Here is a 57,671-nt window from a genome sequence, read left to right on the forward strand (position 1 = left end):
GCTGCACGGTTGGGTCCCCCGGGTGGCCCCCTCCGGTCCGGCCCGTCAGCCCCACGGGGGCGGGGCGGGCGCGCCGCCCCCCCCCCCCCCGGGCCCCGCGGGGGGGGGGGCCCCCCCCCCCCCGCGAAACCGTCATCTCCCGGATCATCGACGCCCCACGGGAGCTGGTGTTCGAGGCGTTCACCGAGGTGCGGCACCTGTCGCACTGGTGGGGGCCGGAGGGGTTCACCACCACCACGCGGGCGTTCGAGTTCCGTGTCGGCGGGGAGTGGGACTTCGTGATGCACGGACCGGACGGGACGGACTACCAGGAGTGGATCTCCTGGACCGAGCTCGCCCCGCCGGAGCGGATCACGATGCTCCACGGTGAGACCCGCGACGACCCGAACGCCTTCGAGTCGGTCCTGACGTTCGAACCCGCCGGAGCGGCGACCCGGATCGAGATGCACACGGTGTTCCCCACCAAGGCGCAGCGCGACGAGGCGGTCGAGAAGTACCACGCGATCGAGGCCGGCCGACAGACCCTGAGCAACCTGGCCGCCCACGTCACCGAGATCGTTCGGAAGGGAGCTGCGGGCTGATGGCCGGGAAGGTGTTCTTCAGCGTGTCGATGTCGCTGGACGGCTACATCGCGCCCGAGTCCCTTGGGGACTTGATGGGGCAGCAGTGGATGGAACTGCAGCGGTGGGTCTTCCCGCTGCGGTTCTTCCGGGAGAACCTCAAGCTCGGCGCGGGCGGCGAGGAGGGGCGCGACAACGACATCGTGCGGGAGACGTTCGAGCGCACCGGCGCGAGCGTGATGGGCAAGCGCATGTTCGACGCCGGCGAGCAGATGTGGCCGGAGGAGGCGCCGTTCCACACTCCGGTCTTCGTCGTGACGCACGAGAAGCGTGACCCCTGGGAGCTGCCGGGCGGAACCACGTTCCACTTTGTCAACGACGGCATCGAGTCCGCGCTCGACCAGGCCCGCGAGGCCGCCGGCGATCGCGATGTCCGCATCGCGGGCGGTGGCGCGACGATCCTGGAGTACGTGAACGGCGGCCTGATCGACGAGTTCTCCATCGCGCTGTCACCCGTGCTGTTCGGCTCCGGAATCCGCCTGTTCGAGGGCGTGGACGCGGGCCGCGTGGCCCTGGAGCAGGTCCGGGCGGAGCACTCCCCGGGGGTGACGCATCTGACGTACGCCGTCCGGGACCGGTAGGTGTCCCGAACTCGGCGCGCTCCGGCCGAGGTCAGCCGAGGGAGGACGGCCCGGCTCGCCCTGGCGGCGACGAAGGATGCCGATACGTGCTGACCTATCGGGGCGGGGAGCCGGCCCTGTACGCCGACACGGGTGTCCGAAGTGCTGTCGCAGTGATCCCCGGCTACGAGGAACCTCCCAGCGCCGAGATGTTCAGCGTGTTTTGCCTGCCTCGCCGGGCGGCACCGCATCCTCTGCGCTCAGCTCTGGTTCAGGGGCAGCGCGACATCGGTGACCTGGTGGTTCCGGGGGAACGCTCCGATTCCTTCGGCCTGGCCGGTCAGCACCTTGACCTCGTAGAAGCGGTAGGCGCCATTGACGCTCAGTGCGGCGAAGCCCTTGTTGGTGCGGGCCCGGTGGGAGAAGTAGATGTCGAATCCGGCGTTCGGTCCCGCGTTGAGGCCGGGGTTCCCGGTGGGGGCGAGGGCGCCGTTGTTGGCGGGCGACTGGAGCGAGACCTGGTCGTTCGTCGTGTCGATGTCGAACAGAGCCGTCGTGGTGTCCGCGTCGAGGTCGTTGTTCGTGTACGCCGCGCCGGTCACGCCCTTGGCCGATGACGGGGCATCGTCGGGTTCGTCAGAGGGGTGCCGACGGTGGTGGTGAGCGGGGCGGCCGGGTCGCCGATGTTGTGGCGCAGGTTCTGGCCGCTGTCGCTGATGACACGCAGCCGGTTCGTCGCCGGGTTGAAGTCGACCCCGAAGAACCTGCCGGCCGGAGCCACGGTGAACTGGGAGACCTTGGCCGCCTTCGCGTTGCGGGTGTTCAGGGTATAGATGCCGCCCTTGTCGCCGACGCCGTACAGCTTGGCGTTCTGCACTCGGAAGTCGATACCCACCAGCCTGGTGTCCTTCTTGAGCCCGCTGACCTTACCCGGCTGCCACGGCTTGGACGGCTCGCCGGTACGGAACTCCACCAGCCGCTGACCGGAGGTCAGGCCGATCACCGCGAGCCCGTCGTCCGCTGCCCTCTGCTCCCACTTGTCTTCCGGGCCGGACCCGCCCTGTACGGCCTGTGTGGGCAGCGGACCGGCCGCCCACGCGCCTGCCGATGCCGGCACGACCATGGACACCGCTGCGGTCAGGGCCGCGACGAGAACTGCTGTGCGCATCTGTGTCTCCTACGAGGTGCGACTCCCGACCATCGGGCGCCGAGCGCGACGAGAACACGGGCACACCCGGGCCGCGCGTCGCACAGGACCATCAGCCCGCACCCGCACGAGAAGCCGGCTGGCACTCCTGCCCGGCGCGGACAGGCCCACCGCGCCGTCGACGAAGCTCGTACACCGGCCCGCGAGGTCTCGTCGGCGGTTGGGAGAACAACCGCTCGCGGGCCAGGGGAAGCGGCCGTAGATCTTCCATGACCGCCCCCGAAGGGCCCGTGCCGCACGAGCTGCCCAAGAAGTGAGGTGAGACGACGCGGAGCCTGGCCGAGCCGTACTGCCGACCGCCGACGAGCGCCCGTCGCAGGCCCCCCCATGGGAGTCATGGGCCTCCGCGGTGTTCACAACCCGGACGCCACTCCGGGGAGTGACGGGCTGTCCGGTCGGCGAAGCGGTACGGTCTCCGGTCCGGGCGGCGGCCGGAACACCGATAGGGTGAGATGCGTGAAGGAAGCGGAGACTGCGACACGGCAGCGGCATCCGAGTGCCGGTCGCTCGCCGAATGCGGCGTGCGTGGTGCCTGGACGAGCAACGGCGCGGGCCGATGACCTGCTGGTGCTGATCGCCCACGGGAGCACGAAAGCCCTGGCCGAGCTGTACGACCTCGTCGCGCCGCTGCTTCTCGCCCTCCTGCGATCCCGGTATTCCACCGTGGACCAGGCAAAGGACGCCCTGGTCGGCGTCTTCGCTCAGATCTGGCGTACGGCTCCCGCCTACAGCACGGGCCCCTACGCCCTGGACTGGATCATTGACCAGACGCAGGGAGATGCGCGTACCGGAACTCCCAGGCGGGCGGCGTGACCCGGGAACTCCGGTAAAGCGTGACACAACACGATCCCGGAAGACACGCGCGCCGAACTGTTCCCGCTGATGTCCGACCACGGCCGTGAGCGCGCCGCGCTCGAACTCGCCGCGCTCGACAGCCTTCCCTCGCAGTTGCTGCGCAAGAAGGAGGCGTCAGGATCAGACCGTAGACGTGCTGCGTACCCGGTCGAGCAGCCCGGCCGGATTCAGTCGATCCTTTTGATCACGTGGGCGGGCACTCCCGCGACCACGGTGCCGGCGGGCACATCACGGGTGACCACCGCACCGGCTGCGACCACCGCACCGACGCCGATGGTCACTCCCTGCGTGATCACGGCAGCCGCTCCGATCCAGACGTCGTCCTCGATGACGATCGGGGCGTAGGAGAGGTACTCGCGGCGCTCGTCCAGGGGAAGTGGATGGCCTCCGGTGATGAGGCTGACCTTCGGGGCGATCATGACGCCGTTCCCGATACGGATGCCTCCCCTGTCCATGAAGGTGCATCCCTGGTTGACGAAGACGTTCTCCCCGAACGTCGTGTTGAGTCCGTGCTCGGTAAAGAACGGCGGGTAGATCATCACTGATTCCGGCAGCGGGCCACCGAACACAACAGAAAGGAGTTCCGCGCGGCCTTCGCTGTCGGTGAACGGAAGCACGTTCAACCGAGACGTCGCATCCATCACCTCTACGATTCGCTCCACATGACGCGCGAAATCAGGCGTCTGGACATACATGACCTGCTCTGTGCGGGTAGACATGCTCTGATCCCATCACCGCGCAGAGCACGCAATCAAACAACCCTGCACCACTCCGGATACAACCCATGGTTGTGGAATCAGAGTGGATGTCGAAGCATCGCGGACCTGGAGAGGTATGGCGAGGTCATGTTCCTGGTACAGAGCTCCCGCGGCTCCCGCCGAACTCCTCGGCGGTCGCCCGCTGGATGTGGAACCCGTTCTAGTACTCCAGCTGTAGATCGCGATCTCCCTGCTTGAGTGGGTTGTCGCTGGTAGTGGCTGGTCTGTGATCGGGCCTGGTGGCGGCGTCCCCAATGGGACCAGACGAGCCAGTGGGCTGTGTCGTGCACGAGCCGGACGACGAGCGTGTTGAACAGGTGCTGGATTTCGTTGCAGGTGAGCGGTATCCGCTCGTCCGGGCCGGGATGGCGGACGTGTCGCCGGCGCGGACGACAGCGAGGAAAGCGTGGGCGAGCATCGTGAGGGTGACCCAGCGGTGCCAGGACGTCCAGCGTCTGACCTGGTGTTCCTCCAGTCCGGCCAGGCCCTTGCCGGACTGCCAGGTCTCCTCGACCGTCCATCTGCGTCCGGCGACCTGCCCCAGGGCGGACAGCGGCACCAGGGTGGCTGAGTAGCAGCGGTGGATGGCGAGTTCGTCGGTGCGCCGGTTGCGGCGAACCAGCAGGTGATGGCCGGGCTGGCCGTCGGTGATGTCGGCCAGGGCCCAGTCGTGGAAGCGGTTGCCTTTGGCTCCGGCGTCGGCGGAGGGTTTCTGCCAGGCCCGCCTCGGTAGCCTCTTGACCGGAGTGTCGGCGCGGAGCTTGCCCGCGCGGGTGGTGATCTGGTGGTCACGGGCGATGGCGAGGACGTAGCCAACCTGCCGTTTCTCCAGTGCGGTCCGCAGGTGCGGGTTGCCTCCGTAGACCTCGTCGCCAGCTACCCGGGACGCGGGGACGCGCCGATCATGCGGGCAGCAAGTGCGGGCTTGGTGGAGCTCGGCCGACGGTGTCGGGGATCCCGGCGGCCTGGCAGCGGTCCGTGTCCTCGGTCCAGGAATGGGGGGACGTACAGTTCGCGGTCGATTGCCGCGTGTCCGCGCCGGGTGGAATGGGCGAGGTAGACGGCGACCTGGCTGTTCTCGATGCGGCCGGCGGTCCCGGTGTACTGACGCTGCACGCCGACCGTGTTCGTGCCCTTCTTGAGGTCACCGGCCTCGTCGATGACCAGCACCGCCGCGGTGTCATGCAGGTGCTCGACGGTGAAGCCGCGGATGTCGTTGCGGACCGCATCGGCGTCCCGCTTGGCCAGCGACAGCAGGTGCTGCGGGCCGTGCGGGTTCGCGTCCCCGACGTGCTCGGCGAGTGTCCAGCAGTTCTTGCGCGGCAGCTCCGACAGCAGCCCGAGCACGAACGCCCGTGCCCGGCACCGTGGTTCCACCCGGGCAACGCAGCTCTGCTCGGGCCGCCGGGAGTGGGCAAGACACACATCGCCGTCGCCCTCGCGGCCTGCCGGGCCGGGAACTCGATCTACTTCACCAGCCTCGACGACATGGTCCGCAACCTCAAGACCGCCGAGGCCGCCGGGCGCCTGACCAGCAAGCTCGGCGGCTACCTCCGACCAGCTGTCCTCGTGGTCGACGAAGTGGGCTGCCAGCCCCTCGAACGCGCCGAGGCCAACCTGGTCTTCCAGGTGATCTCAAAGCGCTACGAAAAGGGCTCGATCACCCTGACCTCGAACAAAACCTTCAGCGAATGGGGACAGGGATTCGGTGATGAGGTCCTGGCCACCGCCATCTTCGATCGTCTCCTGCACCACTGCGACATGATCTCCGTCAACGGCCCCAGCTACCGGCCCAAGAACCGGCTCGCTGCGATCGAGCGCGACCAGGAAGGCGCAGCCTGACAACGACCTGGTCGACAATGACGGCATGGACGTCCCTGAGCTGCTCGAAAGAGCTTCCCTGCTGGTTCCGGAAGAGACCGCCACCGACAACGACATCACGTTGCGAGATATCTGGGACTACCTCGTCCACGACGAGTGGGAGATCGCCCTGGGCCTGCTGGAGGAGCTCGGGGACGGTCACTCGCTCCCTCTGGCGTTTTGGGAGAAGCTCGCCGACGCGGCTGAACAGCTCCGGCTGGAGCGGAGCGAGGCATGGTGCCATTGGCGATGCTCAGAGATCCGCAACGGCGTGATCCGGGCGGAACTGACGCTCCGTCCTGCCGCCGAGGCGCGACGCACGACGCCTATCTCCGGCGCCGGTGTTCTGCGACCCATGTGGGACACCGGACACCTCTCACCCACCGGTGGACGTGCGGTCAGCATCGCCTCGCTCTGGGTGGAGAACATGCCCGTTCTCGAGCCCGGCGGCCGAGCCACGGTTCGCCTCGTGCCCCTCACCCCCTCCCACTGGACGCACGTCCAGCCCGGCCAGCGGATCACCATGCACGAGGACAGAACAACGGCCGGCACCGCAGTCATCCTGGAGGTTCACAGCCCTGCCACCGTCATGCCCTCGCGATGACGTGACTGGCACACAGCCTCTCTGCTGGTGCACGTATCTCCGTACTTGTTGGAGCACTCACAGCAGTACGCCGACACGGGGTGGGCGTCGACCCTCTGCGGACCGTGCTGGCCGGGTTGCCGCTGCCCCGTTTCGAGGGCGGGCGCCTGGTGCTGGTGGTTGACGTGTCGCCGTGGCTGCGCTCGGACGCGCCGTGCTCGGCAGACCGGCTGTTCTGCCACGTCTTCAGCCGGCGAAGTCCGCTTCGCAACTCATCCTGGGCCGGCCGTACTCCTTCGTCGCGGTCCTCGAACCGGGAGCCACCTCGTGGACGTCTATCCTGGACGTGGTCCGGCTCGGACCCGAGGACGAGGCGACCGCAGTCACCGCCGCCCAGCCCCGCGCTACGACGTCACCCGCCTGGCCTGGGGCCTGCGGGATCTTCCTGTCGAGTCGGTCGGGCGGGTCCGCAGCGACCGGGTGATGCGGCTACCGAAGCCCTCAGGCAAGGAATACGCCCTGGTCTGTCCCCGTGGCGGGCGCCCGTCGAAGCACGGGAAGGAGTTCCGCTTCGACAAACCCGAGATCTGGCCCGAAGCGGCAAGCACCACCGTCACCGACACAGCCAACTACGGCAAGGCCGAAGCCCAGGCGTGGGACCGTGTCCACCCGAGGCTGACCCACCGCTCTGCCTGGCTGGAGCACGACGGTGAACTCCCCTTAGTCGAAGGCTTCTTGCTCCGGTAGAAGGTTGAGTACCTCTCCAAGGACCGGGAAGCACCGCCGGTCTGGCTGTGTTCCTCCAAGACCTGCGCCGCTCGTTGAGCACACCTTCAGGTTCACCAAGCAGACTTTCGGCTGGACCACTCGAAGGTCCGTGCTCCCGAGGCCGCGGACCGCTGGACACGGCTCGTGGTCATCGCCCACACCCAGCTCCGCCTGGCCCGTCCCATGGCCGCGGACCTCCGCCGTCCCTGGGAGAAGCCGGCCAGGCCCGAACGCCTCACCCCTGCCCGGGTCCGCCGGGGGTTCAGGGACATCCGTGTCCACCTGCCCTGCCCGGCCCGTGTTCCCCAACTCCGCGGATCCGGCCCCGGACGCCCAGGCCGTTCTTGGTAGATATGGAGCAAGCCAAGTCTGTTCCGTCGCCCAAACACCCTGCGCCTATGCATGGTCGGGAGAACAAGTGGGGCCCATGGTCGGCCGTGAAAGGCTGCGGCGGTCGGCCAATGTCTTGTCAGTGGTGCCTGGCACCATAGCCACCCATGAACGCTGAATCGGCCGACCGCCCCTGGCTCCGCGACTTCCACCGCGGCTTCCTGCTTGAGGGCTACACCCTGACGCTGGTTCGCGGGCTCAATCCCCGCGAGTACCTCGACCGCATCGGCGCTCAGCCGCAGGAAGACTGCGACGGCTTCGATGACTTCATCGCCCGGAACCGCGAATTCCAGGACGATCAGGTCGACTGGGGCGACCGCATGTTCGTCGGCGCGGCCCTGGTCCACGACGAAGGCGCCGATTGGGTCCTGGCCCTTGAGATCAACGGCGGCATCGAGATACAAACCGATGCGATGAAGCACGCCACTCGCGGCACCCGCGGCGTCTCGCACTTCCGCAGCCCGAACGCCATGTCCCTGTTCTCATGGTGGGAGGATGGTGAGCTGCGCACTCGCTTCGAAGGCCCCCTTCACCGAGAAGGCAGCACACCGGACCACCTCCTCGACCTCATGCGCCAGACGGGGTTCGACCTCGAAGGCGGCGGCTACGACCTGGAGAACTACGTCGCACTCGCAGAAGAGCTCACCGGCGTCCACCTGACCGCGAACATGCTCGAATACGGCACCTATTCCACGGGCACCGTCGAGATCCCCACCGAGCACTGAACCGGTGCCGTCATCGACGTCACTGATACGCACGCCCCCCGCACCTACACCCGCCTCCCCAACCCCGCGCACGATCAGCGTTAGATCGGCTGCAAGGCCACGCGGGCAGATAAGGAACAAGCTGAGTTCAAGCCTGAGGGTCTCCGCCGACTGATCGAGCTGCCGCTTTCGCTGCTCGTTCTTGATGGATTCCACGTGCTCAGCAACATCCACAAGGGCCCGTCCTGAGCAAGGTCCGTATCCGGCCACCGCGTCGGCCGGCCCCGCACCCGGGCCGACGCGGTGGCCGGCGACAAGGCGTACTCCTCTCGGGCCAACCGCGCCTACCTGCGCAGGCGCGGCATCAAAGCCGTCATCCCGGAGAAGAAGGACCAGGCCGCGAACGGCGAAAGACGCGGCAGCCGAGGCGGGCGGCTTCGTGGAGTTCGGCGAGGGAGGGCGTGCCGTTGATCGCTTCGAAGGCGCGCCCCTGACTGGTGAGGAGCTCGGCAGCCTCCCACGCCGGGACCTCGGGATAGGAACGGAGCAGGGCCAGGGATTCGCCGGCCCGTCCGGACTGTTGAAGGATCCTTGCGGTGGCGGCCGTCAGCCCGTACTCGTTCGCCGGTTGGATGCCCACCGACGCCGTCGAACTCGTCGATGCAGCGCGCAGGGTGACGGTTTCGTGGGCGGCGGCCCTGCCGAGGACGTAGGTCCATCTCTTCGCCGAGCAGTGCGCAGGCTGAGGTCCTGAGTGTCACCCGACCACTGGATCCAGAGGTCTGTCTGTCCTGGCAATGGATCGTGACACAGGGCACCAACTCCGCGCGCCCGTGACCGATGGCGGCTTCAGCGTTGGCTCTGGCCCGGCCGCTGTGATCCGGTTCACCTGCCGGGACGTCAGATACCCGGGATGCGCACGGATGCGCGCTCATCTGCTGGTGGCGACTGCGCGCTCCGGTGGGCCGACGCCGCCTACGATGCGGGCATGTCATCGTCTGGGATCGCTCCGGAAAGCCGTGGCGGAGGAACAGTGCCGGCCGGCCTGGCGCCTGCACGCGCGGATCGGATCATCAGAGCACTGTCGTGGTGGTGGGCGTCTGCGCCCCTCCTCCTGTTCACTCCGACGATCGTGCATGCGACGGGGTTGCCGGACATGAGACAAGAGGCCGGCTGGACGTTCGGCCTGATCGCCCTGTTCACCGTCGCGCTCGCACCGGCAGCGGGATTCGTGGTGGCCAAGGTCGGGCAGAGGCGAGCGGCACGTAGGCGATTCCTGATCATGGCCACGCTTTCCGGTGTGCTGATTCTCTTCCTCTTGTTCTTCGGAGTGCTGTTTTCCGAGTGCCCGGACGGATACCACTGTTGAAGACCTGGACAGCCGAGCCGAGCAGTCCAAGCCGGTCACCGGCCTGCACAGCCACGCCTTGGCCGTCTGATCCGCACGACAGTAGAACCTGGCTTCCGTTGCCCACCACCGGACCGGCCTTCTCCAACACGCTTCAGGTGTAGACCCCGCCCTCAAGTGCGTCGAAAAGTTCTATCCATTCGCTGTACTCATGGGCGAACGGCAACGGGTCCACGAGGCGGATCGCTTCGTGGATGGCGCCGATCTCCCGCTTCCGGCGCGCGTGTTCCACGTCCTCGTCACCCTCGCCGTCACCCCGCGCGCGGTTCTCGGCGTACCCGACGAACGCGCTGATGGTTTTGACCAAGGAGGATACGTCCGCGTGGAGGGGAATGGCCTCCATTGATGCGTCGGTGTACTGATAGACGATCCCTGTAGCCGGGTCGACGACCACGGCGTTGATAGGGAGGTTCCCGATCTTGATCAGCGCCTCAACTCCCTCGGGGAAAGTCCAACCCCGCGATTCCTGAGTCGCGCGGCCCCAGATGTAACCGTCGTCGAACTCTGCGGGGAGACCGAAGGAGAGCTCGTACTCCTCGGCGGACGAGATTCCGACATCGGTGAAGAAGTCACATGTCTCCGCAGTGAATCCGTAGCGCTCTGCGGTCCCGATCGGCATTCGATGAACGTTTTCCTCACCGACTGCGTCCGCCAGTGCGCTGCGGTCGATTTCGAACAGCACGTTCCTACCTCGCTCACCTTTCCTGGCGGCCTCCATCGCCGCTCCGTCCGACTCGGTCGTCATGATGCGTGGGCCGGCGAAGCCTGGTGGCCACCCACTCCCCCACGAGGTGGGGCACCGACCACGGGCGGCCCCGGTCGGTGAGGGAGAATGAGCTCATGAGAGACATCATCTTCACGCGCCGGAGCGGCTGGATCCCCAAGGTGATCCGTGTGGACGGCGAGCTGAAGCTGATGCTCGGTGCCGGGGCCGACGCCAACCACGACCCTCGTACGTTCACGTTCTCGATCACAAGAGCCCATCTTGCGGTGATCCAGGAGGACCTGGCCAGACACCTGCTGTTGTGGTGTGCGGTCCTTCCGCTCTGCGACGCCGCCGGAACCCGGGGCACGCTCGACGAGGACGCTGCCGTCGCGCTCCTGGACCCGGTCCTCCTCTCCGCGCCCGCGGACGTCGACGCGCTCTTTCAGAGCATCCAGTGGGACAGGGGGCGGCTCATCGCCCATGGGGCCGACATCGATCTGCTCGAACGCGGTCAGGTCTGCGCGGCGATGCGCTCGGCGACGGAGACGTCCGACGGAAAACGAGCTCAGAAGTACCACGCGGACCGCCGTCGCGCCGAACGCGGGACGGTTCTCGGTCCGCTCGACGCCGCGATTCTGATGTACACGGGCCAGTACCTGCACGGTGCGACGGTTCCGAAGCGGATACCCGGGGCCGTCGAACCCGCGCCGCTGCTGCCCGACGTCATGCGTGTGATCGCCACCGCGGAGCAGGCGTGCGCCGGGATGCGGATCGGCCGCGATCCGCGTCGGGGAAAGCGCGCCACGGACAAGCGCGACTGGGATCGGATGGCGGCTGCGGTCGACGCGGCCGTGCGCCGAGTGCACCCTGAGCTCGTCGATGACGCGGTGCGTACCGTGAGCTTCCTGATGTGCTCGGAGGCCGCGGACCGCTCCAGGAGTGGCCCCGTGGAGGATGACGAGGATGCTGTCGGCGACCGCGCCGCCTTCGGGGAGCGTGAGGGAAGGACGATCCTGTCGTTCACCGACGACAAGGGCCTTGAGAAGAAGTGGCTCCCGGACGATCCCCGCACTGCCACCGTGGGGTTCTGGGAATTCGTCGCCGACCGCTCTGCCGCGGACAACGAAGTGTTCACCATCGAGGACGAGGAGATGGGCGAAGGGATCCAGCTCCACTTCTACGCGGACTCCATCGCCCGGATCACGACGGTGAACGAGGGTGAAGGCGGGTCGGATCCTGAGTACCGGGTCGAGTACAGCCTGGTCGACGGGATCGGCGGGTACCGGAAACTCGTGAGCGCCTTCGTCCGTGGCGGCTGCGCCGCACTCGAACAGCACGGCTCCTGGATGTCGGATGTCGCCGAGTTCGAGCGAGCGCGCCGGCGACGCGGCACCGAGTAGCCGCCGGGCCCGACACTCTGTTCCATGCGGCTCCCAGGGACCTGTGGGCGGTGCGGGCGGTGTGCTCGACAAGTCCAGGGGCCGGATTTTGATGCGTTGCCGCGGAGTGTCCCGCCGCCGCATCAGGTGGGGCCGGACCGAACGCCTTCCGCCGGACCAGGCCTCTCCTCGGCCGACGAGAACCCGCAGACCATGTCATCGGCCGGTGCGGCCCCGGCAGGACTCCCCGCCGCGGCCAACCTCACCTGGTCAGCATGATGATCCGAGAGAAGCTGTCTGGCTGCCGGGAAGGCGTCGGAGCCTTCCCCGGATGCACGGGGTGGCCACCAAAGAGGCTAGTTTGCTCGGATGAGTCTTCTCAATGATGTGGCCGAGCGCGATGGCTGGCGATGCTGGGTGTGCGACGAACCGGTCGAACCCGACAAGTCGGTGAACGATCTGCAAGGACCCAGTGTCGACAGCCGGACCGCCGACCGGAAGGCCAAGGTCGCCGAGCGGCTCGCGCACCGCGGGTGCAACTCCCGCAAGGGTGCGGTCAAGGTATCCGTCGCCTGGCCGGACCGTCCGTACGTGGCCGAACCCGCCCCGCTGATCACTGTTGCCTCGCGGCTGGAGCGCAAGGGAGGCCGTGAGATGGTGGGCCGATGTCCGACCCGGCAGGACGCCCAGGAAGCGGCGGATTGGCTGGTGGACCGGTTCTCCCGACTGGTACCGGGACTACCGGTGACCGCCGGCATCGAGCAGGGCGGCGGCCAGTTCCTCCTCGTCCTTACCGCCGGCCGCCGCTGACCGGGAACCGCCTCATCGGGCTGGTCTCGGGGTGCATCGTCGACCCACGCCGACCAAAACGAGTGCCGCTCCCCGCGCATGCGGGGATGCGGGCCGCTCCGGCCTCTCGGGCCGATGACGTTCACCCTGTTCGCGATCCTCGACGCCGTGACCGCCTCCCGCTTCCACCATCAGCTGGTCCGTACGGCCGGAACACAGAAGCCGATGGGTGACGACGCCCGTTGATGGGTTCTTCCTGACTCCGTCCACGCACCTGGCCCTGTCTCTGTTCGATTTCGTGAGGGCGGAGGGGTGCGTCAGTCGCGGATTCCCGCCGCGTGCAGTCTGCTGCGCACGTTGTCCCAATCCGGGGCGATCGTCTCGGTTGGGATCATGCCGACGCTGCGGTTCTTGAAGCCACTGGACGTGGAGACGCAGACCACCGGGCCGTCGAGTTCGTCGAGGTTGTCGGCGGTACGCAGTCCTGCGAGTCCGGCGGCGCTGGAGAGTTCGGTCCACAGTCCGGCACGGGCGAGCTCCTGGTGGGCGGCCAGGAGTTGTGCGTCACTGAGTTCGAGAACCTGGCCGCCGCTGTTCTGGATGGTGACCACGCCGCGGTAGCCGCTGACCGGGGAGACGATGGAGTACGCCTCGGTCTGCCCCACCGTGACGTGCGCCGCGGGTACGCCGCGCCGCATGGCCTCGGCCAGCGGCGCGGCCGCGGTCGGCTGGCACGCGTACATCCGCGGCAGCCGATCGGTCAGGCCGAGGCGCCGCAGTTCGGTGAAGCCCTTCCAGATGCCGAAGAGGAGTTCGCCGTACGACGTGGGGACGAACACGGCTGCGGGGACGCCGAGGTCCTGGTGGATCTCGTAGGCGATGGTCTTGTATCCCTCGGGACCGAAGGCGTGGCCGGTGTGGGTGGTGGTGAGGCTGCTGACCGGGTGCAGGCCCGTCCGGTCGACGATCCGGCGCATCAACGGACCCCGCTCTTCCCAGGGCACGGGCAGGACCACCGGCTCGTAGGCATGCAGGAAGGAGTGGACGGCGGGCGGCAGCTCGGGTCCCGTGACAACCACGCAACGCAGGCCGGCACGGGCAGCGTAGGCGGCCGCGGACGCCCCGTGGTTGCCCGACGAGGCCACGACGATTCCCGGGGCTCCGGCGGCCACGGCAGCGCTGACGGTGCACCGGTTCATCCGGTCCTTGTGGCTCCAGGTGGGGTTGCGGGACTCATCCTTGACGAAGACTCCGGTCTCGACCTCGATCAGCGGCGTTCCGCCCTCACCCAGCCCGGGTGCGGCGAGCGGCGGCAACAGCTGCGCCCAACGGTCCAGCCCGTCACCCCGCAACGTGGCGGGGGCGGTGGCGAACATGTCGAGGTCGACCCGGTCGTAGGCGTAATCGACTTCGACGGGATAAGAGATGTTGTCGGTGCTCGTGCGCGGACATCCGCTGGTCATCGGTGGCCACAACGGGTAGCTGATCGTCGGATCGCCCAGCGAGCGCTGAACGGTTGCCCATGTCCGCTCTGTCGTCACCACCTGATCCTATCGATCGGAGCGGACCTCCGCCGGGGGCGGGTGCGGCCGATCTCTTGCGCGGCCGAACTCCGGCGTGCGGACCACCACAAGCCGCGCACGCCAACGCGGTCATGGTGGCGGGCCCGACCACCTCGTCTTCCGCCCAGGGCTGCCGCAGAGCCGTCGAACGCCCCTCAGGAGCCCCGCCGCAATGGGGGGTGGCGGTACGTTTCGTCACGTGCCCATAACCAGCGCAAGTAATAGGCAACTGAACCGGCTCTGGGGCGCCTTGTGCGCCTTCGCGGGGCTCTTCCTCCTCGTATGGGGTCTGTCGTGGGTCAAGGCGAACGTGCTCGACAAGGACCTGCGGAATCGCTGCGGAGAACTGCGCACGGCAAGTTTCCCCTTCGAGAAGTCCTGCACCCACGAGGACGGCACCGTTGAGAACGCGAACAGCTTGATCTTCGACGGGATCTCCTTCGGCTCACTGGCCGCAGCTCTGGTCTGCTTGACAGCTGTGTTCACGATCGAGGCGAGCCGGAGAAAATAGCACCGCAACGCGCGTCTGAGATCCAGCCACTTCCGCTGGGACGCTGTTCCGACTTCAGGTTCCCGCGCTCGTTCAGCTGAATACAGCGTTCCTGCGCTCGCGAACCGGGAGTGCGACTGCGGCTGATCGCCGGCCGGCAGGCGATCAGCCAGACGAGCAGCGCGCACGCCGCGAATCCGGATCCGAGGAGGCTGGAGCCCGTCCAGCCGTAGGTCGTGAAGATCGCGGTGGTCGCCGCCGCGCCGAGGGCGGAGCCGAGCGAATAGAAGACCATATAGCCGCCGATGACGCTGCTCAAGCGATCCGGGTACGCAGCGGTGAGCACATGCTGGTTGCTCACGTGTACGGCCTGGACAGCGAAGTCAAGGGCGATGATGCCGATGATCAGGAGCCACAGGGACCACGGGAGCTGGGCGATCGCCGCCCAGGAGAGGATCAGGAGGGAGAGCGCGAGGCCGCTGACCGGGGTCGCTCGCCCGCCGTCCGCCCACCGTCCGGCGCGCGCCGCGCCGAGTGCGCCGGCCAGGCCCGCGATGCCGAACAGTCCGATGCTGGTCTCGCTCAGCTGCCAGGGTCCCCCCGCCAGCGACGTGGACAGCCCGCTCCACAGGGTTCCGAACGATGCGAACAGGAAGAACGCGATGAGGCCGCGCGTCAGGAAGGTGCGCTGCCCCAGCAGCCCGCCGAACGAGCCGACCGCCTCGCGGTACTTCGCAGGCGACGTCACACGGGGCTCCGAGGGGAGTGCGAGCAGCACCAGGGCTGCGAGGCCGAGGGAGAGCACCGCGAGCACGACGTAGACGCTGCGCCAGCCCCCTATGTCGGCGAGCGCGCCGGTGGCGATCCGTGCGCCCAGAATGCCGACCACGACGCCCGAGGTCACCACCCCGATGTTCCGCCCACGTTCGGCGGGCGGAGAGGCCGACGCCACGTAGGCCACCGCGATCTGCACCACGACCGCGAACAACCCGGCCGTCGCGAGCCCTGCGAGCGCCGACCACACGGACGGGGACCACGCCGTGAGCATCATGCCCACCGAGGTGACCGTCAGGTGTACGGCGATGAGGCGGCGCCTGTCGACCACATCACCCAGCGGCACCAGCAGCAGCAGGCCTGCCAGATAGCCGAACTGACCGGTGGCCACGAACCATCCGGTGAGTTCCGCCGGCACGCCGAGGTCGCGCCCCATCGGCTCCAGAACCGGCTGCGCGGCGTAGACGCCCGCCACAGCGACACCGCACACCACCGCCAGCAGCACTCGATGCCATGTGTTCATCGCAGCCCCATTCAATCAGTAGCATATTGCAACCGTTTTGACGGTACGGCATGATGGTTTCAATCTGCAACTCATTGGGAGGTGTCATGTCAGGCGCACCCCAGCGCACCCCGGACCCGCACTGGTCGGATCCCAGCTGCCCCGTCGCCCGCACCCTCGACCTCGTCGGCGACAGATGGAGCCTTCTCGTCATTCGCGACGCGATGGACGGCGCGGCCTCGTTCACCGAGTTCCAGCGGCGGACAGGCATCGCGCGCAACATCCTCACCGACCGCCTCCGCAAGCTCCTCGCCCACGGGCTCCTCGCCCAGCGCACCGCCTCATCGGGTCGTCGCCAGGAGTACGTCCTGACCGACGCCGGCCACGCCCTGTTCCCCGTCGTCCTCACGCTGCGCCAATGGGGCGAGCGGCACGCTTTCGCACCGGGCGAGGCCCACTCCGTCCTGGTCGACCGACACGGCAACCCCGTGCCGGACCTCACGCCGGTCAGCGCGGACGGCACCCACCTGAACGCCGACATCACCCACGTACAGAAGACCCCATAGACGCGGGACGAACTCGCACACGGTCAGCAGTGACGGGCCTGGGGCTCCCCTCCCCCTGCGGCCCGCACCCTCGTCCGGCCCCGGGCGGACGGCCGGCGTTCCCGCGCACCGCCTGCACCGCCTGCACCGCCCGACCGTCCCCCGTGCACACACGCGTGCGGACCGATCAGCGAGTGCCTCTCCGCACAGGATTGCCGTTGCCATGCCCCTTACGAGGAGGGGAGTGGCACGCTCCAATGGACGCGACTCAATGGAAAGAAGACTTTCCTCATAGAACCGACCTCCCGGCTGAGCTGTGTCCGTACGTCCCTCCACGGCCCCCTGTGCGTTCGGCGACCGACTGCCGAGGGAGAACGCCACGACCGCCCCTCCTGCTGACCCGCGCCCGCCCAGGGCAGGTGCGGGTCAGTCCCGGAGCGGCAACAGCCGGGGGACGGCTCGGACGTAGAGGACCATGCCGATGACCTCGACCAGGGTCTGGGTGACCACGACCACGGCGGCGACGGCCAGCGCGTCCGGCAGCGCCAGAGCGAGGGGCAGGACGACCAGGGAGTTGCGGGTCGCGCCCGTGAACACGATCGCCCGACCGGCGGGAACGTCCAGGCGGAACAGGCGGGCGACGCCGAGCCCGGCGAACGCCATCACGACGAGGAAGAGCACGTAGAACGGTACGACACGGCCCACATCGCCCAGACTGCCGACGTCGCCGAGCTTCGGTACCTGGGAGGCGACCACGGTGAGCAGGACGGCGGCCATCAGCGGCACCATGGCCGCGCCCATCGCCTCGACGGCCTTCTGACCGGCCGGGCGACGTGCGGCCCCCGCCTGGGTGAGCCAGGCCAGTGCGAGCGGGACGGCGATCAGCACGACGAACGCCTCGACGAACGGTCCGGCCTCCACCACGTCGGCCAGGCCCGGGCCCATGAACAGGAACAGATAGACCGGCAGGAGCACCATCTGGGCGAGGAGCAGCAACGGGGTGGCGGCGAGCAGGCGTTCGCCGCTGCCGCCGGCGAGACCGCTGAAGACGATCACGTAGTCGATGCACGGGGCCAGGAGGACCAGCAGCACGCCGAGGCGGACCGCCCGGTCGTCCGGGAGGAAGCCGAACATCGCGGCCACCACCAGCGGCACCACGACGAAGTTCACCACCAGCGTCGCGGCAAGGAAGCGGCCCGTCCGCACCGAGCGGAACAGCTCGGCGGCGGGCACCTGCAGAAACGTCACGTACAGCAGGGCGGCGAGCAGCGGGTTGATCGCGTGCTCCAGGCCCGGTCCCGCACCGGGCACCGCCCCGCCCAACAGGCCCCCGGCGGCCAGGGCGCCCACGTAGACGGCGACCTGATGGCGTTCCATGGCTGCGACCGGGCCGGATGGCGACGACAACGTACGTACTCCTTGTGCGGGGAGAAAGAGGAAACGGAGAGGTGGCCCGGTAGATCCTCCACCCGATGAGTTCTCCCGTCGGACGCAGTCTGTACCTATGTCCATGCACCGGATTCGCCCAGGAGAACATCATGACCGCCACCTACACCTTCGACGTATTCTCCAGCCTCGACGGTTTCGGCTCCTGCAACGGTGACGGTGACTGGGGCGGCTACTGGGGCAAGCAGGGCCCCGAGCTGCTCGAACGCCGGCTGTCCCTCTACGGCGAGGATCAGCGGATGGTCTTCGGGGCCAACACGTATCGGGAGTTCGTGCGGCTTCTGGGGCCGAGCACCAAGGAGTCCGGCGTGGGTGACGCGTGGGTCACGCGGATGAGGAACCTGCCGGCGACGGTGGTGTCGACCACGCTCGAAGGGCCCCTCGACTGGCCGGACGCGACCGTCGCGAACGGTGACGCCGTCGACGTCGTCGCCCGTCTCAAGGAGGAGTCCGACGTGCCGTTGCGCTCGCACGGCAGCCTGTCGATGAACCGGGCGCTGATGGCCGCGGGCCTGGTCGACCGCGTCCAAGTGACGCTCTTCCCTGTCATCACCGGTCGGACCGGCTCGGAACCGGTCCTCCGCGGTGCGGCCGACTTCGACCTCGAACTGATCGAGAGCCGGACGCTCGATGGCCGCACCCAGGAGCTCACCTACCGGCCCACCCCGCACTGACCCTGCACCGGCCTCCGCAGATCCACGCGGTCTCGCGCCGAGGCTCTCGCCCTGGGCATCGCTGCCTGCCGAGCATGGCAGTAAATTCTGAATGATGGTTCACTTCATTCATGGCCTACCGCAGGACCCCAGCCGAAACCCGTCGGCTCGATGCCGTCCGGGAGCATCTCGTCGCCCGCGCCACCGAGGTCGTGGCGGAGGTCGGCTGGGCGCAGGCGTCCGTGAACGCTGTCGCCGACGCGGCCGGGATCGCCGCCGGCTCCGTCTACCAGCACTTCTCGTCCAAGTCGGCGCTGGCCGTGGAGGTGTTCCGACGCGCCGCGCGGCGCGAGGTTGACGTCCTGGGCGAGGTACTGGAGGGCGACGGCGACCCTGCCGAGCGGTTGCGCCGGGGGGTGGAGGTGTTCGCCCACCGCGCCCTGGAGAACCACGGTCTGGCGTACGCCCTGCTCGCGGCGCCCGCCGAGCCGGCGGTCGGCGCGGAACGTCTCGCCTTCCGGCGCCGCTACCGGGCGCTGTTCGCCGCGGTGATCGACGAGGGCGTCACCGCGGGCCTGCTGCCGGACCAGGACGCGGAGATCACGGCCGCGGCGCTGACCGGCGCCGTCGGCGAGGTCCTCGTGTACCCGCTGAGCACCTCGGCCGCGTACGACACGGACCGGCTCGTCACCCGCCTCGCCGCCGTGGCCCTGCGCTGCGCGGGCGCGGCTCCCTGACCCTGCCGCGGCGGCCGGGCCCGGGCCGCGTCCCTTTCTTCCCGCACCTCATGTGCCGCACCCCGCCGCCCCGACTCCCGGAGGAGCACCCATGTCCGCGCCCAGCGCACCGCGCAGCAACCCGACCGCCGTGACGCACCAGGTGACCAACCAGCCGCCGCCGCTCACCGGGCACGACGCAGCCGACGACGCGGTGCTGGTCGAAGGGATACGCCGCGAGGGCGCCGCATGGCACCTGGACGAGCTGCACCGCTTCGGCCGCTACGTCGGCAGCGAGGAGGCGCAGCACTGGGCCGACCAGGCCAACCGCCACGAACCGGAGCTGCGTACCCACGACCGCTTCGGCCACCGTGTCGACGAGGTCGAGTTCCACCCCGCCTACCACAGCCTGATGGACGCCTCGGTGCGTGCGGGTCTGGCGGGCGCCGCCTGGGCCGACGATCGCCCCGGGGCCCATGTCGCCCGGGCCGGCGGTTTCATGCTGGCCACGATGCTGGAGCAGGGCCATCTGTGCCCGGTCTCGATGACGTACGCCGTCGTCCCGGCACTGCGCCGCTCCCCCGACCTCGCCACGACCTACGAACCACTCCTGACCAGCCGGGTGTACGAGCCCGGGCTGAGCACCCCCGCCGCCAAGCGCGGCCTGCTCGCCGGCATGGGGATGACGGAGAAGCAGGGCGGCACCGATGTGCGCGCCAACACCACGGCCGCCGCCGAGCGGGCGGACGGCACCTGGCGGCTGCGCGGGCACAAGTGGTTCACCAGCGCGCCGATGAACGACCTCTTCCTGGTGCTCGCCCAGTCGCCCGGCGGTCTGTCGTGCTTCCTGGTGCCTCGCGTGCTGCCGGACGGGAGCCGGAACACGTTCCGCATCCAGCGGCTCAAGGACAAGCTCGGCAACCGCTCCAACGCTTCCAGCGAGCCCGAGTTCGACGACACCGTGGCCTGGCTCGTCGGTGACGAGGGCAAGGGCGTGCGCACCATCATCGACATGGTGACGATGACCCGGCTCGACTGTGTGCTCGGCTCCGCCGCCGGCACCCGTGCCGCACTCGCGCAGGCGGCCCACCACGCCCGCCACCGCTCGGTGTTCGGCGTCCGGCTGATCGACCAGCCTCTGATGCGCAATGTCCTGGCGGACCTGTCCCTGGAGTCCGAGGCCGCCACGACCCTGGCCCTGCGCCTGGCGGGAGCCGCCGACCGGGCCCACCGCGGCGACCAGGGTGAGCGCGCCTTCCTCCGGCTGGCCACCGCCATCGGCAAGTACTGGGTGTGCAAGCGGCAGCCCGCCGCCGTCGCCGAGGCCCTGGAGTGCCTCGGCGGCAACGGGTACGACGAGGCGTCCGGGATGCCGCGGCTGTACCGCGAGGCACCGCTCAACGGCATCTGGGAGGGCTCCGGCAATGTCAACGCCCTCGACATGCTGCGGGCGTTGACGCGGGAGCCCGCGTCGCTGGAGGCCCTTCACGCCGAGATCGAGGCGGCGGCCGGGGCGGACGCGCGCCTCGACGCGGCCTGGCGGGAGCTGCGGGACGAGTTGGCGCGCCCGGAGGACGCGCAGCTCCGGGCCCGCCGGGTCGTCGAACGGGCCGCTCTCGTGCTCCAGGGCTCACTCCTGGTGCGCCACGCACCGGCGGCGGTGGCCGACGCGTTCTGCGCGTCCCGCCTCGCCGGGGACCAGGGGCTCGCCTTCGGCACGCTCCCCTCGGACACGGACTTCGCGGCACTGCTGGGGCGGCTGCCGGTCTGACGAGGACCGGGCGGGGCTGCGCGAGGCGGGGAGGCACGACGGAAACCTCGCCCCGCCCGCCCGCCGGGTGGGCCGTGTCGTCGGCCCGCTGTTTTTCCGTCAGGGTGCATCGTGTGCGTGGCGGAGGTAGGCGTCCAGCTCGGCGGCCCCGGCCAGCATCGCCCTCCCCCGGGCGGCCAGCCGGGCATGCCAGTCACCCAGGGCGGCGGCCAGCGGCTCCAGACCGCCGGCCGCCCGGACCTGGGCGATCAACGGTGCGATCTGCTCAAGGCGGTAGCCGCCCCGCCTGAGCTGGTGGGCCAGTCCGGCATCCCGTACGTCGGCATCGGCGTACACCCGGTAGCCGGTTCTCGGGTCGCGGCGCGGGGTCACGAGACCGGCGCGCTCCCACTTCCGCAGCGTGGCGGGGCCGATCCCCAGCTTCCCCGCCAGCGGCCCCACGAACATCCCGCCGGGGCTCGACGCATCGCCGGGTGCGGGTGCGTCGCCGGGTGCGGGCGCGTCGCCGGGTGCGGGCGCGGCGTCGGGTGCGGGCGCGGCGTCGGGTGCGGGCGCGGCGTCGGGTCCCAGATCGCGAAGGGCTCTCTCGACTGCTTCCAGCGTCCGCCGGTCCTCCAGGAGCTGGGCGTGACTCTCGTCGACGATACGGAACGCCTCCTCCGGATCGTCGCGGTTCACCGCCCGCATGATCGACGCCGCGGTCCCGTGCCCATGACCGGGTACCAACGCGAGGAACGCCGCGAGGGCGAGCGCGTGCAGCGGCGCGTAGGTGCGGTAGCCGTGCGGTGTACGCCCGGCGGCCGGGAGGATCCCCGCCGTCTCGTAGTTCCTGATCGCCTGGGTCGACAATCCGTGGCGGCGGGCCAGATCGATCGGCCGGAGTCGTCCTGTCGTTTGAGGGTTCTGCCTCATAGCCCCAAGGTATCGCGTGAAAGTTTCAACCGTTGGTTCAGCGATACGGTTGAAGCCATGGCCAACGACATCAAGGACATCGCCCACGCCGTCGACGCGGCTTCCGTCATGGGGCTGTTCGCCTCCCCGCCCCGCGTGCTGACCCTGGGCGAGCCCACCCACGGGGTGGACGCCCCTCTCCTGCTTCGCAACCTGCTCTTCCGGCAGCTCGTCGAACAGACGGGCTACCGCACCATCGCCGTCGAGAGCGGCTGTGTGGCGGGACTGCTCGTGGACGACTACGTGACGACCGGCGCGGGCACGCTCGACGAGGTGATGGAGCGGGGGTTCGGCCACGGCCTCGGCGAGTCGGCGGCCAATCGTGAACTGGTCTGCTGGATGCGCGCGTTCAACGACGGCCGGCCCGCGTCCGACCAGGTCCGCTTCGCCGGCTTCGACGGCCCACTGGAGATGGCGTACGCCGCGAGCCCGCGCGAGGCCCTCACCTCGCTCCACCGCGTTCTCGCCGACCACGTGGACACGGGCCTGCTCCCCTGCACCGCCGAGACGCTCGACCGCCTGCTGGGCGCCGACGACCGGTGGACCGACCCCGCGGCCATGCTGGATCCGTCCGCGTCCTTCGGCCGGTCGGCCGAGGCCGGGCAACTGCGCCTGCTCGCCGATGATCTGGGGGCTCTGCTCGACGCGTGGACGCCCCACCTGATCGCGGTGACCTCACGGGAGGCGTTCGACCGGGCCCTCCTGTACGCACGGGCCGCCTCGGGGCTGCTGCGGTACCACTTCTGGATGGCGGACACATCACCGAGCCGCCTGTCACGGCTGACGGGCCTGCGCGACCAGATGATGGCCGCCAACCTCCTCGCGCTCGCCGAGCGGGGGCCGGTTCTGGCGCACGCCCACAACAGCCATCTCCAGCGGGACATGAGCTCGATGCGGATGGGCGGCCGACGGCTGGAGTGGTGGAGCGCGGGCGCCGTCGTCAACGCCCGCCTGGGCCAGGCGTACGGCTTCCTGGCCACCGCCTTCGGCACGATGAGGCACCAGGGGGTCGACGTGCCGCCGCCGGACACCCTCGAAGGAGCCCTGTACGCGCTCCCGGAGGAGTCCTGCCTGATGGACGCCTCCGAGCTGGCCGACGCCCTGGGCGCCACGGGCTCCGTCCGGCGCGCATCCCCGTACTTCGGTTACGCACCGCTCGACCCGGCGCACCTGGATCGGATCGACGGAGTCGTGTTCATGAAGGACGTCCCGGAGGACTGACGACGCTCCCTACGCCCGCCGGGGGTGCTCCCCTCGCGTGCCCCGCTCATCCGGATGGGTGAATCGCCGTCGCGCAAGGAATAGTTGGGCCGGGCTGTTGTTGAGCACACCATGACTTCTGAGATTTTCGGGACGGGCAGGACATTCGGGCGTGTGGGGATCTGGAGCGGCGCCCTGCACGCCTCGCGGGTGGACGACGCGGGCGGGAAAGCGATCACGGAGGCGCTCGCCGAGCTCGAAGGACTGGGGTACGGCAGCGTATGGATCGGGGGCAGTCCGACGCCCGAGGACGCCGCCGCCGTCGTGGCGGCCACCCGGTCGATCACGGTTGCCACCGGCATCCTGAGCATCTGGAACCACACGGCCGAGGAGGCGGCGGCCGCGGTGGCGGCGATCGATCCCGGCTCGCGCCGCCGCTTCGTCCTCGGTCTGGGCGTCAGCCACGGACCGATGGTGCCGCAGTACGCGAAGCCGTACAGCGCGATGGTCTCCTACCTCGACGCACTCGACGCCGCCGAACCGTCCGTGGGCTCCGGCCATCGGGTCCTGGCGGCCCTCGGGCCGAAGATGCTGAAGCTCGCGGCCGACCGGTCGCTGGGGGCGCACCCCTATCTCGTCACCACCGAGCACACCGCGGAGGCCCGCGAGGCGCTCGGCCCCGACGCGCTGCTCGCCCCGGAGCTGACCGTGGTGCTGGACACCGACCTCGACCGGGCCCGCACCACCGCGCGGACGATGCTGGGGATGTATCTGCGGCTGCCCAACTACACCGACAACCTGCTGCGCCTGGGGTTCACGGAAGGCGACTTCGACGGCGGCGGCAGTGTCCGTCTTCTCGACGCCCTCTTCGCGCTGGGCGACGCCGAGCAGGTGAGGCGTCGGACCCGGGAGTACCTCGACGCCGGCGCGGACCATGTCGCGTTGCAGGTACTCACCGCCGACGAGGGCGGCGGCGGCCTGCCGCGCGCCGCATGGCGCGAACTGGCCGAGGTCTTCGGCGACGAGCTCTGACGGGCACGGCCCCGGCCCGTCAACATGTCGCACCTCTCATCCCGTTCGGGTGACGTGCGGCGTGTCGGGAGGGTCCCGGGGCTGCTCTGGGCAGCCTCCGTGCGACCGATCGTGGAGGGGGAGTCGTGGGAGTGGCACGTGAGTACGGGCACACCATCAGTGAGGGTCCGACACCGGCCGATGTGGCAGGAGCTCCCGCCCTGCCATATCCGAGCGGTTGGGCCGCCCTGGCCTTCTCGCACGAGCTGCGGCCGGGCACCGTGCTCACCCGGCCGCTCGCGGGGCGCGACGTCGTTCTGTACCGCACCGGCACGGGAACGCTCCGCGCCGTCCGCCCGTACTGCCCGCACCTGGGAGCCCATCTCGGTCTGGCGAAGGTCGAGGGGGAGGATCTCACGTGCCCCTTCCACTTCTTCTCGTTCGGCCCCGACGGCACCTGTGTCCGCACGGGGTACGGCACGCCTCCGCCGCGGTCCCCGCTGACGCAGCTGCCCGTCCAGGAGGCGAACGGGGCCGTCTTCGTCTGGCGGCACCACGACGGCCGGGATCCGGACTGGTTCGTTCCGCAGTGGCACGAGATCGGGCACAGGCCCGCGCGTACGGCCACGTGGGAACTGGCCGGCAACGTCCAGGAGGTCATCGAGAACTCGGTCGACCTGGGGCACTTCGCCACCCTGCACGGCTGGGCGAAGGCCGAGATCGACGGTCCCGTGACCTACGACGACGCGAAGTTCCACGTCGCCATGCGGGCCCACGAGTCGGCACCGCTCCTGGGCGACTTCACCGTCGACGTGAAGGTGGACGGCTATGGACTCGGCTGCCTGCACGCCGACATCCACACGCCCCGCTTCGGGCTGCGGATGTGCACGATGGTGATGCCGACGGCCATCGGGCCGAATCGGATGCAGTTCCGGCAGCTGAACCGCATCGCCTTCGACGAGCCTGGGCGGCTGCCGCCCGGGCTCGCCCGAATCGTCAGCCGTACCGCGGCCCGGCTCCTGGACCGCCCCGTCTTCCGGTCCAGTTGTGAATTCACCGCCGCCGATTTCCCGATCTGGCACCACAAGCAGTATCAGCAGCCGCCCCGGCTGGCTTCCGGTGACGGACCGATCGGCCCGTTCCGGCGCTGGGCCACGCGGTTCTATCCGGAGACGCCCGGCAGGGGCGCGGTGACCCGTCCCCACCGCAGCGAGGGAGAGGGCAGCGCCGTTCTCCGCTGACGCGACCCGAGCGACCCGAGCGACCCGATTGGCCTGAGCGACCCGATTGGCCTGAGCGACCCTATCGGCCCGATTGGCCTGAGCTGTTCGGCTTCTGCCCGCGCCCCTTCCTTCCCGCCTTCCTTCCCGCGCCCTCGCTCCGGTGTTCCCGCGCCCCCTTGCCCCGGCCTTCGCGTGCCCCGTCCGGGCACCGCGGACGCCGGGGCTCCGCACTTCGGGCGCCATCCGGGCGGCGATCACGGGAAAGCGGGCGGCTCCGACGACCGCACCGGCGGCCGTCGTCGACGTGACCAGCACGGTCGCTCCAGGGAACACGGGCACGATCGGGCTGAGGGGATCTGGTGAAGCGGCTGGTAGTCGCCCCGGGACTGCTTGTACAAACGACACACGAGCCCGAACGGACAAGCGGGCTCCGCCCGCAACGGGCCCAGCAGCGACCAGGGAAGTGCGCCGTGGACACCGAGGAACGCCGTCGGGGAATTCTGGACACGGCCCGACGGGAGGGGTCGGTCGGGGTGAACGCCCTCGCGGACCTGTTCAAGGTCGCCAAGGAGACCGTCCGCCGCGATCTGCACGTGCTGGAGGAGCACGGACTCGTCCGCCGTACCCACGGCGGTGCCTACCCGGTGGAGTCGGCCGGCTTCGAGACCACGCTCGCCGTCCGCACCACGCGCAACGTTCCGCAGAAGTCGCGGATCGCGACCGCCGCCGCCGATCTCCTCGGCGACGCCGAGACGGTCTTCGTCGACGAGGGCTTCACCCCGCAGCTCGTCGCCGAGGCGCTTCCCCAGGACCGGCCGCTGACCGTGGTCACCGCTTCCCTGGCCGTCGCCACCTCCCTCGCCGGGGCCGAGAGGACCTCGGTTCTCCTGCTGGGCGGCAGGGTGCGCGGCTCGACGATGGCGACCGTCGACCACTGGGCCTCCCGGATGCTCGCGGACTTCGTCATCGACCTCGCGTATCTCGGGGCCAACGGCATCTCCCGCGAGTACGGCCTCACCACCCCGGATCCCGCCGTCGCCGAGGTGAAGGCGCAGGCCCTGCGCAGCTCCCGGCGCAGGATCTTCGCCGGGATCCACAGCAAGTTCGGGGCGGTGAGCTTCTGCCGGTTCGCCGGGGTCGGTGATTTTGAGGCGATCGTCACCGACGCGGGGCTCTCCTCGGCCGAGGCCCAGCGCTACTCCCTGCTGGGGCCCCAGGTCATCCGCGTCTGACCGGCCCAGCCCGACCAGACCCGCCCGACCCGCCCGACCAGACCCATCGACCGCACCGACCGACCGGCATCGTCCGAGCGCCCAACCGCACGGCTCCCGCACCCGCACCCGCGTCACCGCGCCGCCCTCACCGCCGGGGCCCGGTCCGCCATGCCCTCAACGACCCGATCACCCAGCCGCTACGACTGATCAGGAGCCCCCATGCCCCATCCAGGACGCCGCAGCCGACCACGCGCACGCGGTCGGGCCGGTGCCGCGACCGTCGCACTGGCCCTGCTCGCCACCGGCTGCGCCGGAGCCGGCGGGACCTCCTTCGGGGGCGGCGACGCGCTGAACGTACTGATGGTGAACAACCCGCAGATGGTCGAACTGCAGAAGCTCACCGCGAAGCACTTCACGCAGGAGACCGGGATCAAGGTCCACTTCACGGTGCTGCCCGAGAACGACGTACGCGACAAGATCAGCCAGGACTTCTCCAACCAGGCCGGTCAGTACGACGTCGCCACCATCAGCAACTTCGAGCTGCCGTTCTTCGCGAAGAACGGCTGGCTGCACCCCCTCGACGACTACGCGAAGGCCGACACGGCCTTCGACCAGAAGGACATCCTCCGGCCCCTGCGGGAATCGCTGACCGCCGAGGACGGCAAGCTCTACGCCCAGCCCTTCTACGGCGAGTCGTCCTTCCTCATGTACCGCAAGGACGTCTTCGAGGAGCAGGGCCTCACGATGCCCGACAAGCCGACCTGGCAGCAGGTGGCGAAGCTCGCCGAGCGGACGGACGGGGCGGAGCGCGGGATGAAGGGCATCTGTCTGCGCGGGCTGCCGGGCTGGGGCGAGGTCATCGCCCCGCTCACCACCGTCGTCAACACGATGGGCGGCACCTGGTTCACCGAGGACTGGGAACCGCGCCTGACCGCACCGGAGTTCAAGAAGGCGACGCAGTTCTACGTCGATCTCGTGCGCGAGCACGGAGAGCTGGGCGCCCCGCAGTCCGGCTACGCCGAGTGCCTGAACAACATGACCCAGGGCAAGACCGCCATGTGGTACGACGCCACGGCGGGCGCCGGGTCCCTGGAGGCGAAGGGCTCCCCGGTGAAGGGGAAGATCGGGTACGTCCCCGCCCCGGTGGAGCAGACCAGGAGCTCGGGCTGGCTCTACACCTGGGCCTGGGGTCTGCAGAAGGCCTCCGCGAAGGCGGACGACGCCTGGAAGTTCGTGTCCTGGGCCTCCGGCAAGGAGTACGAGGAGCTCGTCGGGGCCACCAGCGGCTGGTCCAACGTGCCCGCCGGCAAACGGGCCTCCACCTATGCCAACCCCGACTACCGGGCGGAGGCGGGCGCGTTCGCGGACGTCACCGAGCGGGCCATCTCCGAGGCCGACCCGAGGAATCCGGGCACCCAGCCGCGTCCGACGGCGGGCATCCAGTTCGTCGGCGTACCGGAGTTCACCGACCTGGGCACCCGGGTGGCGCAGGAGATCAGCGCCGCCATCGCGGGCCGCCAGTCGGTGGACGCCGCGCTCGCCGCCTCCCAGAAGCTGGCCGAGAAGGTCGCGGAGGAGTACCGATGACCGTCACCGCAACCAGAGAGACCACGTCCCGGCCCGCCCCGGCGAAGAAGCCGGGCGGTGGTGGTCGGCGGCGTGCCTGGGCGACCCGCGCCCCCCTGCTCCCGGCCCTGGTCTTCCTGATCGCCGTCACCCAACTGCCCTTCGTGGCGACCCTGGTGATCTCGCTCTTCGACTGGAACTCCCTCAAGCCGGAGAAGCGCCACTTCACCGGGCTCTCCAACTACGCTTCCGTCTTCACCGACGAGGCGCTGCGCGAGTCGGTCGTGACGACCGTCGTCCTCACCGCGTCCGTGGTGATCGTCAGCGTCGTGCTGGGGCTCCTCTTCGCCCTGCTGCTGGACCGCGCCTTCTTCGGCCGGGGGTTCGTGCGCACCCTGCTGATCACCCCGTTCCTGCTGGTGCCGGTCTCCGCCGCGCTGCTGTGGAAGCACGCGCTCTACAACCCCGAGTACGGGCTGTTCAACGGGGCGCTCACCTGGTTCGGCGAGCTGTTCGGCATCGAGAGCGTCGCGCAGCCCGAGTGGACGTCCCAGATGCCGCTGATCGCCATCGAGGCATCGCTCGTGTGGCAGTGGACGCCGTTCATGATGCTGATCCTCCTGGCCGGGCTGCAGAGCCGACCGGCCGAGATCATGGAGGCCGCGCGGCTGGACGGGGCCGGCCCCTGGCAGATGTTCCGCTATCTGACGCTGCCGCATCTGCGCCGGTATCTCGAACTCGGCATCCTGCTCGGCTCGGTGTACATCGTGCAGAACTTCGACGCGGTGTTCACGATCACCTCCGGCGGTCTCGGCACCGCCAACCTCCCGTACACCGTCTACGAGACCTTCTACCGGGCCCATGAGTACGGGCTGGCGTCGGCGGCGGGCGTGGTCGTGGTGATCGGCACGATCGTCATCGCCACCTTCGCGCTCCGGACGGTCTCCTCCCTCTTCCGTGAGGAGGCGAGCCGCGCATGAGCGCCTCGACCGCGACATCCGCATCCGCATCCGCGTCCGTCAACGCCGCTACGCGGAGGGCCCGCCGGCGCTCCGCCGCCCTGGGCGTGGCCGCCTGGGTCGTGGGGATCGGCTTCTGTCTGCCCGCCCTGTGGATGGTGCTGACGTCCTTCCACGCGGAGGCCGACGCCGCGACCAACCCGCCGTCGATCGCCGCCGCGCTGACGCTGGACGGCTACCGCACCTTCTTCGGCGGCGGAGGCGGCCCGACGCCGTGGCCCCCGCTGGTCAACTCGCTCGCGGCCTCGTTCTTCTCGACCGTGCTGGTGCTGCTGCTCGCGCTTCCGGCCGCGTACGCGCTGTCCATCCGGCGGGTACGCAAGTGGACGGACGTGATGTTCTTCTTCCTGTCCACCAAGATGCTTCCCGTCGTCGCCGGGCTGCTGCCGGTGTACCTGTTCGCGAAGAACACGGGGCTGCTGGACAACATCTGGCTGCTGGTCCTCCTCTACACCTCGATGAACCTGCCGATCGCGGTGTGGATGATGCAGTCCTTCCTCGCGGACGTCCCCGTCTCCATCATCGAGGCGGCGCAGGTCGACGGTGCCCGGCTGCCGACGGTGCTGCGCCGTGTCGTCGCCCCGGTCGCCGGTCCCGGCATCGCCGCGACCGCCCTGATCTGCTTCATCTTCAGCTGGAACGAGCTGTTGTTCGCACGGGTGCTGACCGGCGTCGTCGCCGGGACCGCACCCGTCCATCTGACCACCTTCGTCACCAGCCAGGGCCTCTTCCTCGCCCAGCTGTGCGCGGCGTCCGTGGTCGTGTCCCTGCCGGTGCTCGTCGCCGGCTACGCCGCCCAGGACAAACTCGTCCAGGGCCTCTCTCTGGGAGCAGTCAAATGAGGGCAGCCATCGTCGAAGCCCCCGGCAAGGTCTCCGTGACCACCGTCCCGGACCCCACACCCGGCCCCCGCGACGTGGTGGTCAGGGTGGCGTCGTGCGGGCTGTGCGGCACCGATCTCCACATCCTTCAGGGCGAGTTCGCTCCGACGCTGCCGATCGTGCCCGGGCACGAGTTCGCCGGGGAGGTCGTCGGCCTCGGCAGGGACGTCACCGAGCTGTCCGTCGGCGACAAGGTGGCCGTGGACCCCTCGCTCCACTGCCACGAGTGCCGCTACTGCCGTTCGGGCCGGGGCAACCTCTGCGACAACTGGGCGGCTATCGGAGTGACCGTGCCCGGGGGCGCGGCCGAGTTCGCGGTGGCGCCCGTCGCCAACTGCGTCACCCTGCCGGAGCACATCGACGTCCGGGACGCGGCGCTGATCGAGCCGCTGTCCTGCGCGGTGCGGGGCTACGACGTCCTGAGCGGCAATCTCGGGGCGCAGGTGCTGATCTACGGCTCCGGGACCATGGGGCTGATGATGCTGGAGCTGGCCAAGCGCACCGGCGCCGCGTCGGTGGACATGCTGGACGTCAACGCCCAGCGGCTGGCCACCGCGACGACCCTGGGCTGCACGGGCGCGGCGGCCGGAGCCGACGAGCTGGACCGTCCGGGCGGCTGGGATGTCGTCATCGACGCCACCGGCAACGCCGCCGCCATCCAGGACGGTCTGGGAAGGGTCGCCAAGGGCGGCACGTTCCTCCAGTTCGGGGTCTCCGACTACGCCACCACCGCGGTGATCGAGCCGTACAGGATCTACAACCAGGAGATCACCATCACCGGTTCGATGGCGGTCCTGCACAGTTACGAGCGGGCCGCGGCGCTCTTCGCGAGCGGGGTGCTGGACGCGTCGGTGTTCATCAGTGACCGGCTGCCGCTGGAGCAGTATCCGCAGGCGATCGAGCGCTTCCAAGCGGGGATCGGCCGCAAGATCGTGGTGGAGCCGTGACGGATTTTGTGACTTCGCCCGCCGCGGATCCCGGTTCCGTCCTCGTGCTCGGCGAGGCGCTGGTGGATCTGGTGCCGGCCGATGGTGACGCCGGGGTCCGGGCGGCCCAGCCGGGCGGCGCGCCCGCCAACGTCGCGGTGGGCCTGGCCCGCCTCGGCGGGCGGCCGTCCTTCGTCGGCGGGCTCGGCGACGACGCCTTCGCCCGGAGCATCGAGGCATGGCTGACCGGTGCGGGCGTCGATCTCTCACTGAGCGGCCGGTCATCGCTGCCGACGGCGCTCGCGGTGGCCGACCCGGGCGAGCACGGGAACATCTACCGCTTCCACCTCGCTGACACGGCGACCTTCGAGCTGCCCGACCGGACGGTGGAGGCGGCGCGTTTCGGCGCGGTGTACGTGGGCGGGCTAGCCGCGGTCGTGGAACCGGCGGCCGGTGTCGTGGCCGCCACCGCGCGGGCGGCAGCCGGCGCGGGGCTGCTCGTGGTGGACCCCAATGTGCGTGAGGACCGCACCCTGGACCCCGTGCGGAGCCTCGCCAGGCTTCGCGAGCTGTGCTCTCTGGCCCGGGTCGTGAAGGCGAGCGACGAGGATCTGGCGCGCCTGTGGCCGGACGCGGCCCCGGAGGCCAGCTGCCGGGCGCTCGCCGGGGAGGGGCGGCTGGTGGTGATGACCCGGGGGCCGGAGGGCGCCACCGCGTACGTCCACGACGCCCCGGAGGTCTCCGTCCCGGCCCTGCCGGTGCGGGTGGTGAACACCATCGGCGCGGGTGACGCGTTCATGGCGGGGATGCTGACCTGGCTGGGAGCGGAGGCGGGCTGGGATCCGGCGCTGTCCGCCGGGCGGACGAAGGCGATGCTGGAGTACGCGGCCGGGACGGCCGCGTCGGTCTGCGCCAGGGCGGGAACGGATCCCACGGCCCCGCTGGGGGTGTGAACCCGGCCCGCATCGGGCATCAGCATGAGGACCCGAGTTCCCCACGGCCCTCCCCCGGCCCACGGAAACCGCCGCGGCCCCACCGGGCTCCTCCGCCCGGTGGGGCCGCGGCGTCGCCTCAGCTCTGCGGACGCCTGCCGTGGTTCGCGGCGTTCTTGCGGCGGGCCTTCTTCTTACGACGTCGCTTCGATGACATCGAACCCTCCTTCTCTCTGTTCTGACTTCCCTTGCGGGCGGTCCACCGGGCGGTGAGGTCCGGCGATCACCGGGCCGCCTACCCAGGGACACCGTGGCAAACACCCGGTGCGGGTGCAACCGGCGGCGCGCCGCCGGTCGGGCAGGAACAGGTGTGCGGATTCGTCAGTTGGTCAGCTCGTCGACGAAGTCCTCCGCGCACCGGTCCTCGGCCGCCGTGCCGTTGGCCCGGTTCATGCAGTCCTCCAGGTTCTTGAACTCCTGGGAGTCGAACACGGAGACGGCCACCACGAGGACGATCACGGAACCGATGAGCCCGAGCGCCCCGAAGGCGGCGCCGACTATCGCCATCACCCGGCGTGGCGCGCGGCCCTGGCGGGTACGGAGCGCGGCGATGATCCCGAAGACGACGGCGAGCAGACCGAGCAGCAGCCCGCCCACCACGGTCCAGAAGAACAGGCAGGCGATGAGGCCGAGTACCAGCGCGGCGACCGCGAAGCCGTTCGTCCGTGCGGGCGCCTGGCCGCCGTAGGGGTCGTGGTCGGCGGCGGGCTGCCCCGGGTACGGGGAATCCGGGTACGAGGGAAGGGACATCGAGAAGGTGCTCCTGTTCTCCTGGCTTCCCGTCCACCTGCCCCATGGGCCCTCCTCCATGCACGTCCTTGGTCACACTCCGGCAACGAGAGGCCCTAAATGCCCTGGCCAGAGACTTCCCGGCGGAGCCGCGCAGCCAGGTGGTGCTGGAGCGGCCGACCGACCGCGGCGAGGTCGTGGACGAAGTCGAGTGTGTCCGGATCCGTCAGGGTGTAGCGGCGGCGGGTGGCGTCGACCTCCTTGGCCGTCGGGGCGAGGGACACCCGCTCGGTGGTGAGGTCCACGGCGCCGTCGCGGGCATGGCCGACCGAGATCTCCGCGATGCCGGTGGGCTGGGTGATCAGGGCCTCCACCCGCCCGTCCGGCTGCAGGCGCCACCAGCCGGTCTCGCGGGCGGACGGCCGCAGCGGTTGCCCGTCCGCGTCGAGCAGCCAGGCTCGGGCCTCGTACGCGAGGAAGGGCCGTCCGTCGTGGCTGAAGGTGACCTCCTGCGCGTAGGTGAAGTCCGCCTCCAGCGTCGGGTATCCGCCGCGGCCCGTGCCCCGCCAGGTGCCGATGTACCCGGTCACCGGGGCGAGCAGCGGATGCGGCGCGGGGGGCGCCTCGGGGCGGAGGGCGTCGGGGAAGGGGAGTGCGGGGACGGGGTCGTGCATGCGGGTGCGCTCCTGGGTCGGTGCCGGTACAGGGTCGCAGCCTAGGGGGTGTCCGGTGGGTACGGAGGCGGCCCCGCACCCAGGTGTGCGGGGCCGCCGGTAGCGGGCTCAGTTGTGGGCGAGCAGGACGTTCTCGTCGAGCCGGATGATGCGGGGAAGCCGTTTGATGGTCGCTTCGCGGTGGGCGATGACGATGAGGGTGCGGTCCGCGCGCAGGGTGTCGATCGCGGTTTCCAGGGTGCGCGCCGTATCGGGGTCGATGTCGGCGGTGGCCTCGTCGAGGACGAGGACCGCCGGGTCCAGGAGGGCCGCGCGGACCAGGCCGATCAGTTGGAGTTCACCGGCGGAGAGCCGGCCCGTGCCGCGTCCGAGGTCGGTGTGCAGGCCTTCGTCGAGCGAGCTGATCCAGTCGGCGAGGCCCAGGCGTTCGACGGCCCCGGTGATGCTCCGCTGGTCGGGGTCGCCCGGCACCAGCCGGAGGTTGTCGAGCAGGGTTCCCTCGATCATGTGGACGCGCTGCGGGATCAGGACGATGCGGCGGCGGAGTTCGGCGGGGGCGAGAGCGGCGAGGTCATGGCCGTCGTAGCGGACGGTGCCGCTGTCCGGTGCGTAGAGACCGGTCATCAGTTTGGCGAGGGTCGTCTTGCCGGAGCCTGTGGGGCCGACGAGGCCGACCCGTTCACCGGCTTCCACCCGTACGGAGATGCCTCCCAGGACCTCGGTGCCCGCCACGTAGGAGTAACGGAGGTCCTCGATCTCCAGGACGCCGCGTTCGGCGGTGACCGGGCCGCCCTCTCCGGCGTCGTCGGGTGCCGGGCGGGGCGCGTGGCCCCCCGCGCGGGGGGCCGTGGTGGTGAGCAGGTCGAGCAGCCGGGCGAGGCCGACGAGGGAGATCTGCACCTGTCCGACCAGGTTGGACGCCTGGGTGGCGGAGTCGAAGAGCTGGCGGGTGGCGAGGATGAACACGACGACCGTGCCGACGCTGATGGAGCCCCGGGCGGCGAGCCAGCCGCCGACCAGCAGGAGCACGGCCGTCGTGAGGCTCTGGACGATACGGGCGAGGCTGATCAGGAACAGGCTGCGCTGGCTGCGCCGGGCAGCGCGGTAGCGCCGTTCGTTGTCCGCGAGGAAACGCTCGCGCCAGAAGCCGATGCCACCGCCCGTCTGGAGCATCTCGCGGGACTGCACCAGCTCGCGGTAGGTCGTGGCGACGGTGCCGGCGGCGGCGGCCTCGGCGGCGAAGGCCGGGTTGGCGGCCTTCTTGAACAGCCGCAGGACGCAGACGATGGCGGGGACGAACACGAGGGCCAGCGCGAGGGTGAGCAGCGGCGAGTAGCTGAGCAGCAGCACGGTCGTGAAGAGGAGGTAGGCGCCGACGGTGAGGACGTCGGGCAGCTGGCCGCGGACGAAGTTGGCGAGGTCCGCGATCTCGGTGGTGGTGCGTCGGAGCAGGTCGCCCGAGGGGTGCCCTTCGAGGAAGCGGAGCGGCGCCCGGGAGAGCCGGGTGACGGCGAGTTCACGCAGGGCGCGGACGACGCGTTCGCCCACGGCGATGAGCAGCAGTTCGGACTGGCGGAACAGGACCAGCCGCAGGAGCGCCAGCACGGTGAGGGCGGCGACGGCGATGAAGAGGCCGGAACGGTCGCGTTGGAGGATCTGGTCGACGCCCGCGCCGATGACGGCGGGCACGGCGACGGTGGTGGCGGTCGCCGCGGCGCCGGCGAGCAGCGCGAGGGTGATGCCCCGGCGCTCGGGCCGCATGTGGGGCCAGGCCCTGCGCAGCACGCGGCGCTGGTCGGGGGTCGCGGTCAGGCGCTGGTGCTCAGCCACCGGTGGTCACCCGCTCTTCCGTGTCGTCGGGGGCGGCCGCCTTGGCCGGGGCGAGGATCAGGGTGCGGTCGGCAGCGTCGAGGAAGCCGCCGCGGTGGGTGGCGCAGACGATCGCGGTCTCGCCCGACCAGTCGCGGAGCCGGGCCAGCAGGGTGCGTTCGGTGGTCGTGTCGATCGCGGAGGTGATGTCGTCGAGGAGGAGGACGGGGGGCTTGCGCAGGACGGCCCGGGCGAGGGCCAGGCGTTGGAGCTGGCCTCCGGAGAGGGTGCTGCCGCGTTCGCCAACGGGGGTGTCCAGTCCGTCGGGGGCCGCGTCGAGGTAGTCGTCGAGGGCGGCCGTACGGCAGGCGCGCCGCAGTTCGTCGTCCGTGTGGGCGGAGCCGAGGCGGAGGTTGTCGGCGAGGGTTCCGCTGACGGTGACGGGGCGCTGGGGTACGTAGCCGAGCCGTGCGTGGACCTCGGCGGTGTCGGCCTCCTCCAGCGGACGGCCGCCGAAGCGCACGGTGCCGGTGCCGGGCGGGAGGAGTCCGGCGAGGATCCTCAGGAGCGTCGTCTTGCCGGAGCCGGTGGGGCCGGTCACGGCGACCAGTTCGCCGGGGCGCACGGTGAGGTCGACCGGGGCCAGGATCAGGTGTCCGTCGACGCTGTGGCCGACGCCCTCGGCGGTGAGGTCGCCGGTTTTAGGCAGCGGCGCCGTTCCCGGGGCCCGGTCCGTGGGGTGCGGCAGCAGGACGTCCTGGAGGCGGCGGGCCGCGGTGGTGGCCTGGCTGAGCTGGCTGATCCGCAGGGTGATGACGCCGACCCACAGGACGAGCATGCTCATCCAGCTGGTGAAGGCGACGATGCCGCCGACGGACATGGTGCCGCGCAGTACGGCGATGCCGCCGAGGCCGAGACCGGCGCCGATGGCGAGGGCGGGCACGAAGGGCGAGAGGGCGGCCCATCCGGCGGAGACGCGGCCGGTGATCAGGGTGTGTTCGGTGACCGCGGCGCTGCGCTCGTGGTGGCGTCGCACCAGGGCGGGTTCGCCGCCGAGTCCGCGTACGGCGGCGCTGGCGGAGAGCAGTTCCTCGACGGCGTCGGCGCGGCTGCCGTGGGCGGCGGAGAGTGCGGTGTTGGCCGCGCCGAACCGCTTGGGGAACCAGTAGGTGTTGATCCACACCAGGGGCGGTACGCACAGGAGGCAGATCAGGGCGAGGAGCGGGTCCAGCCGCATGATCGCGACGATCATGACGGCGAAGCCGGTGACGCCCGTGAGGAAGGAGGCGACGCCGGAGAGCCAGCTCCGGACCAGGTCCACGTCGCGGGTGCCGCGCATGCCGAGGTCGCCCTCCCCGTAGCGGGCGAGGGTCCGGGTGTCGAGGCGTGAGACGCGGTCCGCCAGGGCGGTGTAGAGGCGGTTGCCCTGGGTGGTGGCGAGGAGGGTGGAGTACCAGCCGAGGACCATTTCCGCGAGGGCGGCGAGGATGCCGGCGCCCACGATGACCAGGGCCCAGCGGACCAGGGCGGAGCGGTCCTCGTGGACGATTCCCTGGTCGACGGCGCGTTCGATGAACCAGGGCAGGGCGATCAGGGCGAGCTGGTAGACGAGTCCGCCGAGGACGGCGAGGACGGCGAGGGAGGGGCGGTCCCGGAGGCAGCCCGCGAGGAGTCTCAGCCCGTCGCGGGCGCTGGGCTCGTACGGGCCCGGTCGCTCGGCCATGGCGTTCACGCGGCACCCCGTCCGGATGCGGATGCGGATACGGATACGGGCGCGGGTGCGGCCCGATCGGGGACGGCGGCGGGGCGGCGGCGGGCGAAGAAGTCGAGCATGGCGGCGTTGACCTCCGCGGGGCGTTCGAGATGACCGTAGTGGCCGCAGCGTTCGAGCTCGGTGTAACGGGCTCCGGGGACGGTGTCGGCGATCTCCCGGGATGCCGCCGCCGGGATCATGACGTCGTCGGCGAAGCCGATGCACAGGAGCGGCATGTCGAGCCCCGCGTACCGGGGCAGTTGGTCGACGTCGGCCATCACCTCGTACTGGGCGCGGACGCCGGGGCCCGTCGCTCCTTCGGCGTAGGCGAAGACGTCCAGCCAGTCCTGTACGGCGGCGGGGTCGCGCAGGGTGTGGGGCGACAGGTAGCACAGGGCCTGGAAGACGGCCCGGTGCGAGGCGGGGACGGGAGTCCCGCTGTCGTACAGGTCGGCGGCGGCGCGGGTGACGGCGCCGCCGAAGGTGTTGACGCGGGCGCGGCCGGCCATCAGCACGGCCTGGCTCACGAGTTCGGGCCGGGTGAGGAGGAGTTCGCCGACGATCGACGCGCCGAGGGAGAAGCCGACGACGCGGCAGGGTGGGAGGGCGAGGTGCTCGATCAGCGCGGCCAGGTCCGCGGTCATGGTCTCCAGGGTGATACCGCCGGGCGGTAAGGCGTTCGGCGGAATACCTCGGTTGTCCGGGGCGATGACCCGGTAGCCCGCGGCGAGAAGGGCGGGCGTCTGGTGGGCACGCCAGGCGGTGCGAGTGGCGCCGGTGCCGTTGACGAGCAGCACGGGCTCTCCGTCGCCGCCCGTGTCGTCGTAGACGAGGTCGAGTCCGTTGAGGGATGCGGAAGGCATGGTGGGGGTCAGACCTCGCTGTCCTGGGTTTCGCCCTGGGTCCAGTAGGCGGTCAGGTGGGTGTCGGCGCGGTCCAGCCCGCGGACGTGGACGAAGTGGTGGCGCAGGTCCCGCATGGCACCGCGCTCCGCGCCGCCCCACACGCGCCCCCGGCCGTGAGGGAGCGGGAGGATGGTGGCGTGTTCGCGCAGGAGTTCGCCGTGGGCGCGGCCGTGGCGGTGGAGCCAGGTGACGGTGGCGTCGGCCCGGGTGGAGAGGGGCTGCTCCTCGGCCCGGTCGGAGACCTCGACGGCGGCCAGGACGCGGTGGCCCGGGGGCAGTTCTTCCAGGATCGCGCCGATGGCGGGCAGGGCCGTCTCGTCGCCCAGGAGGAGGGTCCAGTCGGTGACGGGGGCCACCGGGTAGGCGGGGCTCGGGCCGAACCAGATCACCTCGTCGCCCGGCCGGACTCGCTCGGCCCATCCGGAGGCGAGCTGGTCGGGCCCGTGCAGCACGAAGTCCATGTCGACCTCGTGGAGTTCGGGGCGGTGGTCACGGATGGTGTAGCGGCGCAGGCGCGGCTTGGCGGTGGGCAGCAGGGCCCGGGCGGCCTCGGTGGTGAAGGGTCGCGGCAGTTCGACACCGGGCTCGTAGAAGTAGAGGGCGACATGCTGATCGCTCCCGTTGCTGACGAACTCTGACAGATCATCACCTCCCAGGGTGAGGCGGACCATACCGGGGGTGATGCGGTGCGATCTGCGCACGGTGGTCACATGTATGCGCCCTGGCCTGCGGTTTCGTCTGGTGTCGGTCGCGACCGTGCTCATGGCGTGCGGACTCCTCGCTGCTGTTCGGGATGGTCGGCTCCCTGAATCCTGCCCGGAAGCGATAGGTTAGGCATACCTTACTTCTGGCGGCGTCCTGATGCGGCCGGAAGATCTCTCTGTTTCTGAACGAAGGAGTGAACATGGCACGTTCACGTAACTTGTCCGGTCCGGTGGAGCGCAGGCGCGTCCTCGGTGGACTCACGGGTGCCGCGGCGGCGTTAGGGCTGACGGCCTGTGGCGTGAGCGAGTCCGACGACACGGCCTCGGGCGGCGACTCCAAGGAGTCGACCGGTGCGGCGACGCGCAGCCTGGAGACGGACAACGGGACCGTGAAGGTCCCGCAAAAGCCCGAGCGGGTGGTGGTTCTGGAGAACTACGACGCCCTGATGCTCCTCGATCTCGGCCTGGTCCCGGTCGGCGTCCCCGACGGGGCGGCCAACCCCCAACTGCTGCCCGAGGATGTGTACGAGCAGCTCAAGGACGTCGACACGATCGGCGCCTCGGGCACGCCCAACTCCCAGGCCATAGCCGCTCTCCAGCCCGATCTGATTATCGATCAGTTCTACAAGGAGAAGTCGGCCCCGCTCAGGACCATCGCTCCGGTGGCGTTCTACGACTGGCACACCAGCGGGGCGTTCTGGAACGAGCAGATCGCCAAGCTGGCGAAGGCGGTCAACCGGGAGAGCCGGCTGACCGAGAAGAAGAAGGAGTACGAACGCCGGATCACGGAGGTGAAGACCGCCTACCGGAAGCAGATCGAGACCACCACGTGGGCCCCGCTGAGCGGCGGCCCGAACGGCAAGTTCTTCCTGGGGACGCCGCTGGTCACCGTGATGCGCGATGTCGGTCTGAAGATCGGGGCGGGGCTGCCCGAGAAGGAGGCGGGCTTCGTGCCGAAGAGCTACGAGGAGATGGACGTCCTCAAGGACTGCGACGCGCTGATCTACTCGGTGCAGGCCGACGGCAGAGCCACGCCCACGACCCAGCAGTTGCTGGACCACAAACTGTGGAAGGGCGTTCCCGCGGTCAAGGCCGGGCGGGCTTTCCCCTCGCGGCACTTCGTGATGGCCAACTACAGTTTCGCGATCGCCACGGTCGACGAGATCGAGGGCATGCTCAAGAAGATGTAGCGGTCCGCGGGACCTCTCGGCCCGTCGGCGGCGTGTGCCTCCGACGGGCCTTCGTGCGTGGTGCGGCCGTTCAGCCACCGGCACGCGCGTCCTGCCGCCGCAGTCCGGCGGCGAGGCCGGCCGCGGTGCGGTGCCGGAAGACGTCCCGGGGAGCCGCCGCCCAGCCCCCGGCCCGCAGGAGCCCGGCAAGGCGCACCGTGACGATGCTGTCGCCGCCGAGGGCGAAGAAGTCGTCGTCGGCGCCGATCCGGGGCAGGGCGAGCACCTGGGCCATGGCGGCGCACACCGCGCTCTCCCGCTCCCCCACCGGCTCCCGACCGCCGACCGCGGCGCCGAAGTCGGGGGCGGGCAGCCGGCCCCGGTCCAGCTTGGCGTTGGCGGTGACCGGCAGCGCCTCCAGCAGCACGACCGCAGCCGGGACGAGGTGGCCGGGCAGCCTCTCGGCCAGCCAGGCCCGCAGCGCGACCGGGTCGGGGGCGGTACCGGGGCGGGGCACCCCGTACGCGACCAGGCGGCGCACCCCGTCGTCCTCCCGCGCGACGACGACCACCCGGGCGAGGTCCGGGTGGGCGGCGGCGGCCGTCTCGATCTCGCCCGGCTCGATCCGGAAGCCCCGGATCTTCACCTGGTCGTCGACCCGGCCGAGGAACTCCACCGCCCCGTCCTCCGTCCAGCGCGCCAGGTCCCCCGTCCGGTAGAGCCGGCTGCCGTCGGCGGCGAACGGGTCGGCGACGAAGCGTTCCGAGGTGAGCGCCGCCCGGCCCCGATAGCCCCGGGCCAGCCCGGCCCCGGCCAGATACATCTCCCCCGGCACCCCCGGCGGCACGGGCCGCAGGCCCGCGTCCAGCAGGTGGATCCGCGCGTTGTCCACCGGCCGCCCGATCAACTGGCTCTCGCTGTCGCGGACATGGGCGACCATCGCGTCCACGGTGCCTTCGGTGGGGCCGTACAGGTTGACCACGTCGGTGCCGGGCAGCTCCCGCAGCCGCGCCCACTGGCTGTCGGGGACGGCCTCGCCGCCGACGCCGAGCAGCGGCAGCGGGCAGGTGCCGCCCTCGGTCAGTCCGGCCTGCTCCAACTGGGCGAGCACGGTGGGGGCGACCTCGATGAAGTCGATGGCGTGGTCCCGCAGATAGCGGTGCAGCCGGTCCGGGTCGCGCTGGATGTCCTCGGCCAGGACATGGACGCAGTGGCCGTGGAACATCCACAACTGGGGCTGCCAGGAGGCGTCGAAGGAGAACGACCAAGAGTGCCCCACGTGCAGACGGGAGCGACCGGTGCTCTCGACGACCGGCTCGTACAGGGCACGGCGGTGGCTGTGGAAGAGGTTGACGACGCCCCGGTGGGTGATCACGACCCCCTTGGGGACGCCGGTGGAGCCGGACGTGTAGATGAGGTAGGCCGGGTTCTCCGGCCGCAGCGGGCGCGACCGGTCGGCGTCGGTGGGCGGCCGGCCGGACCGGGCGGCGAGCGCCGCCCGCGTCCCGGGGGCGTCGAGCAGCACGGTGGCCGGGTGCCGGGTGCGGTCGGCGAGGGCGGTGGTGGTGAGCAAGACGGCGGGTGAGGCGTCGGCCAGCATGAACGTCAGGCGTTCGGCCGGGTAGTCGGGGTCCAGCGGCAGGTAGGCGGCTCCGGCCTGGTGCACGGCCAGGATGCTGATGAGCATCTCCTCGGTGCGCGGCAGCATCAGCGCCACGAGGTCCTCGGGCCCGACGCCCCGGGCGATCAGCTCGTGGGCGAGGCGGGCGGCGCGCTCGGTGACGTCGTGGAAGCTCAGGACCCGGTCGCCGCAGACCAGGGCCGGGGCCCCGGGGTCGACGGCGGCCGCCTCCGCGAAGAGGCCGGGCAGGGTCTGCTCCGGGTGGGGCCGGGGTGCGGGGTTCCAGTCGTCGAGGATGCGGCGGCGCTCAAGGGGTGCGAGGGCCTGGAGGCGGTGGACGCGGGTGTCGGGGCGGCTGCCGACCTCGGCGAGCAGGTGGGTGAGCCGGCCCATCAGGGCGGCCGCCTGCTCCGGCCCGAAGAGGTCGGGGCGGTATTCGAGGGTGAGGTGTCCGCCGGGGACGACGGCGAGGGTCAGCGGGTAGTGGGTGGCGTCGGTGTGTTCGCTGCCGGTGACGGTGAGTTCCCCGGACCGCTCGGCGCGGCGCAGTCCCTCCCCGTCGACGAAGTAGTTCTCGAACACCAGCAGGGTGTCGAAGAGTTCGCCCGCTCCGGCGCTCCGTTGGATGTCGGCCAGGCCCAGGTGCTGGTGGGCGGAGAGCTTCGCCTGCTCGGCCTGGAGCCGCGCCAGGGCCTGGCGTACGGTGCCGCCCGCACGCAGGTCGACCCGGACCGGGAGGGTGTTGATGAAGAGGCCGGTCATGGTCTCGACGTCCTCGATCTCCGGCGGCCGTCCGGAGACGGTGGCCCCGAAGACGATGTCCTCGCGCCCGGTGTGGCGGGCGAGCAGCAGGCCCCAGGCGAACTGGATCACCGTGTTGAGGGTGACGTCGGCGCTCCTGGCGAGCGTCTGGAGCCGTTCGCGCAGGGTCGCGTCGAGCCGGTGCGGGATCCGGTCGGAGAGGGCGGGGCGCCTGCCGGGGTCGGCGGGTGCGATGAGCGTCGGCTCCGTGATCCCGTCCAGGGCGGAGCGCCAGGCGTCCTGGGCAGCCCGCTCGTCCTGGGCGGAGCGCCAGGCCAGGAAGTCCCTGAACGACCGGCGCCGGGCCGGGGGTGCGGCGGGGCCGGTGAGGGAGGCGTACAGCGACAGCAGTTCCTGGATCAGGACCGGCACCGACCAGCCGTCGAGGATCGCGTGGTGGTTGGTGACCAGCAGGGCGTGTTCCCGCTCCCCGGTGCGCACCAGCCGCAGGCGCAGCAGCGGCGGCGCGGTGAGGTCGAAGGGCCGGGTGCGATCGTCCTCGGCGAGGGCCCGCAGCCTCTCCTCGCGGGCGTCGGCGGGCTCGGGCCGCAGGTCGTTCTCGGACCAGTCGGGGACCACGTCGTCGAGCACGATCTGTACGGGACGGCTCCCCGCGCTGACGAAAGCGGTGCGCAGAGCAGGGTTGCGGTCGAGCAGGGCGGCCGCGGCGCGGTGCAGGGCGGCCGGGTCGAGGTCGCCGGCCAGGCGCAGGACGAGCTGCATGGTGTAGACGTCGATGTCGTCGCCCGCGAGATGGGTGAGGGCGTACAGCCCTTCCTGGAGCGGGGTGAGCGGCCAGACGTCGCCGATCGCGGGCGACCGCGCCTGGAGCGCGTCGACCTGTCGCTGGTCCAGTCGGACGAGGGGGAAGTCGGACGGGGTGTGGACGGGGTCGGACGGTGCGTCGGCGAGGGTCTTCAGCGCCTCGCACCACAGGTCCAGCAGGCGTTCGGTTTCCTGGGCGTCGAGGATGCCGGTGGCATACGTCCACCGGGTGGCGAGCCTCGGTCCGTCCGGGCCGTCCACGGTGGAGGAGATGATCTCCAGCGGGAAGAGCACGGGAGGGGTGTTGCGGCCCGGGCGCAGGGCGGGGAGCGCCTCCGGGGCGGGCGACCAGGCGGCCGGTTCGGTGTCGCCGGCCGTGCCGTCGGGCCCGGGGAAGCGGCCGAGGTAGTTGAGCACGACCTCGGGGGTGCGGGAGGGTCCGGCCGGGTCGTCCAGGTGGTGGAGCAGCCCGTGGCCGATTCCCTGGTCGGGGGTCTCCCGCAGGTGTTCCTTGACGGCCATCAGGGCGCGGAGGGCCTCGCCACCGGCTGTCCCGGCCGGAGAGGACAGCTCCGGAGCGGAAAGGTCCAGTGCGGAAAGGTCCAGTGCGGAAAGATCGGGTGCGACGGGGTACCAGCTGGTGAACCACCCGACAGTGGTGGACAGTTCGGCTCCCGGCACGACGTTCTCCTCGCGCCCGTGGCCCTCGACGGCGATCACGTCGTGCCCGGCCGGCTGGGCGCGTTCCCGGCGCCAGCGGGCCAGCGCGAGGGCTGCGGCGGCCACGAGGACGTCGTGGACGGAGCCGTGGACGGCGGCGGGGACGCGGGTGATCAGGGCCCGGGTGAGGTCGGGGTCCAGGGTGCGTTCGAGGTGGGCGACGGTCTCCTGGGTGTCGAGGGCGGGGTCGAGGGGGCGGGCCCCGAGGGCGGGGGCGTCGCGCTCCTCGCGGGCCCGCCAGGCGGGGGCCTCGGCGCGGCGGGCCGGGGCGGTCGCGGCGTCGGCGAGCCCCAGGGCCCACTGCCGGAAGGAGGTGGAGCCGCCGTGCGGGGCGGGCGGGTTTCCGGCGAGGACGTCGTCGTGGGCTGCGGCGAGGTCGGCGGTGAGGATCCGCCAGGAGACCCCGTCGACGGCGAGGTGGTGGACGACCAGGACGAGGCGCCCGCCGCGGCCGGGGCCCCGGTCGCACCAGACGGCCCGGACCAGCTCGCCCGCGGCCGGGTCCAGCTGGTCGACGGCTTCGGCGGCCGGGGCGGCGGTCAGCTCGGCCGCCCGCTCCGCGCTCTCCGCTCCCGCGTCCACGTGGCGCAGCACCGGTTCGGTGGGCGGCTCGGCGGGGCCGGGAATGTGCAGGGCCTGGTTGCCCGGCTCTCCCACCAGTGCGGCGCGCAGCATGGGGTGACGGTTCATCAGCCTGGTGAGGGCGGCGGTCAGGGTGGCGCGGGTGGCCTCCGGCGGGGTGACGAGGTGGGCGTACTGGTGGAGCCCGTCGACCGGTCCGCGTTGGAGCGCCCACCGCATGATCGGGGTGAGCGGGGCCCGCCCGGCGGGGTCCAGCCGGGGTACGGAGGCGGGCCCGGTGGTCCTGGCGGCGCGGGCGAGCGCGGCGGGGGTCTTGTGCTCGAAGACGTCCCGGGGGGTGAGGGTCACCCCGGCCTTGCGGGCGCGGGCGACCAGTTGGATGGAGAGGATGCTGTCGCCACCGAGGGCGAAGAAGCTGTCCTCGGCCCCGGCCGCCGGAATGCCGAGCAGTTCGGCGAAGAGCGCGGTGAGCACCGCCTCCCGGATGCCGCGCGGGGCGATGGCGGTGGCCGTGGCGGCGAGGTCGGGTGCGGGCAGGGCGGTGCGGTCGAGCTTGCCGCTGGGGGTGAGCGGCAGGGCGTCCAGGGTGATCAGGGCGGTGGGGACCATGTGGTCGGGGAGCCGTCGGGCGATGCGTTCGGTGATCTCAGCGGTGTCGGGCGCCGTGCCGTTGGCGGGGACGAGGTAGCCGGTGAGGACCGGTCGCCCGGGGACGTCCTCGCGCAGGACGACGGCCGAGGCGGCGACCTGGTGCTCTTCGGCGAGGACGGCCTCGATCTCGCCGAGTTCGACGCGCAGGCCGCGCAGCTTGATCTGTCCGTCGGTCCGGCCGATGTGGACCAGCGCGCCGTCCGCCCGCCGGCGTACGAGGTCGCCGGTGCGGTAGAGGCGTTCGCCGGGGGCGCCGAACGGGTGGGCGACGAAGCGGCCGGCGGTGAGGGCGGGCCGGCCGAGGTAGCCGCGGGCGAGCTGCGGGCCGCTCAGGTACAGCTCGCCGGTGACGCCGTCCGGGACGGGGCGCAGTCCGGCGTCGAGGACGTAGGTGCCGGTGTTGTGGACGGGGCGTCCGATGGGCACGCTGCCGCCCGGCTCGCCGGTGGCCTCCCAGGCGGTGACGTCGATGGCAGCCTCGGTGGGCCCGTACAGGTTGTGCAGGCTCACGCCGGGCAGGACGTCGCGCACCGTCCGGGCCAGGGCGGTGGACAGGGCCTCGCCGCTCGCGATGATCCGGTGCAGTCCGGTGCAGTCGGCGGCACGGGGTTCGGCGGCGAACGCGGACAGCATCGAGGGGACGAAGTGCACGGTGGTGACGCCGTGCCGGATGACCGCCTCGGCGACCTCGGCCGGGTCGCGATGGAGCCCGTCGGGCAGGACCACGAGGGTCGACCCGGTGAGCATCGGCAGGAAGAACTCCCATACGGAGACGTCGAAACCGGCGGGCGTCTTCTGCAGGACACGGTCCTCGGGCCCGAACGGGAAGTGGCCGGCCATCCAGCGGAGCCTGTTGGCGAGGGCGGTGTGGGTGATGACGACGGCCTTGGGGCGGCCGGTGGAACCGGAGGTGTAGAGGACGTACGCGGCGTGCTCGCCGCGCAGCCCGGGGTGGACGCACACGGGTACGGCCGCGTCCAGTTCGGCCCGTACGTCCGGGGCGTCCGTCGCCAGCACGGGGAGGCCGTCGGGGACGGGCAGCCTCTCCCGCAGTGCCGTCAGGGTGATCAGGAGGCGCGGGCCGGCGTCGGTGAGCATGTGGGTGACGCGGTCGGCCGGGTACTCGGGGTCGAGGGGCACGTAGGCCCCGCCCGCGCGCTGCACGGCGTGCAGGGCCACGACGAGGTCGGTGCTCCGGGGCAGGGCGACGGCGACGCGCGTCTCGGGGCCGACGCCCCGGTCCCGGAGGAGGGCGGCGAGCCGCCCCACGCGCCGGTCGAACTCCTCGTAGGAGAGGCTGTTCCCGGCCTCGATCAGGGCGGGTACGGACGTCCCGGCGGCGTACCGCTCGGCGAGGAGCCGCGGCAGGGGCGCGTCAGGCAGGGGCTGTTCCTCGCCGGTGGACGCCGCGAGCACCCGGGCCCGTTGCGGGGCGCTGAGCACGGCGGCCCGGTGCACGGGGAGCTCGGGGCGCGCGACCAGGGCGGCGAGGAGGGTGACGTAGCGGTCGGCCAGGGCCTGGGCGGTGGCGTGGTCGAAGAGGCTGGTCTGGTAGATCAGCATGCCGTTGATCCCGGCCCCGTCAGGTCGCTCGGCGAGGGTGAACTGGAGGTCCAGCTTGGCGACTTCGGGGTCAGCGCTGACCGGGGTGACGTCGAGGCCCGGCAGGGTGAAGGTGTCGTCGGAGACGTGTTGGAAGACCAGGAGGACCTGGAAGAGTGGATTGCGGGCGAGGGTGCGTTCGGGGGCGACGATGTCGACGAGCTGCTCGAAGGGCAGGTCCGCGTGGTCGAAGGCGGCGAGGTCGGTGTCCCGGACCCGGGCGAGCAGTTCGTGGAAGGTGGGGCGGCCACTGAGGTCGGTGCGCAGGACGAGGGTGTTGACGAAGAAGCCGATGAGGTCGTCGAACTTCTCGTCGGTGCGGCCGGCGACCGGGGTGCCGAGAGGGATGTCGGTGCCAGCCCCGTGCGCGGAGAGGAGGACGGCCAGGGCCGCCTGGACCGCCATGAAGACGCTGGTGCCGTTGCGGGCGGCGAGGCTCCGCAGGCCGGCGTGGACCGCCGGGTCGACGGCGAAGGTGACGGTGGCCCCCTCGTGGGTCTCCTCGGCGGGGCGCGGCCGGTCGTAGGGCAGGACGAGTTCGTCGGGCGATCCGGCGAGCGTCCGCTCCCAGAAGGCGGCCTGTCGGGCGACCTGGCTGGTGGGGTCGGTCAGCTCGCCGAGGACGTCGCGCTGCCAGAGCGCGTAGTCGGCGTAGTCGACCGGGAGCGGCTGCCAGTCGTGGTCGGTTCCGGTGACGCGTGCGGTGTAGGCGGTGCGCAGGTCGTCGACGAGGGGGCGCATCGACCATTCGTCCCCGGCGATGTGATGCAGGGTCAGGGCGAGGACGTGGTCGGTCCCGGTGTCCAGGAGCTGCGCCCTGAGCGGGATCTCCTCGATGATGTCGATGGGCTGCGTCACCCGGGCCCGCAGCGCCGCTTCGAGATCCGCCTCGGCGACCTCGGCTATCTCGGCGAAGGACCGGTCGCAAGCGGCGCGGGCGCTCTCCTCGTCGAGGATGTGCTGGTGGGGTAGCCCGTCGGCGTCCGGGTAGACCGTGCGCAGGCTCTCGTGGCGGGCGACGACGTCGCCGACGGCCAGCCGCACCGCCTCCCGGTCCAGTTCTCCGCCCAGGCGGACCACGATGAACAGGTTGTACGTGGCGCTGGGGCCGTCCAGGCGGTGCAGGAACCAGAGGCGGTTCTGCGCGAACGACAGCGGGATGCTCTCGCCGGGGCGTCGTTCGCGGCGCGCCGGGGCTGTGCGGGCGACCGGGCGCGGCAGCACGGTCCTGGCGAGTGCGGCCGGGGTGGGGTGCTCGAAGATGTCGCGCAGGGCGACCTCGGTGCCGAGGGTGGAGCGGAGCCGGTTGGCGAGCTGCATGGCGAGCAGCGAGTGTCCGCCGAGGTGGAAGAAGTCGTCGTCGGGCCCGGTGCGGTCGAGGCCGAGGACGTCGGCGAACAGCTCCCCGAGGACGGCCTCGCGGGCGTCCCTGGGCGCGCGGGCCCGCTCCCCTCCGGAGGCCTGGGGTGCGGGCAGGGCCGCCCGGTCGACCTTGCCGTTGGGGGTGAGCGGCAGTGCGGGGAGCCGCATGACCACCGAGGGGACGAGGTGCTCGGGCAGCCGTTGTGCGAGGTAGGGGCGCAGCCCGGTGGCGGTGCCGGTGACGTAGGCGACCAGGCGCACGGAGCCGCCGGTGTCGGGCAGGCCGACGACGACGGTGTCGGTGACCTCGGGGTGGCTCCGCAGGACGGTCTCGATCTCGCCGGGCTCGACGCGGTGGCCGCGCACCTTCAGCTGGTGGTCGGTGCGGCCGAGGACGCGTAGGGTGCCGTCGTCCTGGAGGCGGGCCAGGTCGCCGGTGCGGTACATCCGGCTGCCGGGTTCGCCGAACGGGTCGGCGGTGAACCGGGAGGCTGTCAGCGCACCCCGGCCGAGGTAGCCGCGGGCGAGGCCCGCGCCGCCGATGTACAGCTCGCCGGGCACACCGGGCGGCACGGGCCGCAACCAGGTGTCGAGGACGCGCAGGGTGGTGTTGCGCAGGGCGTGTCCGACGTGCGGGGCTCCGCCGTCGGGGGCGAGGTCGGCGGCGGTGGACCAGATGGTGGTCTCGGTCGGCCCGTAGAGGTTGAGCAGCCGCGCTCCCCCGGTGGCGAGCCGGTCGGCGAGGTCGGCGGGCAGCGGTTCGCCGCCGCTCAGGACGCACAGGCCGTCCAGCAGCGCCGGGGCGGCGTCGATGATGCCCCGCCACAGGGAGGGGGTGGCCTGGAGGTGGGTGGCTCGGGTGCGCTCGGCGAGGCCGGACAGCAGCAGCGGGTCGAGGACCTCTTCCCGCTCGGCGAGGACGACGGCGGCCCCGGTGACGAGCGGCACGAAGAGTTCCAGGGCGGCGATGTCGAAGCTGACGGTGGTGACGGCCAGGAGCCGTTGTCCGGGACCGGATCCGAGGGTTTCCGCGATCGCGTCGAGGAGGTTGGCGAGGGCCCGGTGGGTGACGACCACACCCTTGGGATTCCCGGTGGAGCCGGAGGTGTGGATGACGTACGCGGTCGCCTCGGGGTCGGGTGTGATGCCGGGCAGTTCGGTGAGAGGCCCTTCGTGGGGTCCCGGGTCGAGGACGGGGTGGCCGGGGCGGATCACCAGCAGCGGGTCGGAGTCCGCCAGGAGGTGGGCGACGCGGTCGGCCGGGAAGTCCGGGTCGACGGGGACGTACGCCGCTCCGGTGGCGGAGACCGCGAGCAGGACGGCGACCAGGTCGGCGCTCCGGGGCAGTGCGACGGCGATCAGCCGCTCGGGGCGGGATCCCAGGTCCCGCAGGCGTCCGGCGACGGCGGTGACCCGGGCGGCGAGGTCGGCGTAGCTCCACTCCTCGTCGCCCGCGATCAGCGCGGGCGCTCCGGGGGTCTCCGCGGCCCGGCGCAGGAAGCGCCCGGCGAGGCCGAGCGGGGTGATGGCGTGGGCGGGCCCGTCGAGTCGGGCCGGATCCGCGAGGGCGGGCAGAACGGTGGCCGCGGTGCTGTCGGGGTGGACGACGAGCTGTTCCAGTACGCAGAGCAGCTGTGCCCCGATGGTGGCGACCCGGTCGACGGCAAGCAGTTCGGGGCGGTGGTCGAGGGCGAGCGCGAGCCGGTCGCGGCCGGGCAGGGCGACCAGGACCAGCGGGTAGTGGGTGGCGTCGTGGCCGCGGGCTCCGGTGACCAGGAGTCCGGCGGCCTCCTCGGTGCGGCGCAACTGCTCGGCGTCGACCGGGAAGTTCTCGAAGAGGACGAGGGTGTCGAAGAGCTCGCGGTGTCCGGCGAGGCGCTGGAGCTCGGCCAGCGGCTCGTACTGATGGTCCATCAACACAGCCTGTTGGTCGCCCAGTTGTCGCACGAGGGCGGCGAGGGTCTGTTCCGGGCGCGGGGTGACCCGGGTAGGCACGGTGTTGATGAACAGGCCGACCATGTCGTGCGAGCCGTCGAGGTCGGCGGGGCGTCCGGAGACGGTGACGCCGAACGTGACGTCGGTGCGGCCGGTGAGCCGGCCCAGTAGCAGGCCCCAGGCACTCTGGAGCACGGTGCTGACGGTGACGTCGTGGGCGCGGGCGAAGGCGTGGACGCGGGCCACCAGGTCGTCCGCCAGCGGGACGTCGACGCGTTCGGGCGTACCCGCGGGCATCGCCGCGGCTTCCGGGACGAGCCGGGTGGGGCCGTCGATCCCGGCGAGCGCCTCCTGCCACAGGCTCCGGGTCGTCGCGCGGTCACGGCCGTTCAGCCAGAGCAGGTAGTCGCGGTAGGGGCGGGGGGCGGGTCCGGGCGCGCCCCGGTAGAGGGCGAGCAGGTCCCTTACGAGCAGCGGTCCGGACCAGCCGTCGAGGAGGATGTGATGGGAGGTGACGGCGAGCAGATGGCGGCGCTCCCCGAGCCGGAGCACGGTGAGCCGCAGCAGCGGAGGGGAGGTCAGGTCGAAGCCCCGTCGCCGGTCGGCCGCCAGGATGTTCTGGGCCCTGCCCTGCCGCCGCCCTTCGGTCAGGTCGGGGGACGTGAGGTCGTAGGCCACCACGGGGATCTCGGCCTCGGCGGGGACGACCTGGAGCGGGTCGGCCCCCCGACGGCCGAGGAACCCGGCCCGGAGGTTCGGGTGGCGGTCCAGGAGGGCGCGTCCGGCCCTGCGCAGCCGCTCGGTGTCGAGGTCGCCCTCGATGTCGAGGGCGGTCTGGGTGGTGTAGACGTCGGGCCCGTCGCCCTCCGCTCCGAAGCCGGTGAGGAAGTACAGCCCGGCCTGGAGCGGGGAGAGCGGCAGCAGGTCGGCGAGGGGGGCGCGGGCCTCCAGGGCGTCGATCTCCGGCTGGTCCACCTCGACGAGCGGGAAGTCGCCGGGGGTGTGTCCGCCGGCCGCCGGGTCGGCCGGCAGGCGGCCCAGGTCCCGCAGGGCGGTGGTCCAGAGGGCGGCGAGGCGCTCGACCTCGGCGCTCTCCAGCAGCCGCCCGGGGAAGCTGAAGCCGGCCTGGAGGGCGGGCCCCTCCGGTCCGTCCACGACGGAGGCGTTGAGGGTGAGGGTGTGTGCCGCGGGCAGCGCGTCGTCCGCTCCCCCGCCGAGGGAGCCGGTCAGGGCCGGTGACCAGGGGGCGGGCGCGTCGGCCTGCTCCGTCGCGCCGGACGCCTGGAAGCGGCCCAGGTAGTTGTAGGCGATGCGCGGTTCGGGCAGGGCGGCGAGGCGGTCGCTCAGGTCGGGGTGGAGGTGGCGCAGCAGGCCGAAGCCGAGGCCGTTGTCGGGTGCGGCCCGCAGTTGTTCCTTGACCCGCTTGAGGGCGGCCGTCAGCCCGTCGCCGCTCGGGGTGCCGAGACCGCCGAGGTCCAGGCGTACGGGGTGCACCGCGGTGAACCAACCCACGGTGCGCGACAGTTCGGCGTCGGGCACCAGGTGGTCGGCGCGACCGTGGCCCTCGATGTCGACGACGACCGGTTCGGTTTCGCCGCGCCAGGCCGCCAGCGCGAGGGCCAGGGCGGTGACCAGGAACGTGTCGGGGCCCGTGTGGAAGCGCTCGGACAGGGCGGTGAGGAGGGGCAGGGTGTGCTCGGGCGCGAGTTCGACGGGGACGGTGGTCACGGTGGCGAGGGTGTCCTGGGCCGGGTCCGGGGCGGGCAGCGTCGCTCCCCCGTCGCCGAGGACGGCTATCCAGTGCGTGGTCTCGGCGACCCGTCCGGGGGCGAGTGCCGCCTCTTCGAGGCCGTGGGCCCAGTCGGCGAAGGAGGTTTCCACCGGGAGGAGTTCGGCGGTGCGGCCGTGGCGTGCGGCTTCGAGGGAGGCGGCCAGGTCCTGGGTGAGGATGCGCCAGGAGACGCCGTCGACGACCGCGTGGTGGATCAGCAGGGCGAGCAGTCCGCCCCGGTCGGGCCCGGCGTCCAGCCAGACGGCGCGGACCATGGCCCCCGCGTACGGGTCGAGCAGCCGGGCGGCTTCGCGGGCGTGGGTACGCAGGGTGGGCAGCAGGTCCGCGCCGGCCGTCTCGACGGCGTCGATCCGGGTCAGCGGCGTCGGGCCGGTCTCCCCGCCGGGGGCGGGGATCTCCAGGGTGCGGTCGGTGAGCCGGGCCCGTAGGACGTCGTGGTGGTCGAGGACGCGCCCCAGTCCGGCGGTGAGCTGTGTGGCGGTCGCACCGGCCGGGGTGTGCAGGACGGTGGACTGGTGGTAGTCGGCGATGGGCCCGCCGCGCTCCACGAGCCAGCGCAGGACGGGGGTGAGCGGGGCGCTGCGCGCGGTGCGCTCGACGGGGGCCGCGGTGTCGTCCACCGTACGGGCGAGGGCGGCGAGTCGCTCGACGGTGCGCCGTTCGAAGACGTCCCGGGGGCTGAGCTTGAGGCCCCGGCGGCGGGCGGCCCCGACGAGCTGGATGGCGGAGATGCTGTCGCCGCCGAGCGCGAAGAAGCTGGTCCCGACACCGACTTCGGGCAGGTGGAGGACGTCGGCGAAGAGGGCGGCGAGTTCCTTCTCCCGGTCGGTGCGCGGGGCGGCGCCTTCGCCGGTGGCGGTGAGGTCGGGGGCGGTGAAGTCAGGGGCGGGCAGGGCCGATCGGTCGGTCTTGTTCGCCGCGGTGAGCGGCAACGCGTCGAGGAGCACGACGGCGGCGGGGACCATGTGGTCGGGCAGGCCCTCGGCGGCCCAGGCGACGAGGTCCGCCGGTCGCGGGGTGTCGCCCGGGGCGGGGACGGCGTGGGCGACGAGCCTGCGGACGCCCCGGTGGTCGGTGTGGCCGGTGACGACGGCCCGGGCGACGGCGGGATGGGCGGTGAGGCGGGCCTCGACCTCGCCGGGTTCGACGCGGAAGCCGCGGATCTTCAGCTGGTGGTCGGTGCGGCCCGCGTACTCCAGCTCCCCCCGCTCGTTCCAGCGGGCCAGGTCCCCGGTGCGGTACATGCGGGTCCCGGGCTCGCCGAACGGGTCGGCGACGAAGCGGTCGGCGGTGATCCGCGGACGCCCGAGGTAGCCGCGGGCGAGGCCGGGCCCGCCGATGTACAGCTCGCCCAGGACGCCGGGCGCGACCGGGCGCAGGGCGCCGTCCAGGACGTAGGCGCGCTTGTTGACGTCCGGGGGGCCGATCGGCACGGGGCCGCCGGTCCATGCGGCCGGAACCTCCCAGGTGGCGGAGTTCACCACGGCCTCGGTGGGTCCGTAGGCGTTGAACAGGCGGTGCCGGTCCGCCCAGGCACGGACGACCTCGGGGGGCAGCGCCTCGGTGCCGACGACGAGGGTCATGTCCTCGGGCAGGGAGGCGTCGAGCGGCAGGGAGGCGACGACGGTCGGCGGGATCACGGCCAGGGTGATGGCGGCCCGGTTCAGGAAGTCGGCGAGCGGTGCTCCGGCACGCTCCTCTTCCGGGACGATCACCAGAGTGGCCCCGGAGAAGAGGGAGTTGGCGAGTTCGGCGAGGGTGACGTCGAAGCTGGGGGACGCGAACTGGGTGACCCGGTCGCCGGGCCGGGTGGCGAAGCGGGCGTGGGACCAGGCGATGAGGTCGACGAGCGGACGGTGCTCGACGAGGACGCCCTTGGGCCGGCCCGTGGAGCCGGAGGTGTGGATGAGGTAGGCGCCGTTGTGCAGGCGCAGGGGGGACCGGCGGTCGGCGTCGGTGGGGTTGTGGTCGGGCAGCCCGTCGGGCAGCCGGTCGGTCGCGATGACGGTCGCGTCGCCGGACCAGGCGGTGTGGTCGGTGCCGGAGTGGGTGAGGACGACGGCGGCCCCGCTGCCGGCGATCAGGCCGGTGAGGCGCTCGGCGGGCTGATCCGGGTCGAGCGGGGCGAAGACGCCGCCCGCCTTGCCGACGGCGAGCTGGGCGACGTGGACGTCGGCGCCCCGGCGCAGGGCGACGCCGACGACGTCCTCGGGGCCGGTGCCCGCCGCGATGAGGGCGTGGGCGAGCCGGTTGGCGCGGGTGTTCAGCTCGGTGTACGTAAGGATGCGTCCGGCGTCGTCGACGGCGGGCCGGTCGGGGTGGGCGGCGGCCTGCCGTTCGAAGAGTTCGGGCAGGGTGGCGGGTTCGACGTGGGCGGTGTCGGCGTTGAAGGTGTTCAGGACCCGGTCGCGTTCCTCGGGGGTGAGGAGGTCGGTGCGGGGCAGCGGTCGGTGCGGGTCGGCGGTGAACTCCTCGATGGCGCGCCGCAGTCGGCCGGCGATGCGTGCGGCGTCGTCCTCGCCGAGGGCGTCGGTGCGGTAGCTCAGCCGCAGGACCGGACCTCCGTCGGCGCCGGGGGCGGCGACCAGGGTGAGCGGGTAGTGGGTGGCGTCCCGGCCGGTGACGGCCTCGACGCGCAGCCCCGCGAACTCCTTCTCCTCCGAGCCACCTTGGTCGTCGGTTCCGGTCTCGACGAGGTAGTTCTCGAACACGCACAGCGTGTCGAAGAGCGGGCCGCCGCTGTCGGTGAGTTTCTGGATCCGGGCGAGCGCGACATGGTGGTGAGCCAGGAGGGCGGCCTGTTCACCGGCGGTGCGCCGGACCAGTTCGGCGAGGGTCTCGTCGTGCCGGATCCGGACGCGTACGGGAAGGGTGTTGATGAACAGCCCGACCATGGACTCGGCCCCGGCCAGTTCGGCGGGCCTGCCGGAGACGGTGGTGCCCGAGACGACGTCCCGGCGTCCGGTCAGGTCGGCCAGGACCAGGGACCAGAGGGCCTGTACGACGACGGGCACGGTGACGTCCAGTGCCCGGGCGGTGGCGGCAAGGGCCCTCGCGGAGCCGGGGGGAAGGTCCACGTCCCGGGCGGCCGGCTGGGCCTGCGGCTGCCCGTCGAGGCCGGGGGCGATGAACGTAGGACCGTCGAGACCGGCCAGCGCCCCGCGCCAGGCGCGCTCGTCGGCCGCGGTGTCCTGGGCGGCGGCCCAGGCCAGGTAGTCCCGGTAGGGGCGGACCTCGGGCAGGGCGGTGGTCGACCCGTCGGCCGCGTACAGGGCGAAGAGTTCCTGGACGACGCGGGCGGTCGACCAGCCGTCCAGCAGGAGGTGGTGGTGGGTGAACAGGAGCCGGTGGCGCTCCAGGGCCAGGCGGATGGCGGTGAAGCGGATCAGCGGCGGCCGGGCCAGGTCGAAGCGGGTGTGCCGGTCGGCGTCGGTGAGGCGTTCGACCCGCCGGTCGCGCTCGGCCGCGTCGAGGCCGGAGAGGTCGGCGTCCTGCCAGGGGAGGTCCACGGTGTGCGGGACGACGGTGACCGGGTCGCCGTTGCGGCGGGTGCGGAAGGCGGCCTTGAGGTTGGGGTGGCGGTTCAGGAGGGCCCCGACGGCGCGGCGCAGGCGGTCCGTGTCGAGCGGTCCCGTCAGGTCCAGGCCGAGCTGCACGTTGTAGACGTCCAGCGCGCTGTCGTCGTAGGACGACAGGAAGTAGAGCCCCTGTTGGAGCGGGGACAGCGGGAGTATGTCCTGCAGTCCCTGGGGTGCGCCGGTCACGTGGTCCTCCACTCGTCTTCGAACTCGTCGATTTCGTCCTGGCTCAGCGACAGCAGGCCGAGGTCGGACGGGGTGTGCCCGGCGGCCTGGGTGCGGGCGGCCGCGACCAGGGTCTCCAGGGCGGTGCGCCACCAGCGGTCCAGGACCGCGATCTCCTCGTCGCTCACGAGCCGGCTCGCGTGGTGCCAGCTGACCGAGAGCTCGGTGCCCGAGGGGCGGCGCAGCGCGGTGATGTCGAGATCCACCGCGGTGTGGACGCCGAGCGCGGGGGCCGGACGCCACACGGCGGCCGACTCGGGGCTCGGGGTCCAGGGTTCGGGCGCCGCGGCGTCGTCCTCGCCGATGTCGTAGCGGCCCAGGTAGTTGAAGCCGGTCAGAGGTTCGGGGCGGGCGGCGAGCGCGGCCCCGGACGTGGCGTCCAGGTGGCGCAGCTGCCCGTAGCCGATGCCGTGGTCGGGAACCGCGCGGAGCTGTTCCTTGAGCTGCTTGAGGAGCCGACCGGCAGCGTTCGGGTCCGCGATGGTCGCGTCGGGGCCGGCTTCCGTGAGACGTCCCCGGAACGGGTACTGGCTGGTGAACCAGCCCACCGTCCGGGCGGGGGCGGCGACTTCGGGGAGCGCGGCGTCGCGGCCGTGCCCTTCGAGCAGTACGAGGACGCCTCTGTCGTTGCGCCAGCGGGTGTGGGCGAGGACGAACGCGGTGAGCAGGACGTCCTGTTCGGTGCAGTGGAACGCGGTGGTCACCTCGTTGAGCGCGGGTTCGGCCAGGTCGGCGGGGACGGTGGTGATCAGCCGGTGGACGGTGTCCGGGGTGTCCGTGGCGGGGTCGGGTTCCCGGCCGTACGGGGCGGGTCCGGCTTCGCCCAGCACCTCGCGCCAGTAGGGGAGTTCGGCGCGACGGTCGGCGGCGGTGGCGGTCAGGGCGCGGGACCAGGTGCGGAAGGACGTCTCGACCGGGGGCAGCGGCGCGTCGGGGTCGGCGCACAGCTGGGCGAGGTCGGGCAGCAGGATCCGCCAGGACACCGCGTCGACCACCAGGTGGTGGGCGACCAGCAGCAGCCGGCCGGGCCCCCCGTCACCGGGGTCGAGGAGGGTCGCGCGCAGCATCCGGCCGGTGCGCGGGTCGAGTTCGCCGACCGCGGCGCGCGACGCCTCGGTGACGGCGTCCGTGAGGGAGGCGCCTCCGTCCCCGGGAGCGGGGAGGTGACGGAGCACATCGTCGGCGAGGGCCGGGGCCTCGGGGACGTGGAGCGTCCAGGCGTCGCCGTCCGCGCCGGCCAGCCGGGCGGCGAGGACGGGGTGGTGGGCGACGAGAAGGCCGAGCGCCCGACGCAGCCGCTCGCTGGTGAGGTCGGGCGGGGTCGTCACCAGGAGGGACTGGTGGTGGGCCCGGTGGTCGCCGCCGCGCCGGCGCAGCGCGTGCATGACGGGCGTGAGCGGCACGGCTCCGGCCCCCGGGTCGTGGACCAGTGCGGCGGTCTCCTCCCGCCGGGCCACCCGGGCGAGGGCGGACAGGGTGCGCTGTTCGAAGACGTCACGGGGGCTGATCACGAGCCCCCGCCGCCGGGCGGCGCTGACCAGCACGATGGAGGTGATGCTGTCGCCGCCGAGACCGAAGAAACTGCTCTGCCGTCCGACGGCGGGCACCCTCAGCAGGTCTGCGATCAGTTCGGCGAGGATCTCCTCGGTCGGGTCCCCCGGCAGCTCGCCCGCCGTCGGGTCCGCGACGGCGGGCGCGGGGAGTGCGGAGCGGTCCACCTTCCCGCTCACGGTGAGCGGGAAGCGGTCCAGGACGACGACGTCGGAGGGCACCAGGGCCCCGGGCAGGAGGCCCGCGCCGTGGGCGAGCAGGTCGGCGGGGAGCGGTGGCGCGGCCGGGTCGCCGGGGGTGACGTAGCCGACGAGCCGGGCCGCGCCCGGCAGGTCGTCGCGTACGAGGACGAGGGCGTCCCGGACGCCCGGGTGGCCGAGCAGGGCGGTCCGCACCTCCGCCGGTTCGATCCGTACGCCGCGCAGCTTCACCTGGTCGTCGGCGCGGCGCAGATACTCCAGCTCTCCCCGCCCGTTCCAACGGGCCACGTCGCCGGTGCGGTACAGCCGCTCCCCCGGTGGGCCGAACGGGTCGGCGACGAAGCGTTCGGCGGTTCCCGCGCTCCGGCCCAGGTAGCCGAGCGCCAACTGGGCTCCGCCCAGATACAGTTCCCCGCTCACCCCGGGCGGCACGGGCCGCAGCGCCGCGTCCAGGACGTAGGCGCGGGTGCCGGCTCCCGGGGCGCCGAGCGGCACGAGGGGTCCTTCGCCCGGT

The 57,671-nt window shown here is 71.6% G+C and carries 39 protein-coding genes and 4 pseudogenes (1 of these 43 running past the window's edge); 26 read left to right on the plus strand and 17 right to left on the minus strand.

The features are described from left to right. Positions 1-134: 134 nt before the first annotated feature. The gene (locus ACIRJT_RS04750) at positions 135-581 is read left to right on the plus strand and encodes an SRPBCC family protein (protein WP_403905437.1); all 447 of its coding nucleotides are present in this window, start codon (positions 135-137) and stop codon (positions 579-581) included. Further along, on the plus strand, positions 581-1,201 hold the full coding sequence (locus ACIRJT_RS04755; RefSeq protein WP_403904547.1) for a dihydrofolate reductase family protein: 621 nt from the start codon (positions 581-583) through the stop codon (positions 1,199-1,201). The genes ACIRJT_RS04750 and ACIRJT_RS04755 overlap by 1 nt, the downstream gene beginning before the upstream one ends. Before the next feature lie 239 nt (positions 1,202-1,440). Here the strand turns inward: ACIRJT_RS04755 and ACIRJT_RS04760 are convergent. Further along, positions 1,441-2,348 (minus strand): annotated as a pseudogene (locus ACIRJT_RS04760) (DUF4394 domain-containing protein). Between the two features lie 567 nt (positions 2,349-2,915). On the opposite strand from ACIRJT_RS04760, the gene ACIRJT_RS04765 reads away from it, so the two are divergent. After that, entirely contained in the window at positions 2,916-3,200 is a 285-nt protein-coding gene (locus ACIRJT_RS04765) for a hypothetical protein (protein WP_403904550.1), read from the plus strand. Between the two features lie 209 nt (positions 3,201-3,409). Here the strand turns inward: ACIRJT_RS04765 and ACIRJT_RS04770 are convergent, their stop codons facing one another. The 3 genes from ACIRJT_RS04770 to ACIRJT_RS04780 all read right to left on the minus strand — a co-directional run bounded on the left by ACIRJT_RS04770 (position 3,410) and on the right by ACIRJT_RS04780 (position 5,377). Continuing rightward, a complete protein-coding gene (locus tag ACIRJT_RS04770; protein ID WP_403905439.1) occupies positions 3,410-3,937 on the minus strand; it encodes a DapH/DapD/GlmU-related protein in 528 nt (175 codons plus the stop codon). Between the two features lie 223 nt (positions 3,938-4,160). After that, a complete protein-coding gene (locus tag ACIRJT_RS04775) occupies positions 4,161-4,844 on the minus strand; it encodes a hypothetical protein (protein ID WP_403905441.1) in 684 nt (227 codons plus the stop codon). A 32-nt stretch (positions 4,845-4,876) separates the two neighbouring features. Next, positions 4,877-5,377: a transposase gene (locus ACIRJT_RS04780; protein ID WP_403904553.1), complete on the minus strand. Its 501-nt coding sequence runs from the start codon at positions 5,375-5,377 to the stop codon at positions 4,877-4,879. Between the two features lie 6 nt (positions 5,378-5,383). Between ACIRJT_RS04780 and ACIRJT_RS04785 the strand changes: the two are divergent. From ACIRJT_RS04785 to ACIRJT_RS04810, 6 genes and pseudogenes are all read left to right on the plus strand, one after another. Further along, positions 5,384-5,842 (plus strand): annotated as a pseudogene (locus tag ACIRJT_RS04785) (ATP-binding protein); the annotation flags it as partial. Between the two features lie 25 nt (positions 5,843-5,867). Then, positions 5,868-6,464: a hypothetical protein gene (locus ACIRJT_RS04790; RefSeq protein WP_403904555.1), complete on the plus strand. Its 597-nt coding sequence runs from the start codon at positions 5,868-5,870 to the stop codon at positions 6,462-6,464. 86 nt (positions 6,465-6,550) lie between these two features. Beyond that, a pseudogene (locus ACIRJT_RS04795) lies at positions 6,551-7,547 on the plus strand (transposase); the annotation flags it as partial. 161 nt (positions 7,548-7,708) lie between these two features. Beyond that, a complete protein-coding gene (locus ACIRJT_RS04800; protein WP_403904558.1) occupies positions 7,709-8,326 on the plus strand; it encodes a DUF6461 domain-containing protein in 618 nt (205 codons plus the stop codon). 218 nt (positions 8,327-8,544) lie between these two features. Then, positions 8,545-8,740 (plus strand): annotated as a pseudogene (locus tag ACIRJT_RS04805) (IS5/IS1182 family transposase); the annotation flags it as partial. Between the two features lie 478 nt (positions 8,741-9,218). Further along, entirely contained in the window at positions 9,219-9,674 is a 456-nt protein-coding gene (locus tag ACIRJT_RS04810; protein ID WP_403904561.1) for a hypothetical protein, read from the plus strand. A gap of 133 nt (positions 9,675-9,807) precedes the next feature. Here the strand turns inward: ACIRJT_RS04810 and ACIRJT_RS04815 are convergent, their stop codons facing one another. Continuing rightward, positions 9,808-10,458 carry an SUKH-4 family immunity protein gene (locus ACIRJT_RS04815; RefSeq protein ID WP_403904564.1) on the minus strand — a complete coding sequence of 217 codons (651 nt, stop codon included), beginning with the start codon at positions 10,456-10,458 and terminating at the stop codon, positions 9,808-9,810. Between the two features lie 95 nt (positions 10,459-10,553). On the opposite strand from ACIRJT_RS04815, the gene ACIRJT_RS04820 reads away from it, so the two are divergent. Together ACIRJT_RS04820 and ACIRJT_RS04825 are read left to right on the plus strand one after the other, a co-directional pair. Next, the gene (locus ACIRJT_RS04820; RefSeq protein ID WP_403905444.1) at positions 10,554-11,819 is read left to right on the plus strand and encodes a DUF6357 family protein; all 1,266 of its coding nucleotides are present in this window, start codon (positions 10,554-10,556) and stop codon (positions 11,817-11,819) included. A gap of 348 nt (positions 11,820-12,167) precedes the next feature. Then, the gene (locus ACIRJT_RS04825) at positions 12,168-12,608 is read left to right on the plus strand and encodes a hypothetical protein (protein WP_403904566.1); all 441 of its coding nucleotides are present in this window, start codon (positions 12,168-12,170) and stop codon (positions 12,606-12,608) included. A gap of 296 nt (positions 12,609-12,904) precedes the next feature. On the opposite strand, the gene ACIRJT_RS04830 is transcribed toward ACIRJT_RS04825, so the two are convergent. Continuing rightward, on the minus strand, positions 12,905-14,050 hold the full coding sequence (locus tag ACIRJT_RS04830) for a pyridoxal-phosphate dependent enzyme (protein WP_403905447.1): 1,146 nt from the start codon (positions 14,048-14,050) through the stop codon (positions 12,905-12,907). A 298-nt stretch (positions 14,051-14,348) separates the two neighbouring features. On the opposite strand from ACIRJT_RS04830, the gene ACIRJT_RS04835 reads away from it, so the two are divergent. Continuing rightward, a complete protein-coding gene (locus tag ACIRJT_RS04835; RefSeq protein ID WP_403904568.1) occupies positions 14,349-14,660 on the plus strand; it encodes a hypothetical protein in 312 nt (103 codons plus the stop codon). Here ACIRJT_RS04835 and ACIRJT_RS04840 read toward each other — a convergent pair. Next, on the minus strand, positions 14,632-15,936 hold the full coding sequence (locus ACIRJT_RS04840) for an MFS transporter (RefSeq protein ID WP_403904571.1): 1,305 nt from the start codon (positions 15,934-15,936) through the stop codon (positions 14,632-14,634). The two genes, ACIRJT_RS04835 and ACIRJT_RS04840, sit on opposite strands and share 29 nt — an antisense overlap. 86 nt (positions 15,937-16,022) lie before the next feature. Between ACIRJT_RS04840 and ACIRJT_RS04845 the strand changes: the two genes are divergently transcribed. Continuing rightward, the gene (locus ACIRJT_RS04845) at positions 16,023-16,481 is read left to right on the plus strand and encodes a winged helix-turn-helix transcriptional regulator (protein WP_403904574.1); all 459 of its coding nucleotides are present in this window, start codon (positions 16,023-16,025) and stop codon (positions 16,479-16,481) included. Positions 16,482-16,886: 405 nt separating this feature from the next. Here the strand turns inward: ACIRJT_RS04845 and ACIRJT_RS04850 are convergent, their stop codons facing one another. Further along, entirely contained in the window at positions 16,887-17,837 is a 951-nt protein-coding gene (locus ACIRJT_RS04850; RefSeq protein WP_403904576.1) for a bile acid:sodium symporter, read from the minus strand. Positions 17,838-17,998: 161 nt separating this feature from the next. Between ACIRJT_RS04850 and ACIRJT_RS04855 the strand changes: the two genes are divergently transcribed. From ACIRJT_RS04855 to ACIRJT_RS04865, 3 genes are all read left to right on the plus strand, one after another. Next, the gene (locus ACIRJT_RS04855; RefSeq protein WP_403904579.1) at positions 17,999-18,580 is read left to right on the plus strand and encodes a dihydrofolate reductase family protein; all 582 of its coding nucleotides are present in this window, start codon (positions 17,999-18,001) and stop codon (positions 18,578-18,580) included. A 110-nt stretch (positions 18,581-18,690) separates the two neighbouring features. Further along, a complete protein-coding gene (locus ACIRJT_RS04860; protein ID WP_403904582.1) occupies positions 18,691-19,296 on the plus strand; it encodes a TetR/AcrR family transcriptional regulator in 606 nt (201 codons plus the stop codon). Between the two features lie 91 nt (positions 19,297-19,387). Continuing rightward, on the plus strand, positions 19,388-21,046 hold the full coding sequence (locus ACIRJT_RS04865; protein WP_403904584.1) for an acyl-CoA dehydrogenase family protein: 1,659 nt from the start codon (positions 19,388-19,390) through the stop codon (positions 21,044-21,046). A gap of 99 nt (positions 21,047-21,145) precedes the next feature. On the opposite strand, the gene ACIRJT_RS04870 is transcribed toward ACIRJT_RS04865, so the two are convergent. Beyond that, complete coding sequence (locus ACIRJT_RS04870) at positions 21,146-21,958, minus strand: TioE family transcriptional regulator (RefSeq protein WP_403904587.1); 813 nt, start codon at positions 21,956-21,958, stop codon at positions 21,146-21,148. A gap of 57 nt (positions 21,959-22,015) precedes the next feature. Here ACIRJT_RS04870 and ACIRJT_RS04875 point away from each other — a divergent pair, with 57 nt between their 5' ends. The 9 genes from ACIRJT_RS04875 (at position 22,016) to ACIRJT_RS04915 (ending at position 31,990) form a co-directional block, all read left to right on the plus strand. Next, on the plus strand, positions 22,016-23,218 hold the full coding sequence (locus ACIRJT_RS04875) for an erythromycin esterase family protein (protein WP_403904589.1): 1,203 nt from the start codon (positions 22,016-22,018) through the stop codon (positions 23,216-23,218). Between the two features lie 111 nt (positions 23,219-23,329). Then, the gene (locus ACIRJT_RS04880) at positions 23,330-24,229 is read left to right on the plus strand and encodes an LLM class F420-dependent oxidoreductase (RefSeq protein WP_403904592.1); all 900 of its coding nucleotides are present in this window, start codon (positions 23,330-23,332) and stop codon (positions 24,227-24,229) included. A gap of 125 nt (positions 24,230-24,354) precedes the next feature. Then, complete coding sequence (locus ACIRJT_RS04885) at positions 24,355-25,449, plus strand: Rieske 2Fe-2S domain-containing protein (RefSeq protein ID WP_403904595.1); 1,095 nt, start codon at positions 24,355-24,357, stop codon at positions 25,447-25,449. 452 nt (positions 25,450-25,901) lie between these two features. Continuing rightward, the gene (locus ACIRJT_RS04890; protein ID WP_403904598.1) at positions 25,902-26,663 is read left to right on the plus strand and encodes a DeoR/GlpR family DNA-binding transcription regulator; all 762 of its coding nucleotides are present in this window, start codon (positions 25,902-25,904) and stop codon (positions 26,661-26,663) included. 201 nt (positions 26,664-26,864) lie between these two features. Continuing rightward, positions 26,865-28,232 (plus strand): ABC transporter substrate-binding protein, encoded by a 1,368-nt coding sequence (locus tag ACIRJT_RS04895; RefSeq protein ID WP_403904600.1) that lies wholly within the window; start codon positions 26,865-26,867, stop codon positions 28,230-28,232. Next, positions 28,229-29,191: a carbohydrate ABC transporter permease gene (locus tag ACIRJT_RS04900; protein ID WP_403904603.1), complete on the plus strand. Its 963-nt coding sequence runs from the start codon at positions 28,229-28,231 to the stop codon at positions 29,189-29,191. The genes ACIRJT_RS04895 and ACIRJT_RS04900 overlap by 4 nt, the downstream gene beginning before the upstream one ends. After that, positions 29,188-30,072 (plus strand): carbohydrate ABC transporter permease, encoded by an 885-nt coding sequence (locus ACIRJT_RS04905; protein ID WP_403904606.1) that lies wholly within the window; start codon positions 29,188-29,190, stop codon positions 30,070-30,072. Before ACIRJT_RS04900 ends, ACIRJT_RS04905 begins: the two co-directional genes overlap by 4 nt. After that, complete coding sequence (locus tag ACIRJT_RS04910; protein WP_403904608.1) at positions 30,069-31,058, plus strand: zinc-dependent alcohol dehydrogenase family protein; 990 nt, start codon at positions 30,069-30,071, stop codon at positions 31,056-31,058. Before ACIRJT_RS04905 ends, ACIRJT_RS04910 begins: the two co-directional genes overlap by 4 nt. Next, positions 31,055-31,990 carry a PfkB family carbohydrate kinase gene (locus tag ACIRJT_RS04915; protein ID WP_403904611.1) on the plus strand — a complete coding sequence of 312 codons (936 nt, stop codon included), beginning with the start codon at positions 31,055-31,057 and terminating at the stop codon, positions 31,988-31,990. The genes ACIRJT_RS04910 and ACIRJT_RS04915 overlap by 4 nt, the downstream gene beginning before the upstream one ends. A gap of 360 nt (positions 31,991-32,350) precedes the next feature. On the opposite strand, the gene ACIRJT_RS04920 is transcribed toward ACIRJT_RS04915, so the two are convergent. The 6 genes from ACIRJT_RS04920 to ACIRJT_RS04945 form a co-directional block, all read right to left on the minus strand. Continuing rightward, positions 32,351-32,779, minus strand: coding sequence for a DUF4190 domain-containing protein (locus ACIRJT_RS04920; RefSeq protein ID WP_403904614.1), 429 nt, complete (start codon positions 32,777-32,779; stop codon positions 32,351-32,353). A gap of 95 nt (positions 32,780-32,874) precedes the next feature. Continuing rightward, entirely contained in the window at positions 32,875-33,432 is a 558-nt protein-coding gene (locus ACIRJT_RS04925) for an FABP family protein (protein ID WP_403904616.1), read from the minus strand. A gap of 108 nt (positions 33,433-33,540) precedes the next feature. Further along, on the minus strand, positions 33,541-35,262 hold the full coding sequence (locus tag ACIRJT_RS04930) for an ABC transporter ATP-binding protein (protein WP_403904618.1): 1,722 nt from the start codon (positions 35,260-35,262) through the stop codon (positions 33,541-33,543). Then, positions 35,255-36,964, minus strand: coding sequence for an ABC transporter ATP-binding protein (locus tag ACIRJT_RS04935; RefSeq protein WP_403904620.1), 1,710 nt, complete (start codon positions 36,962-36,964; stop codon positions 35,255-35,257). The genes ACIRJT_RS04930 and ACIRJT_RS04935 overlap by 8 nt, the downstream gene beginning before the upstream one ends. A gap of 5 nt (positions 36,965-36,969) precedes the next feature. Then, complete coding sequence (locus ACIRJT_RS04940) at positions 36,970-37,857, minus strand: alpha/beta fold hydrolase (RefSeq protein WP_403904623.1); 888 nt, start codon at positions 37,855-37,857, stop codon at positions 36,970-36,972. 8 nt (positions 37,858-37,865) lie between these two features. Beyond that, positions 37,866-38,663 (minus strand): siderophore-interacting protein, encoded by a 798-nt coding sequence (locus tag ACIRJT_RS04945; RefSeq protein WP_403904626.1) that lies wholly within the window; start codon positions 38,661-38,663, stop codon positions 37,866-37,868. Between the two features lie 140 nt (positions 38,664-38,803). On the opposite strand from ACIRJT_RS04945, the gene ACIRJT_RS04950 reads away from it, so the two are divergent. Next, entirely contained in the window at positions 38,804-39,793 is a 990-nt protein-coding gene (locus ACIRJT_RS04950; protein ID WP_403904629.1) for an ABC transporter substrate-binding protein, read from the plus strand. Positions 39,794-39,863: 70 nt separating this feature from the next. Here the strand turns inward: ACIRJT_RS04950 and ACIRJT_RS04955 are convergent, their stop codons facing one another. After that, a complete protein-coding gene (locus ACIRJT_RS04955; RefSeq protein WP_403904632.1) occupies positions 39,864-55,367 on the minus strand; it encodes an amino acid adenylation domain-containing protein in 15,504 nt (5,167 codons plus the stop codon). After that, positions 55,364-57,671: the 3' end of an amino acid adenylation domain-containing protein gene (locus tag ACIRJT_RS04960; RefSeq protein WP_403904635.1), read on the minus strand. 13,286 nt of this gene lie beyond the right edge of the window; 2,308 of the gene's 15,594 nt are visible here — the last part of the coding sequence; its start codon lies off the right edge, out of view; the stop codon is at positions 55,364-55,366. The genes ACIRJT_RS04955 and ACIRJT_RS04960 overlap by 4 nt, the downstream gene beginning before the upstream one ends.

This window comes from Streptomyces sp. NPDC102283 (genome assembly GCF_044766265.1).
In the GTDB taxonomy this organism is placed as follows: Bacteria; Actinomycetota; Actinomycetes; order Streptomycetales; family Streptomycetaceae; genus Streptomyces.

Bases quoted from the DNA above. Each gene is read 5' to 3' on its own strand.
- ACIRJT_RS04755 (WP_403904547.1), top strand. From the start codon at position 581: ATGGCCGGGAAGGTGTTCTTCAGCGTGTCGATGTCGCTGGACGGCTAC.
- ACIRJT_RS04770 (WP_403905439.1), bottom strand. From the start codon at position 3,937: ATGTATGTCCAGACGCCTGATTTCGCGCGTCATGTGGAGCGAATCGTA.
- ACIRJT_RS04790 (WP_403904555.1), top strand. From the start codon at position 5,868: ATGGACGTCCCTGAGCTGCTCGAAAGAGCTTCCCTGCTGGTTCCGGAA.
- ACIRJT_RS04800 (WP_403904558.1), top strand. From the start codon at position 7,709: ATGAACGCTGAATCGGCCGACCGCCCCTGGCTCCGCGACTTCCACCGC.
- ACIRJT_RS04810 (WP_403904561.1), top strand. From the start codon at position 9,219: ATGCGCACGGATGCGCGCTCATCTGCTGGTGGCGACTGCGCGCTCCGG.
- ACIRJT_RS04815 (WP_403904564.1), bottom strand. From the start codon at position 10,458: ATGACGACCGAGTCGGACGGAGCGGCGATGGAGGCCGCCAGGAAAGGT.
- ACIRJT_RS04820 (WP_403905444.1), top strand. From the start codon at position 10,554: ATGAGAGACATCATCTTCACGCGCCGGAGCGGCTGGATCCCCAAGGTG.
- ACIRJT_RS04825 (WP_403904566.1), top strand. From the start codon at position 12,168: ATGAGTCTTCTCAATGATGTGGCCGAGCGCGATGGCTGGCGATGCTGG.
- ACIRJT_RS04830 (WP_403905447.1), bottom strand. From the start codon at position 14,050: ATGACCAGCGGATGTCCGCGCACGAGCACCGACAACATCTCTTATCCC.
- ACIRJT_RS04840 (WP_403904571.1), bottom strand. From the start codon at position 15,936: ATGAACACATGGCATCGAGTGCTGCTGGCGGTGGTGTGCGGTGTCGCT.
- ACIRJT_RS04845 (WP_403904574.1), top strand. From the start codon at position 16,023: ATGTCAGGCGCACCCCAGCGCACCCCGGACCCGCACTGGTCGGATCCC.
- ACIRJT_RS04850 (WP_403904576.1), bottom strand. From the start codon at position 17,837: ATGGAACGCCATCAGGTCGCCGTCTACGTGGGCGCCCTGGCCGCCGGG.
- ACIRJT_RS04855 (WP_403904579.1), top strand. From the start codon at position 17,999: ATGACCGCCACCTACACCTTCGACGTATTCTCCAGCCTCGACGGTTTC.
- ACIRJT_RS04860 (WP_403904582.1), top strand. From the start codon at position 18,691: ATGGCCTACCGCAGGACCCCAGCCGAAACCCGTCGGCTCGATGCCGTC.
- ACIRJT_RS04865 (WP_403904584.1), top strand. From the start codon at position 19,388: ATGTCCGCGCCCAGCGCACCGCGCAGCAACCCGACCGCCGTGACGCAC.
- ACIRJT_RS04870 (WP_403904587.1), bottom strand. From the start codon at position 21,958: ATGAGGCAGAACCCTCAAACGACAGGACGACTCCGGCCGATCGATCTG.
- ACIRJT_RS04875 (WP_403904589.1), top strand. From the start codon at position 22,016: ATGGCCAACGACATCAAGGACATCGCCCACGCCGTCGACGCGGCTTCC.
- ACIRJT_RS04880 (WP_403904592.1), top strand. From the start codon at position 23,330: ATGACTTCTGAGATTTTCGGGACGGGCAGGACATTCGGGCGTGTGGGG.
- ACIRJT_RS04895 (WP_403904600.1), top strand. From the start codon at position 26,865: ATGCCCCATCCAGGACGCCGCAGCCGACCACGCGCACGCGGTCGGGCC.
- ACIRJT_RS04900 (WP_403904603.1), top strand. From the start codon at position 28,229: ATGACCGTCACCGCAACCAGAGAGACCACGTCCCGGCCCGCCCCGGCG.
- ACIRJT_RS04905 (WP_403904606.1), top strand. From the start codon at position 29,188: ATGAGCGCCTCGACCGCGACATCCGCATCCGCATCCGCGTCCGTCAAC.
- ACIRJT_RS04910 (WP_403904608.1), top strand. From the start codon at position 30,069: ATGAGGGCAGCCATCGTCGAAGCCCCCGGCAAGGTCTCCGTGACCACC.
- ACIRJT_RS04920 (WP_403904614.1), bottom strand. From the start codon at position 32,779: ATGTCCCTTCCCTCGTACCCGGATTCCCCGTACCCGGGGCAGCCCGCC.
- ACIRJT_RS04925 (WP_403904616.1), bottom strand. From the start codon at position 33,432: ATGCACGACCCCGTCCCCGCACTCCCCTTCCCCGACGCCCTCCGCCCC.
- ACIRJT_RS04935 (WP_403904620.1), bottom strand. From the start codon at position 36,964: ATGGCCGAGCGACCGGGCCCGTACGAGCCCAGCGCCCGCGACGGGCTG.
- ACIRJT_RS04940 (WP_403904623.1), bottom strand. From the start codon at position 37,857: ATGCCTTCCGCATCCCTCAACGGACTCGACCTCGTCTACGACGACACG.
- ACIRJT_RS04945 (WP_403904626.1), bottom strand. From the start codon at position 38,663: ATGAGCACGGTCGCGACCGACACCAGACGAAACCGCAGGCCAGGGCGC.
- ACIRJT_RS04950 (WP_403904629.1), top strand. From the start codon at position 38,804: ATGGCACGTTCACGTAACTTGTCCGGTCCGGTGGAGCGCAGGCGCGTC.